The sequence below is a fragment of the Cryobacterium sp. Y57 genome (genome assembly GCF_002929505.1).
GTDB lineage: Bacteria > Actinomycetota > Actinomycetes > Actinomycetales > Microbacteriaceae > Cryobacterium.
In genome coordinates, this window is the sequence record NZ_PJJL01000072.1 from 171,278 (window position 1) to 228,948 (window position 57,671).

A 57,671-nucleotide genomic window follows, 5' to 3' on the forward strand; every position below is an offset into this window, starting at 1 on the left:
GGGATATATCTGGCGTCAAAGCTTCGCTAACGGAGTTCCGAACGCTCCCCTCGAACAGGGTGAAGCCAACGATGAAACCGGAACGACCATTACGTTCTGGCCGAGTGCGGAAACTTTCGAGACCATCGAGTTCGACTACGAAACCCTGCGCGGGCGTTTTCAGCAGATGGGCTTTCTCAATAAAGGCCTGCGCCTCACCCTCACCGACGAGCGTGAAGACCACCAGACGGATGATGGCAAAGCCATCAGCAACACCTTCAAGTATGACCAGGGCCTCGTCGACTACGTCGAATACCTCAATCGCGCCAAGAAGGCCGACCTCGTCAACGATGAGATCATCTCGTTCGAGTGGGAAGACCAGGAACGCAAGATGGCCCTCGAAGTGGCCATGCAGTGGACCACTGCCTACACCGAGAGCGTGCACACCTACGCGAACACGATCAACACGCACGAGGGCGGAACGCACGAAGAAGGTTTCCGCGCCGCACTGACCACGCTGGTGAACAAGTACGCCCGTGAGAAAGGCATCCTGAAAGAGAAGGATGACAACCTCACCGGCGACGACGTTCGCGAGGGTTTGACAGCGGTCGTATCGATCAAGCTCGCCGAACCACAGTTTGAAGGCCAGACCAAGACCAAGCTCGGCAATACCGAGGCGAAATCTTTCGTACAGAAGGTCGCCAACGATCAGCTCACCGACTGGTTCAACCGCAATCCGAACCCGGCCCGCGAAATCATCCGCAAGTCCCTGCAGGCATCAAACGCTCGAATGGCAGCCCGAAAGGCCCGCGAAACCGCGCGCCGCAAAGGATTGCTCGAGGGCGGAGGTATGCCAGGAAAGCTCAAGGACTGCCAGAGTAAGGACCCGTCACTCTCCGAGATTTTCATCGTGGAGGGAGACTCGGCCGGCGGCTCGGCCGTGCAGGGGCGTAACCCCGAATTCCAGGCCATCCTGCCCCTTCGCGGCAAGATCCTCAATGTAGAGAAGGCGCGCCTGGACCGTGCCCTCGGTAACAATGAGGTTCAAGCGATGATCACGGCCTTCGGCGCCGGCATGGGGGAAGAATTCAACCCCGACAAGGTTCGGTATCACAAAATTGTTTTGATGGCCGACGCCGATGTCGACGGCCAGCACATCACCACCCTGCTTCTCACCCTGCTGTTTCGCTACATGCGCCCGCTGATCGACCTGGGCTACGTGTACCTCGCTCAACCGCCGCTGTACCGTCTCAAGTGGAGCAACTCTGCCCACCAGTACGTGTACTCCGACCTAGAGCGCGATGCGCTCCTGGCCGACGGAGCAGCGTCCGGCAAGCGCATCCCGAAAGACAACGGCATCCAGCGCTACAAGGGCCTCGGTGAGATGGACTACAAGGAACTGTGGGAGACGACCATGGCCCCCGAATCCCGCACCCTGCTGCAGGTCACCCTGGACGACGCGGCATCTGCCGACGAGATCTTCTCCACCCTGATGGGTGAAGACGTCGAATCACGACGCAACTTCATTCAGAAAAACGCGAAGGACGTGCGTTTCCTTGACATCTGACGACATTACGGGCAACTCCGACTCGACCAACCCGGACGCGACGGCTGCAACCGCGGCCGCTGCGGCAGCCCACCTCGTGCAGCACGGCAAGATCGACCAGGTCGACCTTCAGCTGGAAATGCAGCGTTCCTATCTCGACTACGCGATGAGCGTCATCGTCGGGCGCGCGTTGCCCGACGTGCGCGATGGTATGAAGCCCGTGCACCGACGTGTGATATACGCCATGTTCGACGGCGGTTACCGGCCGGACAAGGCCTTCTCCAAGTGCGCCCGCGTCGTCGGAGACGTGATGGGACAATTCCATCCGCACGGTGACTCGTCGATTTATGACGCGCTCGTGCGTCTTGTTCAGCCGTGGAGCCTGCGGTATCCGCTCGCCCTCGGCCAGGGCAACTTCGGTTCCCCCGGCAACGATGGTGCTGCAGCCCCTCGGTACACCGAGACCAAAATGGCCCCCCTGGCCATGGAAATGGTTCGGGACATCGACGAGGACACCGTTGATTTTCAGGACAACTACGACGGCCGTACGCTCGAGCCGACCGTGCTGCCGGCCCGTTTTCCGAACCTGTTGGTCAACGGCTCGGTCGGAATCGCGGTCGGTATGGCCACCAACATTCCACCGCACAACCTGCGTGAGGTTGCCGCTGGCGCTCAGTGGTATCTGGAGAATCCCGACGCTACGCGCGATGAGTTGCTTGAGGCGCTGATTTCTCGCATCAAGGGCCCGGACTTTCCCACCGGCGCCCAGATTCTCGGTGTCAAGGGTATTCAGGACGCCTATCGCACCGGGCGTGGCTCGATCACCATGCGGGCGGTCGTGAGTATCGAAGAGTTGCAGGGCCGCACCTGCCTCGTTATCACCGAACTTCCCTACCAAGTGAACCCCGACAACCTCGCGATCAAGATCGCTGACCTGGTCAAGGATGCCAAAGTCACCGGCATTGCGGACATCCGCGATGAGACCAGTGGACGCACCGGCCAGCGCCTTGTCATCGTGCTCAAGCGCGATGCTGTTGCCAAGGTCGTGCTGAACAACCTCTACAAGCACACGCAGTTGCAGGAGAACTTCGGTGCGAACATGCTCGCCATCGTCGACGGCGTCCCGCGTACGCTCGCCCTTGATGGTTTCATCTCGACCTGGGTCGCTCATCAGGTCGAGGTAATCGTTCGGCGCACCCAGTTCCGGCTGAACAAGGCCGAGGCGGATGCGCACATTTTGCGCGGCTACCTCAAGGCGCTCGACGCCCTCGATGAGGTGATCGCGCTCATCCGTCGCTCGAACACGGTCGACGACGCCCGCGAGGGCCTCATGGCCCTGCTCGACGTCGACAGGTTGCAGGCCGACGCGATCCTCACCATGCAGCTGCGGCGCCTTGCCGCCCTCGAGCGTCAAAAGATCATCGACCAGGCTGCCGAACTCGAACTGCAGATCGCGGAATTCAAGTCGATTCTGGCCAGCCCTGAGCGTCAGCGAACGATCATCAGTGAAGAACTCGCCGAGATCACCGCAAAGTTCGGCGACGATCGTCGTACCGAGATCATGTTCGGTTTCGACGGCGACATGTCGGTGGAAGACCTCATCCCCGAGGAGGAGATGGTGGTTACCGTCACGCGTGGCGGCTACATCAAGCGCACCCGCAGCGACAACTACCGCAACCAGCACCGCGGCGGTAAGGGAGTCAAGGGCGCGCAGTTGCGCGCGGACGACGTGGTCGAACACTTTTTCGTTACCACTACGCACCACTGGCTGTTGTTCTTCACCAACACCGGTCGGGTTTACCGGGCCAAGGCCTATGAAGCCCAGGAATCCGGCCGCGACGCCAAGGGCCAGCACGTGGCCAATCTGCTCGCGCTGCAGCCGGGAGAGGAAATCGCGCAGATCCTCGATATTCGCGACTACGAAGTGGCCCAGTATCTGACCCTCGCTACCCGAAACGGCTTGATCAAGAAGACGGCGCTCAGTGAGTACGACACCAATCGCACCGGCGGCATCATCGCGATCAAGCTGCGTGAAGGCGACGAGCTCGTGTCCGCCCTGCTCGTTGAAGATGACTCCGACCTGCTATTGGTTTCTCGCAAGGGCATGTCGATTCGTTTCACCGCGACCGACGAGGCGTTGCGCCCGATGGGGCGCAGCACGTCCGGCGTGATTGGAATGCACTTTCGCGGTGAGGACAACCTGCTGGATGCATCCGTTATCAACGATGATGGCTATGTCTTCGTGGTGACAGAGGGTGGTTACGCCAAGCGCACCGCCGCTGACCAATACCGCCTGCAAAATCGCGGAGGCCTTGGGATCAAGGTGGCCAAGCTCAACGAGGATCGTGGCGACCTCGTCGGTTCGTTGATTGTCAACCCCGAGGATGAGGTCCTTGTGGTTCTTGCCAGTGGCAAGGTGGTACGCTCTGACGTCGCTGAGGTTCCGGCCAAGGGTCGGGACACGATGGGCGTTGTGTTCGCGAAGTTCGCGGATGACGACCGAATCATTTCCATCGCGAAAAACATCGAACGTAATCTGGTCGCCACCGACGAAGAAGGTGTTACGGATGCCGATACACCAGCTGGTGCCATCGACACCACTGCTGCGGAGGACGCTGTTCCAAACGCGGATTCAGGGAAAGTAGAGACACCGAATGAGTAGCGTTGCCGAAAAACTCGCCAAAAAGTCCACTCGCAAGACCGCGAGCAAGCAGGTTCGCCTCAAACTGGTCTACGTTGACTTCTGGTCGAGCGTAAAACTGTCATTCCTAGTGGCGGTCTGCCTCGCCATCGTCACGATCGTGGCGACGTTCCTCACCTACACCGTTCTGGTGCAGACCGAGGTGTTGACCACGGTTGACGAGCTGTACGCAACCGTGGCGGGAGAATCGGCCGATCTGGCCGCCATCCTCTCGATCGGCAATGTCATGGGCTTCGCGGTCGTCGTGGCCGTGCTGAACATTGTCGTAATCACCGCTCTCGGTGCCATCTACGCCGTGCTGTACAACTTGAGTGTCAAAATCACCGGCGGCCTCCTCGTCGGCTTCACCAATAACTAATCATTTTTTTTGCGCGATTGAGGGCTGTTTTCACCCTGAAACAGCCCTCGTAAGCCGAATTCACGGTGTTTCTCCCCCGGGAGGATGACTCGATTTCAGGTTCCGGCCAGATTCCGGTAGTCTTCAATCTGCTCAAGAGGGGGATATAGCTCAGTTGGTTAGAGCGCTTCACTGATAATGAAGAGGTCCCAGGTTCAAATCCCGGTATCCCCACGCAGTACCAGATTCACTTCGAACCCAGCGCTTGCGCTGAATGTTCGGCCTGAGAAATCGGGGCCATAGCTCAATTGGTAGAGCGCCTGCTTTGCAAGCAGGAGGTCCGGGGTTCGATTCCCCGTGGCTCCACAGTTCAGGCACAAGGCTCGTCTTCGGACGGGCCTTTTGTGTACCGTGCGGTGTCGCGGTGTTGTTCGCCAACGGTGGGCAGGCATCTGTAGTGCTGCTCTACAGCCCGCAGCAGGGGCCGTGTTGGCTGATACCGCGCTTAACGCGGCAGGACCCACATCCGATGGATGCGGGCCCTGCTCGAGCTGGTGGCGTTCGCCTAGTCTTCTTGCGTGCCCGGTTCGACCTCATCATCGGTGACCCAGAGCTCGTCGTCGGCGCGAAAAGTCTGCCAGACGGCGTACGCGACGCCTACGGCGGCGACGACGGCCAAGCCGAGGGCGAAGTACGTACCGGCCCCGGGGCCCTTCGGTTCGACCACAACGGGCTTCTGAAAGCGGATGCGGCTCAGCGCAGCCCGCACGCGGGCGTCGCGTGCAACGTCCCCGACGGACATGACCGTTCCGATCGCGGTCCCGATTCCGGGTAGGACGTCGTTGACCACGCGGCGTCGCACACCGTCGGCGACGTCGTGGGTGGCATTCACGCTCGGGCGAACGTAGTGGTCATAGCCCTCGCGAACGCGCGGACCGACCTCTTCGCGCGCGAGAACGCCGGCGTGGTGACCGGCTTGGCGAGCGAGAACATTGGCCCGCTCCAAAACCTCTTGTTGGTGGCTCCATAATTCGTCTGCGCTTGTGCGCAGCCGAGTGAGTTCCTTGCGGCGCTTGCGTGACAGGCTCATCTAGACCCTCCATCGATGTCGTGTGGCGAATGTATATCCATCTTGCCACTGAGTGCCCATCATGCTACTCAATCTTCGCCTTACCAGCGAATGCACTGGGAGCGCACGCTGGGAGTCAGATTCGGTGGAGATTGCTGTGCAAGAATCGGGGGTATGTCTAAGCACACCGCTGTCGCCACCCTGAATACCACCCTCGGACCCATCAAGGTCAACCTCTTCGGCAATCACGCGCCGAAAACGGTGAAGAATTTTGTCGGTCTTGCGACCGGCGAAATCGAGTGGAAGCACCCCGCAACGGGCGCCGCCTCCTCTGCACCGCTCTACGACGGAACAATCTTTCACCGCATCATCAAAGACTTCATGATCCAGGCCGGCGACCCGCTCGGCCAGGGCACCGGTGGCCCGGGCTACCAGTTCGATGACGAAATCAGCCCCGACCTCGACTTCACCCAGCCCTACGTGTTGGCCATGGCAAACGCTGGGATCCAGGGTGGCCACGGCACGAACGGCTCGCAGTTCTTCATCACTGTTGTTCCGACCACGTGGCTGCAGGGCAAGCACACCATCTTTGGTGCTGTCGAAGACGAAGACAGTCGCGCAATCGTCGCCAAGCTCGCCACCGTCGCCACGGATGGCCGCGACCGTCCCCTCGAGGACGTTTCCATTCAGAGCGTTTCTGTCGAGTCCGTCTAACCAGTATCCCCGTACAGAGAATGAGTGATCTGCCGGTCTCGGCGGCGAATTTTTGTTACCGCCATCCGGGGCGGCAGAGCTTCATTCTGTGTCAACGTTGCGGTCGCACCATCTGCACCGAATGCCAAACCCAGGCTGCAGTCGGGGTTATCTGCCCTGAGTGCATGAAAATCCAGCGTAAGAACGCCCCCCGCACCAAACCAGCCGTGCTCACCAGATTGACCGGCAGTGGCCAGCCGACGGTCACCTATGCCCTCATCGCGCTGACCGTATTCATGTTCGTGCTGCAATGGATCCCGGGCCTCGGGATCACCCAACGATTCGCTTACATACCCGCGCTCACCATCGTTGAGCCCTGGCGCATGTTGACCAGTGTCTTTCTGCATTCGCAGGGAGGGCTGCCGTTTCACGTACTGCTGAACATGTACGCGCTGTGGCTATTCGGTCCGATGCTGGAGGGAATGCTCGGACGCGGACGTTTTCTGGCCCTGTATCTGATCAGCGGGTTCGCTGGTTCGGTCGGCGTTCTGGTTCTGGCGCCGTTCACCTCCGTTGTCGGGGCATCAGGGGCTCTATTCGGCCTCATGGGTGCATTCCTGATCATTCAACGCGGTCTGGGGGGAAACTCAAAGCAACTGCTGGTGCTCCTCGGTATCAACGTCGTCGTGAGTTTCATTCCCGGTATCGCATGGCAAGCCCACCTCGGCGGCATCGTCGGGGGCGCGCTGATCGGGTTCGTGCTCATGCGCACCCGTCGACCCAACCAAAAAGGCCTGCAGATCGTTTTGATCGCGGCAGTTGCCGTTCTCTTTGTGGCTATTGCCATACTCAGGATTCTGAGTCTGCTCGCACCGGTGGGATAGCGGGCGGCGGGTTCGCTCCCCGTTTCCACTCTGAGTTATCCACAGGTTTATCCACATGGGGATAATTACACCGTTGTCATTACCGCCACTACAAGGCCTCGGTGACCGGGCCGTGAGCGTTCGATGAACAGTTCGCGAACGGTTGCCGGTCGGACCGGAGAGTTAGCGCCAGCGGGTGGTCATGAGAAAGCCGATGAAGGCGATTCCAAACCCGACCAGGATATTCATGGCACCGAGCCCCGCGATGGGAAGTTGGCTGCCACTGACGTAGAACACGATGATCCAAGCCAGACCAAGCAGCATGAAACCGAACATGACCGGCTTGAACCAGACGGCGTTGGGCGCGTCCTCGTTCGAGCGGGCAACGTCGGTGCGGACGGACCGGGTGCGAGGATTCTTACGTGCCATTCTGCGATCCTAGCGTCTTCGCCTGTTTGAGTGGATGTGACGCGGGCCTCGATGCCAATCCGGTCGGTAGACTGGTTGCATGTGTCCTCAGGCAGATGATCCGATCGAGATCGTCAGCATGCGCCCACGCCGGGCGAAATCGGGCAAGATTACCGTCATCGGCGTGCTGGGCGAACTTCTCGTCACCGCAGGCATCCTCGTGTTGCTTTTTCTCGGCTGGCAGCTGTGGTGGAATGACATGATCATGGCGAACTCACAGACCTCAGCTGCAAGCGAGATCAGCCAGGACTGGATCGACCAAAACACGTCAACACCGATACCAATTCCCATCGTCGATCCAGCCAAGCCGAGTACCGAACCGGTCCCCGTCGACAACGGAGCACCGATCGTGCCCGCCGTTCCAGCTCACGCCACAGCTTTCGCGGTGCTGTACGTTCCCCGTTTCGGAGCTGATTATCACCGCACCATTGCCGAGGGCACCAGCCACGACGTCTTGAACAGCAATCGACTGGGCATCGGGCACTATGAGGGCACGCAAATGCCGGGGGAGGTGGGCAACTTCGCCCTTGCCGCCCATCGCAGCGCTTTCGGCGGTGGTATGCATCTGATCCATGAACTGCAGCTCGGAGATGCCATCTACGTTCAGACGGCCGACGGCTACTACACCTACCGGTATCGCGATACCGAGTACGTGGCGCCCTCGCAGGTACAGGTGCTGGCATCCGTTCCGAACCATCCCAACGCGAGCGCCGTCGACCGCATCATCACCCTGACCAGCTGCAATCCGCTCTATTCCACCGCGGAACGTATCATCGCTTACGGCGTGTTCGAATCGTGGCAGCCGCTCGCGGTCGGCGCTCCCGCCGAACTCGCACCGATCATCGCAGCACAGGGCTAGGAGGCTTCCATCTACGCAGCACTATGGCGTGTTCTTCCCGGACCAATCTGGGTGCGCATTATTCTTGTTCTGATCCTGCTGATGGCGGTACTCGCCGTACTCGTCACTTGGACGTACCCGTGGATCGACGGCATTCTCAACAATCAGGAAGCGACAGTGGGCGGCTCATGACCCGTATTCTCGTGATCGACAATTACGACAGTTTTGTCTATACGCTCAACGGTTATCTGATGGAACTCGGCGCGGATACCGAAGTCGTGCGCAACGACTCCTTCGAAAAAGCGGATGCCGTCTCCCGCCTCGCCGACTTTGACGGTGTTTTGATCTCGCCGGGTCCTGGTAAGCCGTCGGACGCTGGTGTGTCCATTGCCGTCGTCGAAGCAGCACTGAGCACCGACCTGCCCCTGTTCGGCGTGTGCCTGGGCCATCAGGCCATCGCTGAAGCATTCGGTGCCACGGTGACCAATGCCGAAGAACTCATGCACGGTAAAACATCACTCATCACGCACGACGGCAGCGACTTCTACGGCGGTGTACCGCAGCCATTCACGGCCACCCGGTACCACTCGCTCGCCGTCGTCGCGTCGACGGTTCCGAGTGACCTCATCGTGACGTCACGCACGCAGGGCGGCGTAATTATGGGGCTGCGGCACGCATCCGCTCCCATTCTGGGCGTGCAATTTCACCCGGAGTCGGTGCTCACCGAGGGCGGCTACCTCATGCTTGGTAACTGGCTGGCCTTGGCCGGCCTGGAGGGTGCGCGGGAGACCGCGAAGTCTCTGCATCCGCTGTTACGCCTCACCTGAGTCCATCCCGCGAGTTTTGGCCCTAATCCGGGCAGGCGCGTGTTTTGGCCCTGATCGGGGCAGCAAAGACGCTGGAGGCCCCCAAGGTGGCGGCGACGACCAGGCTGCGGGGCCAACCCTATAGCCACGGGCCCAGGTTATAAACTGGGCCCGTGGACGGGGCCCGGGCCCCGTCCACGGGGTGCTAGGTGCCGGCGCAGTAGGTCAGGATGATCTCGGAACGTTGCGGGACGTCGCCGGGCGCCAGGGACTGAGTCTTGATCGGGGAACCGGATTGCTGGGCGCAGGTGTAATCCGGCTGAGAATCCGGCACGAGGCTTTCATTGTTGACGAGGTCGATCGCGGCCACGAGGGACTGGCCGGTCAGGTCGCCGAGGGTGACGCGCCCGCTTGAGACGGTGTAGTTCACGATCACGCCGGAAAACTCGGATGCGGCGGCGGCCGGATCGGTGCGGATGACCACGTCGATGGCCACGGTCGGCGAATTCTCAGCGGTGACCGATCCGGAGACGAAACCGAGCCCTTCGATCGCGGCCTGGGCATCTGCTATGGGTTGGTTGGTGACGTCGGGAACCACAACGGGTACCGGGCCGGTGGAGACGAAGACCTTGATCACGTCCGAGGGGTTGACGATGGTGTCGGCCGGAGGGTCGGTGCGAATCACCTGATCGGCGGGCACCGTGGTACTCGACTCCTCAGCACGGGTGGCCGCGAGATCCAGGTCGAGAAGCGTGTTTTGGGCCTCATCGTAACTCTGGCCAGTGAGTGAGGGCACCTTTCGTGAGCTATCGGGCAGTTCCACCGACGGTTGCAGGTTCGCCACCCAGATCATGACCGCCACGACGATGACGACGACGCAGACGATTCCAGCCCACACCCAGATCACCGGAGGACGCCGCTGCGTGCGCACCATAGTCGGATCTTCGGAGAGCTGCTTGAGGGCCAGGGCCGAACCGGTCACAGCGGTGGGCGCGGCGCCGAAAAGTCCGGCGCCGACCTCTTCGCCGGCGTGATGGAGTGGAATCTGGCCGGATCCGGCGGTCTCGACATCGCCTCGAAACTCGACGGCGCTCTGATAACGGGCGAATCGGTCCTTGGCCAGGGCGTGCAGCACGACCGAGTCGAGGGCCGGCGACACTTTCGGGTTGAGCGCAGACGGTTTGACCGGCATCTCACTGACGTGCTGGTAGGCGACTGCAACGGGCGTATCACCGCGAAACGGCGGTCGACCGGTGAGCATCTCGAACAGCACCACACCGGTCGAATAGAGATCGGTGCGCGCATCGACGGACTCACCCTTGGCCTGCTCGGGGGAGAAATAGGCAGCGGTGCCAAGGATTGCCGTGGTCTGGGCGACCGTCGTGGCCGAGTCGGAGATAGCGCGGGCGATGCCGAAGTCCATCACCTTCACCCGACCGGACTTGGTGATCATGATGTTGCCTGGTTTGATATCGCGGTGTACGACGCCTGCCCGGTGCGAGTATTCGAGAGCGGTCAGAACCCCGTCGATGATGCGCACAGCCTCTGCGGGTTCGATCGCACCCTCACGGATGATGTCCTTCAGTAGCCGACCGTCGACGTGTTCCATGACGATAAACGGAACCTGCGAGTCGTGGCCCGACTCATCGGTCACGGTTTCCTCACCGGCATCGAACACACGCACAATCGTGGGGTGCGCCATCCGCGCGGCAGCCTGCGCTTCCTGGCGGAAGCGCGTGCGAAACGCGGGATCGGCCGCGAGGGTCGACTTGAGCAGCTTGATCGCCACCGTGCGACCGAGCCGGGAATCGGTGCCGATGTGCACATCGGACATGCCACCACGACCGAGCAGGGCCCCGACACGATAGCGACCGGCGATCAAGCGACCAGAGTCAGCCACGTACGTACTCCCCCACAATCAGACACCGTATTCGGGTTGGACACAGTGACCGCTACTTTACCTCACGGAATTGGGGAGTCACCCTCCGAGGGCAGTGTCGCCAGTGACGAGTACTTCGGCAGCCGGGGAGAATGCAGAACTGATCTGGCCGCAGAAATAGCGGAACTTTACCGTGAATTTTTCTGTACCAGCGGTGATCGTGGCCGTAGTCGTTTGAGCGTTGGTCGGGTTTGCCGAGGTGATCACGGCGGCACCGCCCTCCGTGGCTACCTCATAGCCGGCCAGTGTTTGGCCGGTCGGGCAGGTCTGTGTGTTCCAATTCACCGTGACGGTACCTGCCGGAGCGGCCGGTGACGGTGTGGCGGTCGGGGCTGTTGTTGGCGTGCTCGGCGTGGCAACCGGCCCGTAAGCGGTGAGGGTGATCGTTGAGCCGGCCGGAACGGGGCCTCTGGGGTTGACCAGGTACACCCGATCGACGTCTTGCTCGGTCGCAGCGGCATTGCCGGGTTCGACGTCAGCTGCAAATCCCATGTCGACGAGCAAGGCGGCGGCCTCGGCGCTTGGCTTTCCGATGAAGTCGTCGGGATTGACCGATGTATTGGTCGGTGTCGGTGTCGGTGTCGGTGTCGGCGTCGGCGTTGGGCTCGGCGTCGGTGTGGGCGATGGCGCCGGTGTACTCGACGGCGACGCCGACGTCTCGGCCGGAACCGGGATCTCATTGTTCTGGGTGAACAGGGCGATGAGCGTGCCGGTGAGTACGATCACCAGCAGCGCGACGAGAGCGATGAGCGGCCAGGTCCACTTGCTGCGCTTCTTGTCCTGTGCCTCGGCCGCTGCAGCAGCGGAGGCGCGGGTGGTGGGGGCACCGTTGGCCGGAAGAATAGTCGTGGCCGAATCAGCGTCGGTGCCGGGCATGAGCATGGTGGCACTGGTGGCCGTGAGACCGCCCAAAATCGAGGGCACGGCCACGGCGGCAGCGGCCACATCACCACGACGCAGAGCGGATGCCGCGCGCGCCAGGTGGGCCGCCGATGCCGGCCGGTCGGCCGGGTTCTTGGCCAAGCAGGCGAAGACCAGGTTGCGCACCGGTTCGGACACGGTTACCGGCAGGTCGGGCGCGATCTCGTTGATCTGTGCCATGGCGATGGCGACCTGCGACTCGCCAGTGAAGGGACGTCGGCCAGCGAGGGACTCGTACGCGACGATGCCGATCGAGTAGATATCGGTGGTCGGCGACGCCGGGTGGCCGCTGGCCTGCTCGGGCGAAAGATACTGCACGGTACCCATGACCTGGCCGGTCGCGGTGAGTGGCACTTGGTCGGCGATACGGGCGATGCCGAAGTCGGTGATCTTCACCCGACCCTCTGGCGTGATGAGCAGGTTGCCGGGCTTGATGTCGCGGTGCACGAGCCCTGCGGCGTGGGCGGCGTGCAGGGCGGCCGAGGTTTGCGCGACAATGTCGAGCACCTTGTCCGTCGGCAGTACGTGTTCGCGTTCGAGAATGGTGGACAGGGCTTCGCCGGGAACAAGTTCCATAACGAGGAAGGCGCTGCCGTCTTCCTCGCCATAGTCGAAGACATTCGCAATGCCTTCGTGGTTGACGAGCGCCGCGTGGCGGGCTTCGGCGCGGAAACGCTCCAGAAAACCGGGGTCACCGAGGTACTCGTCTTTCAAAATCTTGATGGCGACGCTTCGTCCGATGACGAGGTCGGTGGATTTCCACACCTCGCCCATGCCGCCGATCGCAATACGCGACTGCAGCTCGTATCGTCCCCCGAAGGTGAGGCCTGCTGTGGGTCTCATTTGTTAAGCACCGCCTCTAGTACTTTCTTTGCGACAGGTGCGGCAAGTTTGTTGCCGAACCCCGTTTGTCCTTCTCCCCCGCCGTTCTCTACGAGAACGGTGATGGCGTATTGCGGATCGTTCGCCGGTGCGAAACCGGTGAACCACAGTGTGAACGGATCCGTTGACCCGTTTTGCGCTGTGCCTGTTTTTCCCGCCACGTCAACCCCATCTATTCTTGCATTGCTTGCCGCACCATCCTGAACGCCGTTGACCATCATCGCGGTGATCGTTGCGGCGGTTTCTTCGCTCATCACCCGCCCAAGTTCGGTCGCTTCAAAGGTTTGGATGGCGCTGAGGTTGGGGGCGAGGATCTCCTGAACCAGGTTGGGCGCCATCACAACACCGCCATTGGCGATGGCGCCGCTGACCATGGCCATTTGCAGCGGTGTCGCCGTCACGTTGAACTGGCCAAACGCCGACTGCGCGGTCTGAGGGTCATCGAGCCCGCGCGGGTACGTGCTCTCGGAGACGGTCATGGGAATGCTGTGGGTGCTGTTGAAACCGAATTTCTCGGCGGTTTCACGAATGGTCGTGTCGCCCATCTCGACACCGAGTTCAGCGAAGGGAATGTTGCAGGACAGCCGCAGTGCGGTCGCGAGGGTAACCGTCTCGCCGGCGCCGCAGGTTCCTCCGCTGGAGTTCTCGATCACACTCGTTGTGCCGGGCGCCGTGTAGACGGATGGGTTCAAAAAAGTGCTTTCCGGGGTGTAGTTGCCCGATTCGAGCGCGGCCGTGGTGACGACGAGTTTGAATATTGAACCGGGAGGGTTGAGCGAATTGATCGCCCGGTTGATCAGCGGATTGTTCGGGTCGGCCACCAGGGCGTCGTAGCTCGCAGTGACCTCGGCGTTGTTGTGCACCGTGAGCAGGTTCGGGTTGAAACTTGGTTTGGAGACCATCGCCAGGATGCGACCGGTGGCGGGCTCGGTGACGACGACGGATCCGGTGTAATCGCCGAGCGCATCCCACGCCGCCTGCTGGGCCACCGGATCGATGGTCACCTCGACGGCGGCACCCTTCGGGTCCTGGCCGGTGACGAGGGCGCTGATCTTGTCGAAGAATTGGGAGTTTGACGCGCCGGTGAGCTCGCTATTGAGAGCGAACTCGAGCCCGGTCGGTTCGCCATTGATGGGAATATACCCGGTGATCGGCGCGTAGAGCTCAGGGTTGGTATAGGTGCGCAGAAATTTGAAATCATCGTCGGCCGGCATCGACTGCGCGATCGGCTTGCCTTTGACCAGGATGGCACCGCGTTCGACCTGGTAGCTGTCGTAGAGCGTGCGGGTGTTGCGTGGATCGGCCGACAGGTTGTCGGCCTGGAAAGCCTGCACGACCGAGGTGGAGCCGAGAAGGGCGACGAACATCAGCATCACGACGATGCTGACGCGCTTGAGTTCGCGGTTCACTTAGACCACCAGCCTGGGTTGATTGCGCACGGTGTCGGAGAGTCGCAGCAAGAGGGCCGCGATGATCCAGTTGGCTACGAGCGATGAGCCGCCGGCGGCCAGGAACGGGGTGGTCAGACCGGTGAGGGGAATGACCCGGGTGACACCGCCAATGACAATAAAGCACTGGAGGGCCACGACGAAGGCGAGGCCGACAGCGAGCAGCTTGCCGAAGTCATCCTGTCCGGCGAAGCCGATGCGGAATCCGCGGGCGACGAACAAAAGATACAGGGCGAGGATGGCAAACAGACCGGCGAGCCCAAGCTCCTCGCCGAGACTCGCGATGATGTAGTCACTCTGAGGTACCGGGGTGATCTCCGGGCGTCCCTGGCCCCAACCGGTGCCGAGCAGGCCGCCCTTGGCGAGGCCGAACAGGCCTTGCACCAGCTGAAAGCTGCCGCCCTTGGCGTTATAGACATCCGGGTTGAGCGCATCGAGCCAGTTGGTGAAGCGTCCATTGACGTAGTTCAGGGTCTGGCTGGCAATGACGGCGCCACCCAGGAACAGGCCCAGACCAAGGATGACCCAGCTGAGGCGGCCGGTGGCGAGGTAGAGCATGACCAGGAACAGACCGAAGTAGAGCAGGGCGGTGCCGAGGTCGCGCTGAAAGATGATGACCGACATCGACAGGGCCCAGACGACGAGAATCGGGCCGAGGTCACGGAAGCGGGGAAAGCGGGCACCGAAAATCTTCTTGCCCACCATTGAGAGACTGTCGCGATTGCGCACGAGGTAGCCGGCGAAGAACACAGCGAGGGCGATTTTGGCGATCTCACCGGGCTGGAAGGTAGCGAAACTGCCAAAGTGGATCCACACCCTGGCACCGCTGATCTCCTGGCCAAGGCCGGGAATGAGCGGGAGAAAAAGAAGGAGCACACCGACGAGGCCGGCGATGTAGGTGTACCGAAACAGCACTCGGTGGTTTCGAATAACCAGCAGCACGACGATGGCGCTGAAAATAGCCAGGGCGCTCCACACCGTCTGGCGTACGGCGGCACTCTCCCAGCCGCCCTGCTTGTTGGCAATGTCGATGCGATAGATCATGGCAATACCGATGCCGTTGAGCACCGTTGCGATCGGCAAAATGAACGGATCGGCATCGCGGGCGACGAACCGCAGCACGACGTGCAGGCTGATCACCAGAACGGACAGACCAGCGCCGAGCAGCATAAGGGTCGGGTCGAGTTCACCGAGCGCGCCGAGTTGCACAAGCACGACCGCGCTCGCGTTGATGAAGCACGCGATCAGGACCAAAAACAGTTCCAAGTTGCGCAGCTTCTGCGGCAGGTGCAGGCGACGAACCGGCCCGGTCGCTGGTTGTGCCGAAAGAGCGGATGCCTTACTCAACGATTGCGCCCTTCAATCGTTCAATGATGTCCAGGGCGTCTTCCAGAGAGCCGGCGTTGATGGTTTGTTCGACCTGCTGGCGGTCGTAGACGCGCAGGTCAGAGAGATTGAGGTCGGTCTGTTCGTAGACACCAGACAGTTTGATCGGGCCGATGTCCTGCTGCACGCCCTGATAAATAGCGACGTTGGAACCGTCAGCGCCCACGAAGTAGCGAGTCTGGGTCCATTGGTAGCCGAGAACGGTGGTCGTGACGATGCTGAGCACCAGCAGAATGACAGCGACCAGCCAGGTGACCTTGCGGCGGCGGGCGCGGCGGGCATCCTCTTCGATCAGCTCGGACAGGTAGTCCTGAGAATCAGGCTCGAAATGCGTTTCACGCACCGGATGGAGGCGGAGGGCCGGGATGCGCAGGGCCCGATTGCGGCTGGGCTCCTCACCGAACGCGAGCGGATTCGCTGCGGAGCCGACAACGACCGGGCTGTCGGTGCGAGCAACGCCCGCACCGATGTCGACGATGACGACGGTCACATTGTCGGGAGCGCCGCCGTCGAGGCTTTCTTTGACGAGAAGGTCGGCGACATCTAGCGCATTCGCCCCGCTCGCCAGAGCTGAGGCCATGGCGTTGTGGGAGACGACGCCGGTGAGACCGTCGGAGCACAGCATCCAGCGGTCGCCGGCGATGGTGGCGAGGATGGACGTGTCGATCTCGGGGCTCGCCTCCACGTCGCCGAGAACGCGCATGAGTACGGAGCGGCGCGGGTGCACCATGGCTTCAGCCTCGGTGATGCGTCCGCTGTCGACCAGACGCTGCACGAAGGTGTGATCGACGGTGATCTGGGACAACTCGTTATCGCGCAGCAGATAGATGCGCGAGTCGCCGATGTGCGCAATCGCGACCTCGTTTTCGAGTACGACAATAGCGCTGACGGTGGTGCCCATGCCGGTGAGTTCGGCGTGCTCGAACACGGTCTCAGCCAGCTGGGCATTGGCGCCGATGAGGGCGGCCTGCAGGGCGAACTCGGCGTCCTGAGCGCTCGCGTATGGCTTGTCGGCCTCAATGATGCGCTTGGTGGCGATCGCCGATGCGACGTCACCGCCGGCGTGGCCGCCCATGCCGTCAGCGACCACGAACAGGGAGTGTCCGGCGTAGCCGGAGTCTTGGTTGTTGGAGCGAACCTTGCCGACGTGGGACGCGGCTGCGCTGTGACTTACCGTCGCCATGACCTACCGCCGAAGCTCGAAGCTGGTGGCGCCGATCTTCACGGTGGCGTTCAGGGGAATTTTGGTCGGCACGGTGACGCGGGAGCCGGCCAGGAAGGTGCCATTGGTGGAGTCGAGGTCTTGCAACATCCACTCATCGTTCCAGAGCATGAGGCGCGCGTGGTGTGTGGAGGTGTAGTCATCGCGGATGACCAGGCTGGAGTCGCTCGAGCGCCCGATCGTGATGGTGTCGGTGCCCAGCGGAAACTCGGTACCGGCTTTCGGACCGCTTGTGATAATCAAACGGGTGGTGTTGTGTGCGGTAGCCAAATCAGAGTCGGTAGCCGGACTGGCGCGCGCTACCGGCGCCGTGAAGGCGGCGGCGGCGGCGGGGACTGCAGCGGGAACAGCGGATAACGAAAAAGCAGGCGCGGGGGTGGCATCCGTTTTCAACTTGCGCACGCGCTGCCCGAACAGGTCGCTGCGCAGGGCATAGACGATGCCGAAGATGAACATCCAGAGCAGCAGGAGGAAGCCGAAGCGCAACACCAGCAGGGTGAGTTCACTGACGTTCATGTCGTTGGCCCCCAGAATCCGCCCATGTCGTGGCGGTCGGTGCCCGGATCGACCGGTGGTGCGGCGCGCGGGTGCTCCTGGGAGTCTGGCGAAGCCTGGGCGAGGACGCGAAACACGATGCGGGTGCGACCGATCGTGACGATCGAGTCGGGCTCGAGAATGGCTTGGCTGACGGGAGCGCCGTTGAGCTGGGAACCGTTGGTGGAGCCGAGGTCGCGCACCTGGGCGCGGGCGCCGTCCCAGAGGATTTCGACGTGGCGGCGCGAGGTGCCGGTATCTTCGACGGTGATATCGGCGTCAGAGCCGCGCCCGATCACGGTTCGAGACTTGACCAGCGGGTGCCTGGTGCCGTTGATGTCGAGTACCGGGGTCCAAGCGACGCTGCTTTTGACCGAGCTGGAGTTGATCTGCACCATGCCCTCGCTGAGGCTGCGGTCGTCTTGCAGGGTGATCGTGATGCCGCCGGTGAACTGGTAGCGCTGTTCGGCACCGTGTTTTTGCACGAGGGCGGTGAGCTCGTCGAGAAGGGTGACTCCGAGCGCGCTCATGCGGGCGTAGTCCGCGTGGGACATGCGCACGGTGAAGCGATTGGGCGCGAGGATGCGATCCCGCGAGACTACTGCGGCCGTGGTGTCGAGCTCACGACGCAGCGCGGAGGTAATTTCCACCGGCTGCAAGCCCGATCGAAAGGTCTTGGCGAATGCTCCGTTGACGGCGCGTTCCAAGCCCTTTTCAAAGTTATCCAGTATGCCCACAGGTCTCCCGATCCGGTCCGTTTGGCTATGAGCATGTTACTTGTCTCGGATGACAACCCACCTTGGGGGGCGCAAACGGCACGAACAGCCATACTACCCGTGGAGCGTGCCTGACCGAATTCCCCGCGCGTTTGGCGCATTCCGTGGGACTTTTTTGTAGGGGGCGGGCGTGGCCACACGGGTATCCGTTGGCGGCGATGGTGTCGGCGCGCCAACTACGGGCAGGGGCGCCAGGTAGGGGTGGCGCGGCCACCGGCATCGGGCGCGCTCACGCCGGATACGGCCCGCACGGGTGAGTGACGGGTGCCCGAATGGCGCTGACCCCTCTCGTAGTGTTAGCATTCCTAAGTTCGCGCGAGTGGCGGAATTGGCAGACGCGCTGGCTTCAGGTGCCAGTGTTCGAAAGGACGTAGGGGTTCAAGTCCCCTCTCGCGCACAGCGGATGGGTGCGGATAGCCGCACAATCCATGCGAACAGGCAGGGCCTTCGAGAAATCGAAGGCCCTGTGTCGTTGACGGGCCTATCGTCCACGGCCCATGCTCAGCGCGACACTGAGAGCCGGAGCTTGCCCTGCCGCCATGCCCACGAAGTTGCCGCGTCATACCCTGACGGAAACACCCGATGTAGCGAGCGCGCTCGACGCCGCCGCCAAGAAATGGCACGATTTTGCTCACGACCCGCCTCGACGCACCCTTGTTCTCGACGCGAGTATCGCGATCGCCTTTCTCGATGCGAGGGATGAGCGCCACGTGTGGCCGTCTCCCTACGGGTAGTACACGCCGTCGCTGGCTTCGCCACGAGCGCACTCACCGTCGCGGACACTCTCGGGTCTTCCCGCCAAGAATGGCGCCCTCGGCGCGCACCTGCTCGCCTCGCTGCGATCCACGACCGGCCTGCGCATGCCGGACGTGCGTGTGCTTCATGCCGCGCCGGCGGCGGGCGGGGCCTGGGCCACGATGGATCGCCGCCTTGCCTCGGTTGCGCGCAGGCTGGGCTTGACGGTCATTGATCGGGAGTCCAACGAGGTCACCTGAGTATCAGCGGTCGAGCGGCGCCGCCGTGATTGTGACGCCACTCCAGGAAATTGCCGAGGAACGGATGTAGTTATCCGGCTCCCAATCAAAGTTTAAACCCTTTCGAATCGACCCAATGGTGGCCTGGTACGAGCAACTCAGACTAAACGTGGCGGGGGCTGACGTTGAATATAGGATCACTTGGGTCAGGTCTATCGATCCGCCATTGGAGGTGAACCGCAGGGGGGGTTGGGAGGACTGGGGCTCACTCAGCATGCAGCTGACGGCATTCACCTCAGGCATATAACGCTCGTAGTATCCTTCGTCAAAAACTGGCAGTGCGACGACAGCCGGCACCGTGATCGCCCCCGCCAGCTGCACTGTGTACGCCCCTGCGGGCACCTCGAGGATTGTGAGGGTCGTCGATGTCGGATCTAATTGCGCGCTGGCCAGAGTGACAGTGCCGGTCAAGCCAGTCGTTGACGCGAGGGACGCGCTCTGCGTGAGGTCGAGCCCGGCTGCGCCGGTGGCACCCGTCAGTCCGTTCAGGCCGGCGGATCCGGCAGTACCCGTCGCGCCTGTGGCCCCGGCAGCTCCCAGAGCGCCCGTCGTACCGCCGGTGGCTCCGGTGGTTCCGGTGGCACCAGCACTACCAGTCGCTCCCACTGCACCGGTTTGCCCCGCAGCGCCCGTCTCGCCGGTTGCTCCTGCAGGCCCGACAGCGCCAGCGGCCTCAGCGACGATTGCTTCGACCTGACTGACCGAGGTCTGATTGACCGCCGAGGCTATACCCCAGCTGGACAGCGCAGAGAGCCCCAGCGTCGCCACGGCCCCGACAGCAAGAATCGATACGAACTTAGTCTGCAGCACAGTGCCCCCAGTTATTGCGGACACATGTTAGTCCATAATTTAAACGTAGCAGCACGGCGTGGCTAAGCGCGGGTACTCCAGAGACCCAGTACGGGGGGATAGCCGCCCCGCCAAGGGACAGCGGTCGCGCCGCACGAAAATACGGGGCACGTAATGTGACCTGCCGCGTCAGGAATCGACACCGCTGCCAGGCAGACAAGTAGCCTTACGAAGACGCTGCGGGTTTCCGCCCGGGCGAGAACGGATCGCGATGACGACGGGTGCTTCCCGGCTGAACCTGGTGCGGCCGAACCGGTGGCTGCGGCTGGCCTGGATCGTACCGGCCATGCTGGTCGCTCTGACCCTCGTGGTGCTCGCGGCGAACGGGCTGCGCACACTTCCGGTGGTGGAGTCGTTCGTACTGACGCACCCCGGAACCTCGACCCATCTCGCCGCGACCCCGGTGGGAATACCGGCCTGGCTGGCCTGGCAACACGGTCTCAATGCCTTCTTCATTCTGTTCGTCATTCGTACCGGCTGGCAGGTGCGTACAACTAAACGTCCGTCCATTTTCTGGACGCGCACGAACACCGGGTTGTTCCGCACGAAGAATCCCCCAATTCGAATCACCCTCAACCTCTGGCAGCACATCGTCTTTGACACCCTCTGGGCTGTCAACGGCATCGTGTTCTATGTCCTGCTGTTCGCGACCGGCCAATGGCTGCGCCTGGTGCCCACCAACTGGGACGTCTTCCCCAACGCGGTGTCGGCCGGCCTGCAGTATGCCTCGCTCAATTGGCCGACCAGCACCGGCTGGGTGCACTACAACGCCCTGCAGCTGCTCAGCTATTTCGTCGTGGTGTTCATTGCGGCGCCGATCGCGCTCGTGACCGGCCTGCGCATGTCCCCGGGCCTATCCGCCCGGTTTCGCCGCCTGGATCGCGTCTTTCCCTTGCCCGTTGCGCGCAAACTGCATTTCGCGGTGCTGATCTTCTTCGTGGCGTTCATTGTCATTCACGTGACACTCGTGCTCACGACCGGTGCCCGCGCAAACCTCAACCACATGTATGCCGCGCGCAATGATGACGGATGGACCGGTGTCTGGATCGTCGTTGCCGCGCTGCTGGTCACGGCCGGAATTTGGGCGGGCGCGCGTCCGGTGGTCGTGCGTGCAATCGCGGCTCGCAGCGGCCGCATCATTCACCGGAAGCGTTAACCCGCTGCACGTCTCGACGCGAGCAGGTCCCGGCTGAGCATGGCCGCGCCGGCCGCCGCCGCGGGCATCACGATGACGGCCGCGCCGGGAATCAGGAACATCAGGTAGGTGAGCACCCCAAAACCAAGGCTGCGGGCGCGGCCTGCGCGGAGCATCCGTCGTCGCTGTTTCAGGGTGAAACCGCGCGCATCGAAGGCGAAGCCGGTGAGTTCGAGACAGAGGATCCAGCCGCCAAACAGCGCTCCGAGAACGAGCGCGAGCAGTTGGCCGAGTCCGGGGATCAGGCCGCAGAGCAGCAGTATGAGAGCGCCCAGAACGGCGAGGCTGACCAGTCGCAGGGCGTCGGCCACGGAACGCAGCAGGCCGCGCGGGGTTTCAACCGGCGCATCGCCGAGGTTGGTTTCGACTGCGCGCCAGATGCGCTCATAGAACGGGTCGCCGACGGCGAGGGTCACGGCCACGTACGTGTACGCCAATAAAAGGATGCCGGCGGCCGTGATCGCCGCGGCGGCTACGACCCGCATACCCGTGCGCCACGGTTCCCCCCAGCCGCTTGCGAACGGACTGATGGCCACAGCGATGGTCTCAAGGTTGATGAGCAGCACCACGATGCCGGCGAGGTAGGCAATGCCGACGATGAAAGCCGGAAGTGCGCCGAGCAGCATGAGGCGTGGTGACGTGATCCACATTTTAAGACCGCGACCGAGAAAACCGGCCCCGGCGAAGAACTCGCGCGAGGCGCTGGGACTCGTCGAAGGCGGCACCCTGAAACCCTAGCGCGAGGTCTGCCGGGCCGGGCTGCCGTGAACCGCCCGTGTTGCACCGGCTATCGGTGATTTCGGCGGCCCACGCTGCGAGCCGGCGGCGGGACGGAACGACCGTAGCGTTTGCGATGTTCCGGTGGGTGCCTCGGTTCCGTACCCTGTACCCGGTACTCTCGAGGGAACAACAGTGAGAGGGGGCAGTCGTGACGCACGCGCATCGGTTGCATGTCGACCTCGAGGTGTCCTGCCTGTGCTGCCTCGCGCCGCAGCCCTTTCACTTCACCTCGTTGAGTGACCAAGTGGTCTGCGCGCTGTGCGTGCACCACCTGGGGGCCGAGAAATCAGAACGTCGCGATCTCGAGCATGTTCGACTGTGGGCCGCTCGGTGGGCGGTGTCCGAGACCCGCCACGCCGATTACGTCGCCGAAACGGATGCCCTGCTCGTCGCCCGCGACGTCGATCTGAGCGCACTGCGCGATCAGGTCGCTGAGCTCACCGCGGTTGTGGCGGGCCAGTTCACGGCCGGAATCGACGGGGTGCGCGGTCTGCTGCAGAACGACCTGGTCAAGCGGGCTGAACGCAACACCGAACTGGCCCGGCGCCAGATCGATTGGGCCATGGCCGGCATCTGGCGCATCGAAACGCTGCACCACGACTCAGCGACGCAGAAGTGTTCCTGCGGGCGCACGGCGGGCAGCTGCGCCGAGAGCGCCGCGATCGACCCCCTGCGTCAGGCGCTGCGCGACTGGGAGAAGAAGAACATCGCGCTGCTGCATAACGGCCGGCGCCACGGACTGCCCTCGGACCACCCTGCAGCGCTGGCCCAGCGCATCCGCTGAACCGGCGTGCTGTGCCGTGCAGGTGCGCGGGCTAGTGCCCGATCGGTGCCGGTGCATCGAGCGGTGCACGCCGCACCAGGAACGCCGCAGGAATCGCGAACAGCGAGATGATCGCGCCGCACAGGAACGCATCGTGAATACCGGATGCCGTCGCCGAGACCTCGGAAGCGCCCTGGGTCATGAGAGCGGCCGACTCTGAGGTCATCACAGCGATGAACAGTGCGGTTCCGACGGCGCCGGCCAGCTGCTGGATGGTGCCGACAACTGCGCTGCCGTGGGAATACAGCTTCGGCGGGAGCGATCCAAGACTTGACGTGAATAGCGGCGTGAACAGCAGCGACAGGCCGACACTCATGCCAATGTGGGCGACCATCAGCATCCACGGTTGTGTGCTCTGGCCCATCATGGTCATCGCCCAGAAGGCTGCGCTGACGATGATCGACCCGGGAACGAGCAGAATGGTCGGGCCGCGGCGGTCGTAGATGCGGCCGACGAACGGCGCGAGCAGGCCCATGGTCAGCCCTCCCGGAAGTAGCAACAGCCCGGTGGAGAGTGCGGACATGCCGAGCACGTTCTGCATGTACAGCGGCAGCAGAATGATGGTGCCGAACAGGGCGATCATGCTGATGCTGAGCATCGAGATCGAGACGGTGAACGTGCGTGCGGTGAACACGCGCAGATCGAGGAGGGCCCGATCGGTGCGCTGCAATTGCAGCTGGCGCAACACGAACACGATCAGGGCGAACACGCCGATGCCAAGCGGCAGCCATCCGCCAGCGGGAGCAGCGCCGAGGTTGCTGAGTCCGTAGACGAAGCCGCCAAAGCCGAAGGCCGAGAGGATGACGGAGAGCACGTCGAGGGGAACCGTGCGCGGCGTCGTCACGTTCTGCATGCGCGAGGCACCGAGAATAAGCGCGCCGACAGCGATCGGCAGCACGATGATGAACATCCAACGCCAGTCCAGCAGGCTCAGGATGATGCCGGAGATGGTGGGGCCGATGGCTGGGGCCACCGAGATGACGATGGAAATATTTCCCATGGTCTTGCCGCGGGAAGCGGGTGCGACGAGCGTCATGACGGTGGTCATGAGCAACGGCATCATGATGGCCGTTCCGGTGGCCTGCACGATGCGACCCACCAGAAGCACCTCGAAGCCGGGCGCGACAGCGGCGATCAGGGTGCCGGTGCTGAACAGTGTCATCGCGGCGATGAAGATCGGCCGCGTGTTGAAGCGCTGAATCAGAAAACCGGTGATCGGGATAACGACGGCCATGGTGAGCATGAACGCTGTGGTCAGCCACTGCGCCGCGGTCGCCGTGATATCGAGGTCGTCCATGAGGTTCGGCAGCGCCACACCCATGATGGTCTCGTTCAAAATTACAACGAAGGCCGAGACCAACAGAAGTCGGATCACCAGCTGGTTGCGCTTGGCGTCCGGGTGCAGGTCGGCCTTGGTGGTGGGCGCGCTTGCTGTTGCGGTCATAGCTGATCCTGACGGTCGTGCAAAAGGAGGTCGTGCAAAAGGAGGTCGTGCAAAAGGAGGTCGTGCGAAAGGGAAGGTGCGAAAATGAGCGGGTCGCCCGCCCCGTGAGCGCCCTCGTGACGGCTCGCTGTGGGCGCCTCCAGGTGAAGCGTTGTGCAGGGTATGAATTATTCCGCCGCACCAGAACAGACAAAGCCGCCACTCGTTCAGGCACTATTTATTGGAATGAACCGCAGGGAAACCGAAGAGGGGGGTGCGGGGAAGTCAGGCGAGGCGGCGGGCCAGGTAGGGAGCGGTGCGGCTGGTGGGATGGGCCGCTACCGTTGCCGGAGTGCCGGCGGAGATGATGCGGCCGCCCTGGTCACCACCGGAGGGGCCGAGGTCGATCACCCAGTCGGCGGCGGCGATCACGTCCATCTCGTGTTCCACTACGACGACGGTGTTGCCAGCGTCGACCAGGCGCCCGAGCTGCTGCATGAGCAGCTCCACGTCGGCCGGATGCAGCCCGGTTGTGGGCTCGTCGAGCAGGTAGAGCGTGTGGCCGCGCCGTGCGCGTTGCAGTTCGGTCGCAAGCTTGATGCGCTGCGCCTCGCCGCCGGAAAGCTCGGTGGCCGGTTGGCCGAGACGCAGATAACCCAGTCCCACCTCGCGCAGGGTCTCGAGGCTGCGCGCGGCGACGGCGACGTCGGCGAGGAAGACCAGCGCGGCATCCACTGTGAGGCCGAGCACCTCGGCGACGTTCTTGCCATGATAGGTGGCCTGGAGGGTTTCGAGGTTGTAGCGCGACCCGCCGCAGGTCGGGCAGGGCGCGTAGCTTCCCGGCAGAAACAGCAACCCGACGGCCACGAAGCCCTCACCGAGGCAGGTTTCACAGCGACCGCCAGCGACATTGAAGGAAAATCGACCGGCGTTGAAACCGCGCTGACGCGCTTCGTCCGTGGCGGCAAAGGTTGCCCGAACGGCATCGAACAGCCCGGTGTAGGTGGCGAGGTTTGACCGCGGGGTGCGCCCGATCGGTTTTTGATCGACCTGCACCAAACGATCGATGGTCTCCAGTCCGGTGACCTGAGCGATGGAAATTCGCTCGCCGGACGCCGCATCAGCAGCCGCTTCTGCCGCGGCTTCTCCGGCGGCATCCGGGTCACCGAGGTCGAGCGCTGGCTCATCGTCGCGAGTTGGATGCAGATGCAGGCCTACCGCCTCGGCGAGCACGTGGCTGACCAGGGTCGATTTGCCTGACCCCGAAACGCCGGTAACGGCAGTGAGCACCCCGAGCGGAATCTGCGTGTCCAACCCTCGCAGATTGTGCCGGGTGATATTGGTCAGGCCCAGCCACCCCACCGGATGCCGCAACTTTGCTCGTGGTGCCAAATCGCGGTGGTCCGCAAACAGGTACCGCCGCGTCACGGAAGTCTCCACCTCGGCCAGTCCAGCGGTCGGCCCGCTATAGAGCACGTCGCCGCCACCCTCACCGGCCCGTGGCCCCACGTCGACGACCCAGTCGGCGCGGCTGACCACGTCCATATTGTGTTCGACCACGAAGACCGAGTTGCCCGACAACTTGAGCTGCTCGAGCACGAGAAGCAGAGGCTCCGCGTCGGCCGGGTGCAGGCCGGCAGAGGGCTCATCGAGCACATAGATGACGCCGAACAGCCCCGAGCGCAGTTGTGTGGCGATGCGCAACCGCTGCATCTCTCCCGGCGAGAGCGTGGGGGTCGAACGGCCGAGGGCCAGATAGCCAAGCCCGAGCTCGAGCAGCACATCGATACGGCGCAGCAGGTCGCTGGCCAGGGTCATAGCCACCTCCGACGACGCATCACCCGCTACGATCGGCCGCAGAATGTCGGCGAGGGCAGTCATCGGTAGGGCATTCAGAACGGCAATCGAGCGGCCGGCCACAGTGACAGCGAGAGCGTCGGGCTTCAGTCCGCTGCCGCCGCAGACCGGGCAGGGGCCGGTGTCGACATAGCGCAACACGCGTTGCCGCACGTTGGGGCTTTTGCTGTCGGCGAGCGTGTGCAGCACGAAGCTCTTCGCACTCCAGAATCGGCCTTGATAGGGCTTGGCGATACGATCGCGCTGTGGGACGACCTCGACTACCGGCTGCTCCTCGGTGAACAGAATCCAGTCCCGGTCGGCGCGGGACAGTTCCTGCCACGGCACATCGATGTCGTAGCCGAGCACGGCGACGATGTCACGCAGATTCTTGCCCTGCCAGGCGCCCGGCCAGGCAGTGATTGCGCCGTCACGAATGCTCAGCGAGGCGTCGAGCACCATCGACTCCTCGCTGACGGTGTGCGCCATACCCAGGCCGTGGCAGCGCGGGCAGGCTCCCATGGCTGTATTGGGCGAAAATGAATCCGATTCGAGGCGACCGTCTGCATCCGCCGGGTATATGCCGGCACGAGAATACATCATGCGCAGGGAATTGGAGAGCGTCGTGACGGTGCCGACGCTCGAGCGCGAACTCGGCGTTCCGCGGCGTTGCTGCAGGGCGACGGCCGGTGGCAGCCCGGTGATCTCGTCGACGTGCGGGGTATGCCCTTGTTGAATCAATCGCCGTGCGTAGGGCGCGACCGACTCGAAGAAACGGCGTTGCGCTTCCGCGAAGATGGTGCCGAAGGCGAGCGAGGACTTGCCCGAGCCGGAGACCCCGGTGAACGCCACGATGGCGTCCCGCGGTACGTCGACGTTCACATTGCGCAGGTTGTTCTCGCGAGCCCCGCGCACGCGTACAAAACTATTGCCGGGCCGGGTTACCGGGGCGGGATCATTCGTCTCTTCCATCAGCATCCATGTAACAGTAGTTCGTTCGGTGGTGCGTCGCCCGATATCGGAGAATCGAATTCAGGTCAGGTTCTCGACCTGCCTGACGTCGGACAGATGCGGCACGTCTCACGCAGTCTCACAAACCGCACTACGACACCGCCGGTAAAGTGACTTCTTCCGGAAGATCGCGCAGCACGACCTTCATGATCTTGCCCGTGGCCGTGCGCGGCAGGGCATCGACAAAGGTCACGTAGTCGGGAACTTTGAACGCCGCGATAAGGTACCGGGTGTGCGTCAGCAGGTCGACATCGGTCACCAGAGAATCAGGCCGCAGCACAACGTAGGCCTTCGGCCGCTCGCCCCACTTGGGATGAGGCATGCCCACGACGGCCACGTCGAGCACGGTCGGGTGGGTGAGCATCGCGTTTTCGACTTCAATGGTCGAGATATTTTCGCCGCCTGAGATGATGATGTCCTTCGCGCGGTCCTTGATCTCGATGTACCCGTCTGGATGCATCACGCCGAGGTCGCCGGTGTGGAACCAGCCGCCGCGGAAGGCATCCGCTGTGGCCTGGCGGTCTTTGAAGTAGCCGAGCATGACGTTGTTACCGCGCAGCACGATCTCACCGATGGTCTGCGCGTCGGCCGGAACGTCGGCCATGGCCGCATCGACGATGCGTGCCGATTCGGCCTGCACCATGCCAACGCCCTGGCGGGAGACCTTGCGGGCGCGTTCGTCGGCTGGCAGGTCGTCCCACTCGCGCTGATATTCGCAAATCGTGTACGGGCCATAGGCCTCGGTCAGGCCGTAGACGTGCACGACCGTGATACCGAGGGCGTCCAGCTGTTCGATCACACTCGGCGATGGCGGGGCACCGGCCGTGGTGATGGTCAGCGGCGTTTCGAGCACGTGCTTCATCGGCGCGTCGGCGATGACGCCGCACACCGTCGGGGCGCCGCACAGATTGGTCACACTGAGGGTGTCGATGGCCGACCAGACCGATTCTGCCCGCACCGTGCGCAGGCAGACGTGGGTGGCCCCGGCCGCCGTGACCGCCCATGGCGTGCACCAGCCGTTGCAGTGGAACATGGGCAGGGTCCACAGGTAGACAGAGTCGCTCGTGAACTTATTGTGGAACACCTCGCTGAAGGAGTTGAGGTAAGCCCCACGGTGCGAGTACATCACGCCCTTGGGCTTTCCGGTCGTGCCCGAGGTGTAGTTGATTGAGATCACCGCGCGTTCGTCGGTGACCTCCCAGGCCAGCGGTTCCTCGGAATCGTTGTCGGCCTCGGCCAGAAAGGACTCGAGCGTTTGCTGGCCGACAGAGAGGCCGCTCTCGGTGAGGCCGAACTCATCGTCAGCGATTTCGATCACGCCCTTCAGTGAAGCGGATGCCGTAAATGCGTCTCCCACGCCGCTCACCAGCTCGGCGTCGATGAACAGCAGGGTCGCCTCGGAGTGTTGCAGCACGTAGAACACCTCCGCACCGGCCAGCCGGGAATTCAATGCGACGAGTACCCCGCCGGCCAGCGGAACGGCGTAGTGCGCGATGAGCATCTCCGGTATATTCGGTGCAAGGAATATAACCCGGTCGCCTGGTGTGATGCGTGAGCGGATGGCGTGGGCCAGCTCCTCAGCTGCCTGCGCGAACTGCCGGTAGGTGTAGCGACGAGCGCCGTAGACGATCGCATCCTTGTGCGGGAATACTTCGGCGCTGCGTTGCAGAAATCGCATCGGGGTCAGCGGCGAGTCGTTGGGTGAGCCGGTCGGCATGTTCGTTGTTGCAGTCACGTGGGACTCCTTTGTCCAAGCTGGTTTCATCAACAGTGTGCCGGGTATAGCGAGAACCCGTCGAATCTAGTGGAAGGCGCTGACCCCGGTCAGGTCGCGACCGATGAGCAGAGACTGGATGCTCTCCGTGCCTTCGTAAGTGTGGATGGATTCGATATCGGCGAGGTGTCGAATGACGTGGTTTTCGAGCAGGATTCCGTTGCCGCCGAGCATGTCGCGGGCGAGAGAGGCGAGAGAACGGGCCGCGCGGGTGTTGTGAAACTTGGCGAGGCTGGCCTGGATGGGCCGCAGGGATCCGGCCGCGTCGAGTTCGGCCAGGCGCATGCAGTGCAACTGCATTGAGGTGAGCTCGGAGAGCATGAGGGTGAGGCGTTCCTGCACGATCTGAAAACCGGCGATCGGCTTGCCGAACTGCACTCGTTGCTGCGCGTAGTTGAGGGCTGCTTCGAAGACTGCGGTGGCGTGTCCAAGTGCCGACCAGGCAACACCGAGCCGGGTGGCGAACAATATGGCGGCCGTGTCTTTGAAAGTGTGGGTGCCGGGCAGTACAGCATCGAGCGGAATCCGTACGTCGGTCAGCGTGATCCGGGCCTGATGTACTGCGCGCAGGGAGCCCTTGCCCAGCATGGTCTCGCCGTGGTATCCCGGCAGGGACTGGTCCACCAGGAATCCGCGCACGTTGTCGTCGTTATCGCGCGCCCAGACTATGGTCAGGTCGCCGACCGAGCCGTTGCCGATCCACTTTTTCTCGCCGTTGATGACCCATTCGTCGCCGTCTCGATGGGCGGTGGTCTCAAGGCCCACCGCATCCGAACCGTGATCCGGCTCGGTCAGGGCGAAGGCGCCGATCTTCTCGGCGCGGGCCAGCGGTACCAGCCAGGTGGCTTTCTGCGCATCGCTACCGAACATGGCGATGCTGCGCAGGGCGAGTCCGCCCTGCACGGCCACGACGGTGCCCATTGAACCGTCACCGCGCGAGATCTCCATGTTCACGAGGCCGGCGGCGAGCGGTGACATGGGGGTGAGCCCAGGCCCCTCGACGCCGTCGGTGAGTAGGTCGAGTTCGCCCAGGCGGCGAGCCAGGTGCAGTGGGTACTCCGCTTTGTCCCAGGCCTCGCTCAACTCGTCGAGGGTCTCCACTGCAAAGGTACGGGCCCGGCTCCAGAACGCTCGATCAGCTTGGGGGACATCGGCGAAAACACCGTAGTAATCGGTATCGAGCGGGGCTGAGACATCGTAATCGGGCATCAGTGCCTTTCGCGGTAGCGGGGGTGATACCAGTTTTATCTGACACTGAGTCTCAGGTCAAGTGACACGAAGTGTCAATCAACCGTGGATCGAAGCCTATCCTCGATCACGCGGGCGACGTCTTCCGGCAGGGCCGAGGCCGGAAACACGGCAACCAGCAGCTCGCTGGCCCGCGGTACCGGGTCTGTGGCCGGCGAACTCGCGGAGGGATCGAAGCGATGGCGCACGGCGTGGAGCTCGGCCGCGAGCCCGGCTGTGAGCCCGGTCGTGTCGAGCAGCCGACTCGAGTCGGCGGCGCGAATCATGCGGCGCAGTTCAAAATTGTGCGTGGCGGTGACGGCCGCCGCAAATTGAATCGCAATGACCGGGTCGACAGCCAGCAGTGAGCGTCGCAAGTAAGCCGAAAAGATTTTTTCGTACCGCGACACCATGACGGTTTCGCGGTCACGCAGAACGGATGTCTGGCGCACGACCAGATCGCGCGCCCGCACGATCTCGAGACGCTCCCGAAATCGCTCGAACACAAGCGCGGCCGCGTCGCAGACGGCCAGCCAAGGATCGTCGTGCTCGACCGTGAAGTACCTGTCGATCTGTTCCAAGAGTTCGTCGTGGTCGGCGAAGATCACGTCGTCTTTTGACCGGAACTGGCGAAAGAAGGTACTGCGGGACACTCCGGCGGCAGCGGCGATCTGAGTGGTGCTCGTGGCTTCGTAGCCCTGGGCCTGGAAGAGGCGAACGGCGATGTCGGCCACGTCGACGCGGCTGCGGGCATCCGCTAGCCGAGCGACCGGCGGGCGGATGAGGTTGGGGCGCGCGGATGCTGTAGACGGATCAGGCATTATCAGGCGAAATTAGCACGAAATCAACGGGGGAATCAACGGGCAGCCCGACTGGCGAATGCCCAAGGTTTCTATAAGGTCTACATCGCACTCTTACAGCGTTTACTCACCCTGAAGAGATAGGTGCGTCATGAGCAGGTTCAAAATAAAAGGAATCGTTGGCAGCACAAGGGGCATTACCGGAATGCGTGGTAGTCCATCTTCGCCGGGTGTTGAAAGACCCACCCATGCCCCCCGAGCGCTTATCGTACGATTACCCGCGTCGTCGCTGCGGGGATGGCCGTCGTGCTCTACGCCGGACTCGGAATCGGGTCCGCGATCAGTGCTAGCGCGGTCGTCGCGCCGGTCGGTCAGGGCTTTACCGTGACTGCCTCGGATCTCGCCTACATTCTCAAACAGATCAAGATCGCCGAAGCCCACGTGGCCAACACCACATCGGCTACCGGCCCGTGCGGCGCCCTCGTTGGTACTGGTGCCAATCAAATCGCCAGCCCGCTGCTCTCGTTCGGACTGCGCACCGTGGACGGTTCCTGCAACAACCTGCAGCCGGGCCAGGATCAGTTCGGTGCCGCCGACCAGGTCTTCCCGCGCCTCGCCAATCCGACCTTCTCTCCAGCGGATGTCACTCCTTCCGGCTTCGGACCGCCAAACCCGACCACCTATACCCAGAAAAAGGGCCTGGTCTTCGACAGTGAACCGCGCACGATCAGCAACCTGATCGTCGACCAGACCTCGACCAACCCAGCCGCCATCGCCGCCGCCGGAAACCCGGTGCGCACCCAGGGCAATGAGGGTGTCGTGGCCTGCACGACCGACCCGAGCCCGGCCGTGCCGTTCGGCGTTCCCGGGGGCTGTATTCCGTCTAATGAAACGTTGTTCATGCCGAACGTGACGACGGATGTCGGCCTGTCTCCGCCGTACAACTCTTTGTTCACCCTCTTCGGCCAGTTCTTCGACCACGGTGTCGACCAGACGGTCAAGGGCGGCGGCACGGTCTTCGTGCCCCTCAAGGCGGATGACCCGCTGCGCGTCTCCGGCCCCGACGGCATCGCCGGCAACGGCGACGAAGTACCCGCAAGTCAGGCTTTCATGGTGCTGACTCGGGGGCAGAACCAGCCCGGCCCCGACGGCGTCACCAGTGACGACCCGGCCACCGCGGCCGATGAGAGCGCCGATGATGTGCAGGACGCCCTCAACACCGATTCGCCCTGGGTCGACCAAAGCCAGACCTATACTTCGCACCCTTCGCACCAAGTGTTCCTGCGCGAGTACGTGACCGAGGGCGGTCATCCCGTCGCCACCGGCAAGATGCTCGGGGGACCGGCCGGTCCTTCTGCGGGCGGCATGGCCACCTGGGCCACCACCAAGGAGCAGGCCGCGAACGTGCTCGGTCTGCTTCTGGCCGACAAAGATGTGCTGAACATTCCGATGCTCGCCGCGGATGCCTACGGCAAGTTCATCCCGGGACCCGCGCGCGGCATGCCGCAATACGCCACCGCGACCGGCCTGGTCGAGGGTGACACGGCCAACCCCGTGCCGGTTCCGGCTAACGCACTGTATTTCAAAACCCCATTCCTGACCGACATCGCGCACAACGCGGAGCCGAAGGCTGGACTGACCCCGGACAGCAACACCACGGCCTCCGCGGACTTCGCCAACCAGCCGGCCGGGACCTACGACGATGAGATGCTCAATGCTCACTTCATCGCCGGTGACGGTCGCGTCAACGAGAACATCGGCCTGACCGCTATTCACCAGGTCTTCCACTCGGAGCATGACCGCCTGATCGACACCATAGAGAACACCCTGACCAATGACACCTCCGCCAAGGGCATTGCAGCCCTGGCCGAATGGAAACTGGCCAGCGGAGCGGCCGGGTGGAACGGCGACCGCCTGTTTCAGGCTGCTCGCTTCGTCACCGAGATGGAGTACCAGCACCTCGTGTTCGAGGAGTTCGCGCGCAAGGTGCAGCCCGGTATCAATCCATTCGAACCCTTCGCATTCACGCAGACCGAGATCAATCCGGCAGTCACGGCTGAATTCGCTCACGCGGTGTATCGCTTCGGTCACTCCATGCTGACCGAAACCATCTCGCGTCGCAACGAGGACAAGCCCGGCACTGACAAAGTATTCGGCACGAGTGACGACGTTCTGGGCACCCAGAACGATACCTCGCTGCTCAAAGGGTTCCTCAACCCGCCCGCCTATACCGACGGTGGACCCGATGGTCAACTGACCTCTGAAGAGGCGGCGGGCAGCGTCATCATGGGCATGAGTGACCAGGTCGGCAACGAACTCGACGAGTTCGTCACTGACACCCTGCGCAACAACCTGCTCGGCCTGCCGCTCGACCTGGCATCGGTCAATATGGCCCGTGCACGTTCGGAAGGCGTGCCGCGGTTGAACGTTTTTCGTCGCGATCTGTTCAACAAGACCAACGATGGCGCGCTCAGGCCGTACACAAACTGGATCGACTTCGGTGAAAACCTCAAGCACCCGGAATCGCTGATCAACTTCGTGGCCGCCTATGGTCAGTTCCCCACCATCACCGGCGCGACCACGCTCGAGGGCAAGCGTGATGCTGCCCGACTGATCGTCAGTCCCGACGCCCTGGCCGGAGAGTCTTCTCCAGACGGTGCCATGGACTTCATGAACAGCACGGGAACGTGGGTGAACTCGGGCACGCACTCGATCACCGGTCTCGACGACGTCGACCTCTGGGTCGGCGGCCTCGCTGAGATGACGACCCCGTTCGGTGGCCTGCTCGGCACGACGTTCAACTATGTGTTCGAGAAACAGATGACCGACCTGCAAAACGGAGACCGGTTGTATTACCTCGCCCGCACGCCCGGCATGAACCTCCGCACCCAGCTGGAGGGCAACTCTTTCGCCGAACTCATGATGCGCAACACCACGGCGCACACCCTCAAAGCCGACCCCTTCGCCACGGCCGACTGCAAGTTCGAGCTGAAAAACCTGGCGGGAACCGTCGCAGGGTTCGCGGCGTCGGGCAACACCGTCGCCAACGATCCGCAATCTGAGTGTGATGAGACGGCTCTTCTGATTCGCATGCCCGACGGCACGATCAAGTACCGTGCCCGCAACGCGGTCGACCCTGCCGGAATCAACGGTCAGGCCGTCTACAACGGTACGGGCCAGGTGGATCGGATCTACGGCGGCAATGACAACGACACCTACTGGGGTGGTCTCGGTAACGACCTCATCGAGGGCGGAGGCGGTGCCGATGTAGCGCTCGGCGGTGAAGGCAATGACATCATCACCGACGTTGCCGGAGACGATGTACCCAAGGGCGGTCCTGGCAACGACGCGATCGATGCCGGCCCCGGGCTTGACATCATTATGGGTGGCGAAGGCAAGGACTTCACGAACGGTGGAGCCAATGCCAACACAACCTTCGGCGGCGCCGATGACGACTTCATCTTGCTCGGTGAAAGCCTTGATGCAGCCTTCGGTGACGGTGGCGACGACTGGGAAGAGGGCGGCAATCAGCCGGACCTCATGATCGGAGACAGCAGCAACCTGTTCTTCCTGGACGACTCACAGAAGCCCGGGAACGACTTCATGATCGGTCAGGGCGGCGACGACGACTACGACATGGAGGGCGGTGACGACATTGGCGTCGGTGGCCCCGGCATTGAAAAGGTTGCCGGCGGTTCCGGCTACGACTGGATGATCGGCCAGGGTGACCCCCAGGCTCAGGACTCCGATCTGGCTATACCGATCGCTCCGCTGGACATCCTGCAGGTCGGCGTACGCGACAAGTACAACGAAGTCGAGGCACTCTCGGGCTGGAAGCTGAATGACACCCTCCGCGGTGACGACCTGGTTCCCAGCGCCGTGGGCGGCGGTGGCTTTATCGGCTGTGACGTTGTGGACCAGGCCGGAGTAGACCGCATCGCGGGCCTCGACGCGCTGATTCCAGAATTCACGACCACGCTGGCATCGGTTGTCGCACAGTCGGCACAGGGCGACTGCCCGATCCTGACCGGCCCGAATGTCTGGGGCGCCGGCAACGTGCTCCTCGGCGGCGCGGGCAGCGACCTGATCGAGGGACGAGGAGCCGATGACATCATTGACGGTGACGCGTACCTCAGCCTGCGACTGAGCGTTCGGACCAACCCGAGCGACTCGGCGACGGAGATCGGCAGTGCCAGCATCACCGGCACGAACCAGAGTGCAATGGCCAGCCAGTACCTCTCCGACGGCGCCGGTGGATTCTTTGGTCCGACCCTGCAGCAAGCTGTCTTCGCTGGCTCGGTCGACCCGGGTGACATCGTGGCGGTACCCGAGATCCTCTATGGATCTGGGGGCATCGACACGGCACGGTTCTCTGGACTAACCAGCGACTATGTGGTCACCACCACCGGTGGCGATGGCACGCTCGGCTCGGCAGGATCGACCACGACCGTGCTCGACAATCGCGGCACCGACGGTACCGACACCCTGCGCAACATCGAACGCCTACAGTTCAGTGACACCGTTGCCCCGGGAACCCCCACCACAGTCTCTGCGGTCGCCGGAAACGGTCAGGCGACTGTCGACTGGGTACCCGCCCCGACCGGCATCCCCACCAGCTTCTCGGTGAAGGTGCTCGATTCGGCCGGAGTCCAGGTGGACGCGCTGCGTCCCGCACCGGGAACCGCCATTAACCTTGTTGTCACCGGGTTGACCAACGGTTCCAGCTACACCTTCCAGGTATCGGCGACCAACGCGGAAGGAACAAACGCATTCTCGGCTTCGTCCAACGCGGTGACACCGTCAGCGCCGGTCGTGCAGGTCGTGCCCGGCGCACCAACGATCGGTACCTCGGTCGCTGGCAATGCCCAGGTCACCGTGAACTGGCTGGCACCGGGCGTGGTCCCCAACGCCCCGCCGGTCACCAGCTACGTCGTACGCACCTTCATCGGAGCGGGCGCGACGGCTACCGGTACCACGACGGTGGCTGATGTCACGAGCACGGTGATCGGGTCGCTCACCAACGGAACCGGGTACACCTTCGATGTCGCCGCGATCAACGCGGTCGGGACCGGAGAGCCCTCGGCTCGGTCGGTGGTCGTCACACCGACCGCGCCGGTTGTACAGGTGGTCGCGGGAGCTCCTACGATCGGAACCTCGGTCGCGGGGAATGCGTCGATCACCGTGAACTGGGCTGCCCCGGCACCGGTTGCCACTGCGGCACCGATCACGGGGTACCAGGTTCGCACCTTCATCGGTGCCGGCGCTACGGCCACTGGCACCACAACGGTGGCGAACGTGACCGCCGCGGTGATCGGGTCACTGACCAACGGAACCGGGTACACCTTCGATGTCGCTGCGATCAACGTGGTCGGTACCGGAGCAGCCTCGGCTCGCTCGATTGTCGTCACGCCGCGCACGGAGTTCGTGCTGCCGACCGTGACAACGCGCGCCCCGGCATCGAGTGCTCGTTCGGTCAGCCAGACCGGCAACCTGACGGCAACGTTCAGTGAACCGGTCACGGGCGTCAGCCGCACGACGTTCGTGCTCCGGCTTGGCACCACGGCGGTCTCTGCCTCGGTGTCGTACAACGCCACGACTCAGGTCGCGACGCTGAACCCGGGCGCGACCCTGCTCGCCGACCGCACCTACACGGCCACCCTCTCGGGTATCCGTGACGTGGCGGGCAACACGATGGTGGCTAGCTCGTGGACCTTCATCACAGGCCCGGCTCCGAGGATCCTTAATAGGACTCCCGCACCCGGAGCTGTCGCGGTACGCCGAAACGCCAACGTCATCACAACCTTCAGTGAAGACATCACCGGAGTCAACGCCACCACGGTTCGCATCACGCGGGTCTCCACCGGGGCGGTCGTCACAGCGGCGGCAGCGTTCAATGCCACCACCAACGTGTTGACCATCAATCCCTCGGTGAGCCTCAGCTCCAACGTTCAATACCGGGTAACAATTACCAGCGGCGACACGGGCGTTCGGGACCTGGCGGGCAACCCCCTGGTGACGAGTACGTGGACCTTCACGACCGGCGCAGCGCTCTAACCGACCACCAGCAACAACCCGAAGCCGGCCGGCGATTGGACCTCAGTCGCCGGCCGGCTCTCCCCACGTTCTGCAATACAAAGAACATCAGTGGAAAGCCTTGAGGAGAAGTCATGACATCACGCAGGGACGCTCTCCAGCTGGGCGCACTCGGTGCGCTTGGCCTGGACGGAATGGATGATTTCGGCGACAACGGCAGTCTGATCGGTACCGGAATGCCGGGTGGAGGCGGCGTGGACATGGCCACAGAGCCCGAGCCGGCCGCGATCGCCGTCGCCGGTCGGGGTCACGCTTTGCACGGCCGACGCCGGGCGGTCGACTACCGCGAGCGAACCGTCGCCGCACGATCGAGGGTAGCCATGACGGAGGTACCGTGGCCTGCCCAGGAGCGAACCTCAAGCGAGCCGCCGGCAACATGGACGGTGTCGCGCATGATGCGCAGACCCAGATGGTTGTTGGGAGGATCGGTGCTCAAGTCAAAGCCGCAGCCGTTGTCATGAATGAGCAAGATGGTGCAGTCATCGTCTTGCATCAGAGTGAGCTCGAGAATGCTGGCCTTGGCATGTTTAACTGTGTTGGCGAGCACTTCCCTGGCCACTCGGTAGAACATCGCTGACCGGTTGCGGTCGAGGTTGCAATTGGGAGGCACGGTCAGCTTCACCTGAATTCCCTGCTCGATCAGCGGGGCGGTGAGGCGGGCCAGGGCTTCGGGCAGCCCAAGTTCTTCCAGGTCGGGGGGATACAGTTCGGTCGTCATAGCCCGGAGGGTGCGCACGTTCTTCTGGAGTATGGCCTTCGCCTGGCCAAACAATGGACGATTCTCGGGCGCGGAGTGCATCTCCTCGGCCTCGAGGGCATAAGACAAGCCGGCCAGATCTTGAATGACTTCGTCGTGCAGGTCGCGCGCAAGACGCTGGCGTTCGAGATCAGACGCGTCGATCGCGTGCTGTAACAATTTACGCTTGATTGATTGATGCTTCTGGATGCGGCGAGCCAGTTGCACCGCTGGAACGAGCTGGGCAATTTGAAGGGCACCCAGCGCAAGCAGGAACGCCGGGATGAGCCCGAGCAGAAGGGAATCCTGTTCCTGACGCACACCATCGACGTTGAAGTAGGCCTCAAGAACAAACGTTTCACCAGTGGAGGCGATTGTTGGCACGTAGACCTCGACGAGTTCGCCCGAATCGGCTTCATATCGGTCATCGGGAGATGTCTGCTTCTCCAAAGTGGCCCGTCCCTTACCATCGGCCAGCATTTCGGTGGCCCAGCTGGGCAAGGGGACGGTCTGACCGATCAACAACGGCAGATCGGAATAGACGATGGTGCCGTTGGCATTCCACACTTTGACGCGCACCATAGAACCGTCGGCGATGCGCGGGGCGAGCCGTTCGTCGAGCTGTCGACGCGCACCGGGGTCGCCGTCAATGACGGCATCGGTGATCAGCGGCCCGATCGAGTAGTCGGCCAGCCGGTGGGTGAGCAACACCGCGTTGGACATGGCATTGTGTGCGGACTGCGCGCGCACCCAGAGCGACACCGGCACAGCGACCAGCACCATCGCGATGAGTCCCATGAGTAGAAAACGCTGCACCGCGGCGCGAACGCCGGAGCATTCGGCGGCCTGAGCGTCGTCGTGCCAATTGGGCAGCGACGAGCCCGACCGCCATTTAGACATGCTGGGCCGGTACCAAGCCGAGTCTGGTCGCGATCACAACGGCCTCCAACTGCGAGTGTGCGCCGAGCTTGCCCAGGATTGCCTTGACATAGCCACGGCAGGTGTTTTCCGAGATGCCGAGAACTTTGGCGTTGGCGCGCACGTCGGAACCTTCGCCCATGAGCCGAAGCACGGCGAACTCGCGCTTGGTCAGCTCGGGAAAGGGGATCTCTTCGCTGCGCTGGCGGCGGCGGGCGCTGAGCAGCCCGACAAGGGACGGATGCACGATAAAGCCACCGTTGCGCGCGTGCCGCAGGGTGTCAAGCACCGTTGCGAGGGATCCATCCTTGGGCAGGAACGCGCACACCCCGATCGCGGCGGACTGTTCAAGGGCCTCGAGGGCAGGGTCGCCTGTGAGGATGACGATGCGGGTATTCGGCGCGCGGGCGAGAATGGCGGCGGCCGCGACGAGGCCACTGCCGTCGGGCAGGTGGTAGTCCATGACGACGACGTCGGGGAGCAGCTCTAAACAGGCAGCGATGCCGCTGGCCACGCTGTTGGCCGAACCTACGCTGCACAAATCGGGTTCGCGATTGAGGGACCCGATGAGCAGTTCGGCGAACGTAGTGTGGTCATCGACGATGAGGATGCGGATTTGTCCCGTCGTCGTTTCAACCACAGGGGGGGCACCGGTCGGGGATGCGGTAGCAGTAGTCCCCTGCGCGCTGGGTTCGCTCGGAGACATCTGCGCGGTCATTTGCGGGGACCTCTCTGCCCGTTCGTGAGCTTGCGTGCCGTGGGAGAACGAAGTGCTTTTCCACTTGACGCAGTCAGTATCAGGAGGAGTGCAGTTTTTGTCGAGGGCTTACTCTTTGCCCCCCCATATGGTAGGTCGGCGCGCGCAGGTGCGGCTGGCTCAAGCGTAAGCGACGACGCGTCGCAGAAATGACGTGACAACATCAGTAGCCTCTCGGAGGGAATTCTCGACCGGTTCTGGGCGAGGATGATGAGTGGTGGCACGGCGCAAGGCCGAGCCGCTGGTGGATGACACACGGAGTTGGTCGTGCAACGTGATCAGGGCCGAAAGCACGTCGGCCAGGTCGCCGTCCCCATCAGCTGTCGCATGCAGTAACCGAAGCTGGGCGGCGCGCAGAATCGGGCCGGGAGCGCAGCCCAACTCGTCTTGCATGGCGCGGCGACACCGGTCATAGGCTTGGAGCCCTTCGGCGTGACGCCCGCTGGTCTCTAACCCCAAAATGAGGGCCGTCCATGCCCGCTCGTTCAGTGGGTCGTCGATCAGCGCGAGATTCGCGAAAACGACGGCGTCATCGATGCGGTGCAGGACGGCGGCGGTTTCCGAGGTGAGAATGCGGGTGCTGGTTAGGCGAGCGGCGTGCAGGTTGCGGGCTTCTGACGCCCAGGCCGGCATGAGCTCGTCGCCGAGAAGTGGTGCGTCGGCGAGGTCCAACGCTCGCAACAACAGAGGGTAGGCGAGGGCGGGTTCGGCCCTCTGCGCTCGCTGCAACAGCACGTCGAACTGGTCCAGGTCGACGTCGACCAGGTTCCGGTCTAATACGTAGCCGCCAGTCGTGGTTTTGAGCGGACCGAATTTTCCCGCGCCCGGCTGCAGATGCCGACGCAGAACACTCACGTAGCTTTCTAGGGTGGGCAGTGCTTCGACCGGAGCGTTCGCGCCCCAGAGCATTTCAATCAGGCGATCTTTGGAAACGGGCAGCCCAAGGTGAACGAGCAAAATTTCGAGGATCTGGCGGGGCTTGGGTCCGCCCAGCTGGTGAGCGTGCAGTACGACCGGCCCCCGTCGAACGCTGAGGTTTCCGAACACATGCACGTTCAGGTGGATCATGGTTCTTGCGGTTGGCTGCTTTCGTATGTCGAATCCGGTTGTCATTACGACCTCCACTGTTGGAATACGACCATGGTGCCCGCTTGTCGATTGGCGGGGGTAGCCGCGTGTGGAGTAGACATTTACCCCCAATTTGAGGGAGGTTTTCTCAGAGTGCCGTGTGGTGCCCGGTTTCACGAGGTAAATGTGCCCCGGTGAGCCCGAGTAGCACGCGGACCGAGCAGCACGTGACTTGGACGCGCATGCGCACCCGCATGCGGAGGCGCGTGCGCGTGCGCGTGCTCGTGGTCGCGCGATCAGCCTCCAGCCAGCACCAGTGTTCGTGCGGCGTCAGCACCCGGAGCGGCAGGTACTGCTGCCCTGGATCGGCCCGGGAGTGACGGTTTGGAGGATAAATGATTCATCAATTGTGCGCATTGGTTTCGATCTTCCTACGCCGGCATTACCCGGACAGGTTCAACGGTCGACGGCCCTGGCCGTCCTCTCAGCTCGCTGGTGCGAGCTCCCGTGGTGGTGTGTTCTTCTGACTCGAGCACCGTAGCGCGGATCGCGGCGCCAGGTACGGGTGGGTGCGCCAGTTTCAGAGCGGGCCAGGAGCGATAGCTGGCGCGGTAAACGAGCGCGGGGTGTTGCTCAGCGAGCGAGAGCGGCCAACTCGGCACGGGTCGAAGCGCCCACCTTACGCAGCAGATTGGCCACGTGAAACTTCACGGTGTTCTCGCTGATCGTCAGCGCCTCGGCGATCGCTTTGTTGCGTGCGCCCGACGCCACAAGCTCGAGCACGCCGCGTTCGCGCGGGCTGAGCCCCCAGGCTGCAGCGGCAGAAACGGATGCCGTGGGCGCGTCCAGCGGAAGTGACACCGCCATCTCGGACCCCCAGCCGGCGGTCGCCTCGACGTTCAGGGTACCGCTGAGCGCAACGACACGGGCGGCGAGCTGACGCACACTGGGAACCTCCCCGTTGAGGTCGCCTGGTCCGTCGTCGCGAATGCGAATAAGCAGGTTGCTACCGTCGCAGTCCCATTGCACGCGCACCCGGGCGACCCCGGGCTGTTCGACCAGGGCGAGCACGGCGCCGCGCACGATGGCGCGGGCTTCGTGGGCGACCTCACCGGGAAGGGCACGCCCATTCACCGGTGGTTCGATGAACTGCACGTCGAGGTCGCCGAAACGTACGAGCGGACGTAGATCGTCGCGCAGGCGTTCGAAGGCCTGGGCGACGGGTTCCTCGGTAAGGCTGCGATCGAGGTCACTCACCGCGCGCAGTGCGACCATCGCTGCGGCGGCAAGCTCGGTGGCTGTCTGGCGGGCGGCCGTGTCACTCGTGCTTTTCGAGCGCAGCACGGCCAGCAGGGTTTCCAGCGTGGTTGCGTGGGCATCGGTCAGATCGGCGATGAGTTTGGAGCGTTCGGCCGCCGCGGAGCGCGCCGTCTGCGCGGTCTGCGCCGGCTGCGCCGTCTGCGCGGAGGAACCGGCAGGGTGGGTGCCGGGGTCGGGGGAGGTTGCGAAGATCGTCATAGGTATAGCCTACCCGGGCCATTCCTGATACCCGCTCATAGCCATCCGTTTGGATAGTTAAACCATCCTTTTGGTGGGCAGCACTCCCGCTCAAAGGAGTGGAGTATTGACCCATGACCGAAATGACCACCACCCCCTCGGCAGCAGATGCCCTCGGCCTCATTTTTGATGAGAACAGTCACGTTGTGAGCGCGCTGCGGTCTGCATCCGCTTCCTCGCTGGACGAGGCGGCCACCGCACTCGCTGCGGCTCCCCGCATATTCGTGCTGGGTGCCGGTCGCTCCGGACTGGCGTTGAAGATGACCGCGATGCGGCTGATGCATCTGGGACTCGACGTGCACGTTGTCGGCGAGGTGACCAGCCCGGCGATCGCTTCTGGTGACCTGTTGCTGGTCGCGAGCGGCTCCGGGACGACGGGCGCCATTGTGCGTGCCGCCGAGACGGCGCAGAGCGTGGGCGCGAACATTCTCGCGCTTACCACGGCTCCCGAGTCGCCGCTCGGGCGCCTTGCCGCGGTGACCGTGGTCATTCCGGCCGCGGCCAAGCAGGACCATGCCGGACAGGTGTCGGCCCAGTATTCGGGCGGTCTGTTCGAACAGGCCGTGTTACTTGTCGGCGATGCACTGTTCCACACGCTCTGGCAAGCGAGCGGGGCCACGGCCGAACAGCTCTGGCCGCGTCACGCCAACCTCGAATAGGGCCCGCACCCTTCCACAAACTTTCCACTCTTAGTCACTAACAGAAAGCAAAAACCCATGAAGCTCCAGGTAGCAATGGACGTACTGACCACCGAAGCAGCACTCAAGCTGGCTGCTCAGGTTGCCCCGCACGTCGACATCATCGAGCTCGGCACCCCGCTGATCAAGGCAGAGGGCCTGCGCGCCGTCACCGCGATCAAGGCCGCGCACCCCGACAAGATCGTCTTCGCCGACCTCAAGACGATGGATGCCGGCGAGCTCGAAGCCGACATCGCATTCGCCGCCGGCGCCGACCTCGTGACCGTGCTCGGCACGGCTGGTGACAGCACCATTATCGGAGCCGTCGCCGCCGCAACCAGGCACGGCAAGGGCATCGTCGTCGACCTCATCGGCGTCGCCGACAAGGTCACCCGTGCCCGCGAGGTCACCGCGCTCGGCGCGCAGTTCGTAGAGATGCACGCCGGTCTCGACGAGCAGGCCGAGCCCGGCTTCTCGCTCGCAACACTGCTCAACCAGGGCGAGACAGCCAAGGTTCCCTTCTCCCTCGCGGGTGGCGTGAACCTGTCGACCATCTCTTCGGTGCAGCGCGCCGGAGCAACGGTCGCCGTTGCCGGCGGAGCAATCTACGGCGCCGAGGACCCGGCCGCTGCTGCTGCCGCCTTGCGCGCCGCGATCATCTAGTCCCAGCGTTTGATCTGGTGCCGTCCCGCTTCTGCGGGGCGGCACTGTCGCGTTAAGCGGAGGCCCGCACCCGCCTGCAGACACGGACGGGGCCCGGGCCCAGTCCGTGGGCCCAGTTTATAAACTGGGCCCGTGGATCAGGCCCGGGCCCCGTCCAGAGACGAAACTGCGCACCGGCGCAATGCACTTATGCGCAAAACGGATGCCGGCACACCGCCTGTCGGTGGGCACAGTTAGCCTGGTGGCACTCGGGACAATCGGGGCACTGTTGCCGCGAGAGGACTCCAGCACGACGAGCCGCCACGCATGAGCTGCACGATTTTCGACCGAGCCCGGCCCGCAGCATCCATCGTTGCCGATTCGTTCGTCGGTACTCGGCAGAGCTCCTTCTGGTTCGATAACCTCGCTCTGCGCGCGAATTATCCGCGTCTCTCGGGCAACCTCAGCTGCGACCTCGCGGTCGTCGTCGGCGGCTACCTGGGCCTGTGGAGCGTTGTGCTGGCCAAGCAGCAGAATCCGACGGCGCGGGTTGTGTTACTGGAGGCGCGCACTGTTGGCTGGGCAGCATCCGGCCGCAATGGTGGTTTCTGCGAGGCGAGTCTCACGCACGGCGAAGAGAACGGGTGCCGCCGTTGGCCGCAGGAGATCGAACGGCTGATCGAACTCGGTCAGGAGAACCTCGACGACATTGAGTGGGCGGTGGCCGACCTCGGACTTGACCGCGGAAAACGTAATTCGCTCCTCAAAAGCCTCGACGCGCTGGGCCTCGGCTTCGACTCCTGGCCGCAAGGGCTTCAGCCGAGCAGTAACCGACCCAGTTGGTCGGACGAATACACCACGGCTGTCGCGGCTGCGGCTTCGGCGGGAGAGCCGTAGCCCCACTCCACGAGAATGGCGGGAATGCCGTTGGCCTGGGCGCCGATGGCGTCGTAGCTGCGGTCGCCGACCATGACGGCGCCACTGGTGTCGACGCCGGTCGCAGCGAGACGTGCCAGGGCCTCGGCGACGATGTCGGACTTGTGGCTGCGGGTCTCGTCAGCGGAGGCACCGACCGTTGCTGTGAAGTGCTTCGCGAGATCGAAGTGCGTGAGAATGGCGATCGCACTCAGTTCGGGCTTGCTGGTGGCCAGGGCGAGGGGGATGCCGGCCGCGTGGATGCGCTCGAGCAGGCCCGCGATGCCGGGAAAGACAGCTGTATCCAGTGAGGCGGCACCGTGGTACTCGGCCCGGTAGACCGCGATGGCCTCGTGGGCTTCGTCGGGGGTCATGCCCGCGTATTCTTGGAAGGCGTCGAGCATGGGCGGGCCCACGTAGGCGAGCAGGTCGGCAGCCGAGGGAACGGGGCGGCCGAGCAACGTGAAGGTGCGGGCCAGAGCGCTGGTGATCGCCGGGGCGGAATCGGTGATGGTTCCGTCGAGGTCAAAGAGGATGGCGCTCCAGGTGCGCGTTAGAGTGGGATTCACCTAAAATAGTTTAGGCGATCACCACGCAGTTCCCCCATTTACCCATTTTTTCTCAGCTTTTGCCCGGTTAGTATGTGCCGGCTTGAGCTGCGCGGTGAGTTAGAAGAGCTTCGAGGCCGTGTCGTCGAGTCCGCGCATGGCGTCGTAGTCGAGCAGCAGGCAGCGAATACCGCGATCTTCGGCCAGCCTGCGGGCCTGTGGCTTGATCGTCTGCGCGGCGAAAACCCCGCTGACCGGCGCCAAATGCGGGTCACGGTTCATCAAATCGAGGTAGCGGGTGAGCTGTTCGACGCCGTCGATGTCACCGTTGCGTTTGAGTTCGACCGCGACCGATCGGCCGCTCGCGTCCTGCGCGAGAATATCGACCGGCCCGATCGCCGTCATGTATTCGCGGCGCACACAGGTGAAGCCCTCACCGAGTAGATGGATATGCTCGGCCAGCAACTTCTGCAGGTGCGATTCGGCGCCGTCCTTGATCAGGCCGGGGTCGATGCCGAGCTCGTGCGCCGAGTCGTGCTGAACGTCGTAGACGCTGACCACGAGTTGATCGGCGGTCTTGGCGTGGGTGACCGTCCAGAGAGCGGTGATGCCGGCATCCGCTTGATCACTGTCGGGTTCGGAGATGGTGACCGAACAGGGCGGGCTCATCCAGTTGAGCGGTTTGTAGGAGCCGCCGTCGGAGTGCACGAGCACGCTCCCGTCGGACTTGATCATCAGCAGGCGGGTGGCCAGCGGCAGATGCGCACTGAGACGCCCGGCATAGTCAACGGAGCATTTCGCAATTACAAGGCGCACTGGACGAGTTTACGGCCTCAGGTCGTTCGTGACAGTCAGGATCTCGCCGAGGGAGATCGCGGAGGTCCAGCTGAATCCGCCGGCCGCGCAGCCGGGGCTGCCAGCCCGGCTAGTACCATCAGCGCCAAGATCAGGTACAGGGCATTGAGGATGCCCCAGGCCTCGCCAAGTAGGCCGAGCACGGGAGGCCCAACCAGGAAGGCGAAGTAGCCGATGATGGCAACGGCACTCACCCGGGCCGCGGCGTTCTTGGTGTCGTCGGCGGCCGCGGACATGCCCACCGGAAAACCGAGCGACGCGCCGATGCCCCAGAGAATCGTGCCCGCGATCACGAGCGGAGTGTTCGGCGCGAGGATGAACAGCGCGAGCCCCGCAATGCCGATTCCCGCGCAGGCGCGCAATACCAGAACCCGGCCAAAGCGATCGAGCACGGGCCCGCCGATGACGCGCCCCACGGTCATCGCGGCCACGAACACACCGAAGATGATTGCACCGTCGGTGTTGCTGAGGCCGTGACCATCGACCGAGGCGAGGGCGAGCCAGTCGTTGGCCGAGCCCTCGGCAAAGGTCATGCCGAGCACAATGACACCGATCAGAAGCAGTTTACGGTCGCGCCAAACGGTGAGACTATCTCGCAGGCGGTCGCGCCAGGCTGGCGTGGGGGCATCCGCTTCAGTGCTTTTGACGGGCGCCGGAAGAAAACGCACGGCCACGACGATCGTGCTCAGAACGAGCACCGCCACGATCATCAGGTGCCAGAAGACCGAAACCTGGCCAGCGGATGCGGCGGCGCCACCGAGTGCGCCGACCACAGTGCCGAGGCTGAAGCAGGCGTGCATGAGCGGCATGAGTGTGCGACCGATGGCACGTTCAGCTGCGGCGCCCTCGACGTTCATCATGACGTCGACGGATCCCATGCCGATTCCGAAGACGGCGAGGGCGGCGAACACGAACGGCGCCGAGGGCACGACGCTGACGCCGACGCCCATGAGTACGAGCCCGCAGGCCGACAACGAGACGCTGAGCAGCATGGCCCGGCGGGCGCCGAGGCGATGGAGCAGGCTGGCGGCGATCAGCAGGCCGACGACCGAGCCGGCGGAGAGTCCGAAGATGAGCAGGCCAACCTGAGCGGTGTCGAGCCCGAGGCCGTCGCGTACGGCGGGAACCCGTGACATCCAGCTGGCAAGGCAGAAGCCCGACACAAAGAACGCCGCGAATACGGCATTGCGCCAGCCGATCAGGGCGGGGGGCGCAATGCCGACGGCGGAAAGAGTGACGCTGGAGTCAACGGGGTTAGCCACAACTGGCCTCACGGTTCATGAACGGGGGCGGACGGCCTCGACTCGAGACGAGCGGATAGCTCAAAGATACAACGAGTGCCACCCGAACGGTTTGCCTAGATGCTGCGGTGGTCCCGTACCGCAGACTCTAAATCTGCGAGCCCGGGGGCCATCGCGGCATCGACGGCCATGGGGTCGGAGGTGTTGAGCTCCTGCATGCCGCGCCGGTCTGCGGGGGCCGTGTTGATTTCGTGGTCGCCAGCCTCGAGCCCGGCCAGCACATCGGCAATGACGTCGTCGAGGGATCGACGCTCCCAGCCCAAGTCGGCGCCGGCGTTTTGAGACGTCATCATGTCGGTATCTGTCGCGCCCGGATAGACGGTCGTCACGTGCACTCCCGATCCGATCAATTCACGCCGCACGGATTCTCCGAAACGAGCGAGGCCGGCCTTGGTGGCGGCGTAGACCGAATAAAACGGCATGCCGACGAGGGCGATTCCGCTGGAGATGTTCAAGACAATGCTGTCTCGGTCGGCGCCGGCACGAAGACGCGGCAACAGAGCCCGGGTCAGGAGCACGGGGGCAACGAGGTTGAGATCGATCATGGATCGAATGTCGGCCTCGCTGGTCAATTCGAGCCGGCCGGCGCGCACGTTTCCGGCATTGTTCACGAGCAGGTCCACCGTGGCCCACGACTCTACGGCCTCAGTAACTCGGTCGACACTGGTGGGCAGGGTGAGATCCTGCGTAAAAACTTCGGCCGTGCCGCCGGCGGCTTCAACCAGCCGGGCTGTCGCGACGAGCGTTGACTCTTTCCGGCCGACCAGGAGCAGGTGTGCTCCTCGCGATCCGAATTCGACAGCCAGGGCACGCCCTATTCCCTGCCCTGCTCCGGTGATAATGCCGTATCGGTTGGTTAGATCCATAATAGTCATTCCTTCGAATTAGGCGAGACGGGCATCGAGTACTCGACTGGCATTGATCAATGGGGCCAACGGTCTGCTGACGCGGGCTATTCCCCGCTCGCTCCGCCGCGCATCGGGCGCACAGCCAACCGGGCCTCGGCTTGCCCGTGTCGAACGGACTCACGATTCGCTCCATCGACAAAGTTAGCGTAGCCTTACCTTAGCAACCGTTCGCCACGTCTCTGGAGCCTTATGCGCATCTCCCTCTCTGTCGCCGCACTCGTTGCCGGCGCCACCGTTTTCGCCCTCGCCGGGTGCACGCAGGCCGCCGAGCCGGCAGCAAGCTCCGCAGACGGCGCCTTCACGCTCTACTCGGGGCGCGACGAAGCGCTCATCCAGCCGCTCATCGACCAATTCGAGAAGCAAAGCGGCATCAGCGTCGAGGTGCGCTACGGCAACACCGCCGAGCTCGGCGCGCTGCTGCTCGAAGAAGGCGCAGCCACTCCAGCCCAGGTGTTTCTCGCGCAAGACGCCGGAGCGCTCGGAGCCTTGAGCAACGCCGACCTGTTTGCGACGTTGCCAGCAACGACCACCGACAAGGTTCCAGCCGGATTCACCTCGACCGATGACACCTGGGTCGGCGTCACCGGCCGTGCTCGCGTGATCACCTATGACAGCGAGGTGATGAGCGCGGCCGAGGTGCCGTCAAGCGTTGATGCATTCACCGACCCCGCCTGGGCCGGAAAGTTCGGCATCGCACCGGCCAACGCGAGCTTTCAAGCCTTCATCACCGCCTATCGGGTGCTGAACGGCGAAGAGGCCGCAGACAAGTGGGTTGCCGCCGTCGCCGCCAACGACCCGGTCATCTTCGACAACAACCGCGCGATCCTCGCCGCCGTCAACGACGGGGTCATCGAGGCCGGACTCATCAACCACTATTACTGGTTCGCCCAGGCCGCCGAGACCGGCGAGGCCAACATGCGCGCGCAGCTCTCCTATCCCGAGGCTGGCGATGCCGGATCGATTGTGAACGTCACGGGGGCCGGCCTGCTCGCAGGTGCCGCAGCGGATGCCGACGCGCTTGAGTTCATCGACTATCTCGTCGGCACCGATGCCCAGCAGTATTTCGTCGATGAGACCTACGAGTACCCGCTCATTGCCGGCATCGATGCTCCGGCCGGACTGCCTGCGCTCGACTCACTCGTCAACCCCGACCTCGACCTGGCCGACCTGGACACCCTCGCCGACACCCAGGCACTGCTCGGCAAGCACGGCCTGATCTAACATCGCAGTAGTGAAGGCGCGGTTGTGGGCTCGGGTCGGTGGCCGCGTCCTACCCTGCGCCGGGAGTCTCTCGTGACCGAGCTTCTCAGTCCACCGCTCGAAACGGATGCCCCGCTACCGCCGCGCGCGCCTGGCCGGCATCGTTTCGGCGCGCCGCCTTGGCTGCTGGTGCTCGCCGCGCTCTGCGCGGCGACTGCCGCTATACCGCTGGTCTACCTCGTGGCGCGCACGACCGAGGCAGGGCTCACCGAATTGCTCGATACCCTGATGCGCCAGCGCGTGCTGCAGCTCACGGTCAACACGGTACTGCTCGCTTCGGCCGTCACCCTGTCGTGCCTCCTGCTCGGCACGGTCTGCGCGTGGGTTCTCACGCGCATCCGCTTGCCGCTTCAGCGCACGTTGCTGCTGGTCTCCGCGCTGCCGCTGGCGGTTCCAAGCTACCTGGCCGCTTACGGCTGGCTGGTCTGGTTTCCCCACCTCAACGGGTTTTGGGCCAGCTGGTTCGTCATGACCGTGGTCTGCACCCCCTACGTGACGCTGCCGGTCGCGGCGGCGCTGCGCGGGGCATCCGCAGATCTGGAATCGGTGGCCCGCACCCTCGGTCGTGGCCCGTTTCGCGCGTTCGCGGCCGCGACTTGGCCGCAGATTCGCCCGGCCGCGATCGCCGGGGCGCTGCTGGTATGCCTCTACTCGCTCAGCGATTTCGGGCTCGTCGCGATGCTACGGTTTCAGACGCTCACCTGGGGAATCAACGCCGCGTATGGTGCGAGTTTCGACCGCAACCAGGCCGCGCTGCTCGCCCTCGTGCTCGTCGTGCTCGCCCTCGTGGTCGTGGCCGGCGAGCGTCGCAGCCGCCGCCAAGTCTCCAGTGTTCCCGGTCGCAGTACCATGCCCATGCGCACGCCCGGCCGGACCTGGCCCGGCTATATCGCACTGCTCCTCGTCGCGCCGATTGCTGGGGTCGTCGTTCCGGTGGTCGGATTGCTCAGTCGCCTGCTCGAGGCTGAAACCCTGCGCGCAATCGACGTGTCGCGTTTGGTCGAAGCGATCGGCGCGACCCTCGGGCTGGCCCTGGCGGCTGCCGTGATCGCGGTGCTCGTGGCACTGCCGATCGCCGCGCTCGCCGCCCGGTACCGCGGAAGGCTCGTCGCGGCAATCGAGGCCGTCGGCTTTCTCGGCCATGCCCTGCCCGGTATCGTCGTGGGTCTTTCCCTCGTGTTCTTCGCGCTCGCGGCGGTTCCGATGTTCTACCAAACCTCGCTCGTGCTCGTTTTCGCCTATGTCGTTCTGTTCATGCCGCGCGCCATCGGCAGCGTGCGCAGCGGCATCGCTGCGGTGCCGACGAGCCTCGGCGACGTGTCGCGCATGCTCGGCCTGTCACCGTTTCAGGCCTGGTGGCGGGTGACTGCACGCCTCGCCCTGCCCGGCATCGCGATCGGCGCACTGCTCGTGGCCATCTCAGCCATGAAAGAATTGCCAGCGACGCTACTGCTGCGGCCGACGGGCATTTCGACGCTCGCGACCGAGTTGTGGAGTCGCACGGCCCTGTTCGAGTTTGGTGCTGCGGCGCCCTATGCGGCGGCGCTCGTGCTCGTGGCGATGGTGCCCGCGGTGCTGCTTTCTGGTATTCGCGGCACAGCAAGGGAGAACTAATGGGCTGGGTAACGATCGAGGCGCTGAGCGTCTCCTATGGTGACACGCGTGTGCTTGACGACGTCAGCCTGCACATTCCGCGCGGCTCGCTCGTGGCTGTTCTCGGTCCCAGCGGATGCGGCAAGACCACGCTCCTGCGCGCGGTTGCGGGTCTGTTGCCGGTCGCCTCCGGCACGATCACCGTCGGGGGGCGCCTGGTCACCGGCCCCGGCGTGCTGCGAGCTCCGGAGAAGCGCGGCATGGGCTGGGTCCCGCAAGATGCCTCCCTGTTTCCGCACTTGTCGGTGGGTGAAAATATCGGCTTTGGTCTGCCGCGCACGAAGCAGAACGACGATCTCTACTGCGAACCCGGCGAGACTCCCGGCAGAGTCGGCGGACTGCTGGCCGGACTCACCCGGCGCGGTCGCGCCAACCGCGCCCGACCGACGTCTCTACTGGCCGGTACAGCGGCGCACGCGAGCCCCCTCGCTGCAGTCCCGATCAGCCCCGACCGCGGTCGCCAGAGCAGCCGCGCGGCTCGCATCGCTGAGCTCGCTACCCTCGTCGGCCTGACCGAACTCGTGGATCGCGCCCCCTCGCAGCTCTCCGGCGGCCAGGCCCAGCGGGTGTCGCTGGCCCGAGCGCTCGCTCCTCGCCCCGACCTCATACTGCTCGACGAACCGTTCGCAGCCCTCGACCCGCTGCTGCGATCGGCCCTGCGCACCGAGGTCGCTGCCCTGCTGCGTGGCCAGCACAACACGAGCCTGATCGTGACGCACGACCAGGAAGAGGCGCTCTCCCTCGCCAACTTCGTGGCCGTGATGCGCGGAGGGAAGATTTTGCAATTCGGCACTCCGGCGGATGTCTACGAGCGCCCGGTCGACCCCTGGGTCGCTGGATTCGTCGGCGACACGGTCGAACTCGACGGCCAGTGGCGGGACGACCGGGTGGAGTGCGCCCTCGGCTCTCTCCCCGCGGATTGGATGGGCACGGCATCCGCCCCCGCCGACGGAACGCCGGTGCTCGTGCTGCTCCGCCCGGAATGGCTGACCCTGGCTCTGCCATCGACCGAGCGACAAACGGATGCCGTCACCACCGCCATCGCTTACGCCGGCCACGACGCACTGGTGAGCTTCGCCCTCCCGGCAGGGCTCATCGTGCGCGCCCGGGTGGCGGCCCCCGACCTGCCCCGCATCGGCGACCGGCTCATCCTCGGGGTGCGCCAGAATGCTCTCGCCTACCCGCTGGGCTAGTGATTTGGCCGCGGCCCCGGGTTCCTGCCGGTAGGGGTGAAAGCCTCTCACGCGCCGCGCCGCGCCGCCGCATCCGCTGACCCGTGCGGCAATCAGCCCGAAAAGCCACTCTTTGCGCGAATTGCATGACGTTAGCTCACGCATGTGCCACCCTTAGGACTGGTGAGAGCTCCGAGCCGTGCGCACGGAGCCCGCCCGAAACTCGGCGCAAGCGCGCATAAAACGGTCGAAGCCAAGCCAATGGAGGCTAAATGAACGAGCGGAATTCCAATTCGGTCATGCGGCGCAAACCCATTACCGACATCGGCGACGAGACCGCCAAGAACGGTCTCTTCAAAAGCCTCGGACTCTGGCAGCTCACCGCGATCGGCGTCGGCGGCATCATCGGAATCGGCATTTTCACTCTCGCGGGACTCGTTGCAAACGGCGGTCCCGACGGCGAAGGCGCCGGTCCGGCCGTGCTCATCTCATTTCTCATCGCCGGACTCGCGAGCGCGGCCGCCGCCCTCAGCTACGCAGAGTTCGCCGGGATGATCCCCCGCGCGGGCTCGGCCTACACCTACGGCTATGTCGCCCTCGGTGAGATTGTTGGCTGGTTCATCGGCTGGGACCTGCTGCTGGAGTACATCGCGATCGTCGCCGTCGTCGCGATCGGCATCTCGGGGTACTTCACCGAGTTCATGAGCGGCATCGGCATCGACGTTCCGACCTGGATGCAGGGCACCCCCGACACCCTCGACGGCGGCCTGATCAACCTGCCCGCCATCGTGGTCTGCGTGCTCGTGACCTTCATCCTCAGCCGCGGAACGCAGACCTTCGGCCGCTTTGAGCTCGTCGCTGTCGGGCTCAAGGTGTTACTGATCCTCGCAATCATCGTTCTGGGGTTCTTTTACATCAACACCCAGAACTACATTCCATTCGTGCCGAATGGGTTCGGCGCGGTCTTCACCGGCGCGGCCACGGTCTTCTTCGCCGTCTTCGGTTATGACGCTATGAGCACCGCCGCCGAAGAGGCCAAAGATGGCAAGAAGCACATGCCGAAGGCGATTTTGCTCTCGCTCGCCATCGCCATGGTGCTCTACGTGCTGGCCACTCTCGTGCTCACCGGCATGCAGAATTGGCAGGATATCGACCCGACCGCCGCTTTCGCCGTCGCATTCCAGTCCGTCGGGCTTCCGATCGTCGCGACCGTGCTCTCGGCCTTCGCCGTTATCTCGATCCTCACCGTCATGCTGACCTTCCTCCTCGGCGTCAGCCGGGTCTGGTTCTCGATGAGCCGCGACGGCCTGCTTCCCAAGTGGTTCTCCGGCACCGACCGGAAGGGAACTCCCGCTCGTGTCACATGGATTGCCGGCCTTGCCGCGGCTCTACTGGCCGGGGTCTTCCCGATCCGGCTGATTGCCGACCTCACCAATATCGGAATTCTCGCCGCCTTCGTCGTGGTGTGCGTCGCCGTGATTGTGTTGCGACGCACCCGCCCCGATGTTCCCCGCACCTTCAAGCTGCCCTTCATGCCCTGGGTGCCCGTGTTCGGGGTGCTGTCTTCTGCCTTTCTCATCATGCAGCTGCACTGGGAGACCTGGCTGCGTTTCGGCATCTGGCTCGTCATCGGCCTGGTCATCTACTTCTTCTACGGTCGCCACAACTCCGTCATGAATCCGGAAAGCCCTCGCTACATCGAGCATCCGGTCGATCCGCACTAGAGCCGTTCGGGCAGCGGATGCCGGTATGCGGCCGGTCCTGTTTCTGCGGTGTGAAGTCAGCGCGCGCCGACGATCATCCAGGCCAGACTGCGGGCGCGCAAGCTCAGCGTCAGGGCGCGGGCGCCGAGGTAGCCGAGGGCGAACGCCGCCATGAGCAGTGCGAGACCGACTGGTCCCGCCGGCGCAAAGACCAACACGGCAACGGCCAATGGCACGAAGGCGGCGAAGTTGAGCAGCCCGGTCAGGGCCAGGTAGCGAGCGTCGCCGGCGCCGATGAGCACGCCGTCGAGGACGAACACCACCGCGCCGAGGGGGACGGATGCCCCCAGCACGATCACCGTCAGCGGCAGCAGTGAGGTCACCGCGTCAGTGTTCGTGAACGCGTGCCCGAGCACGCCGCTCGTGCCGATCACGACCGCGGCGAGCACGAGGCCGACCAGTACGCCCCATTCCAGGCAGCGGCGCAGCACGGCGTGCACGTGAGCTATGTCGCCGGCGCCGAGGCCGCGCCCGACGAGAGCCTGGGCGGCGATCGCGAGAGCGTCGAGGGCAAAAGCGAGTGTTGCGAACAGGGTCATGGCGATCTGAAAGGCCGCGAGCTCGGGAGAGCCGAGCTGGGCGGCCACGAACACGGCGAGCAGCATGGCAGCGCGCAGGCTGAGCGTGCGCACAAACAGCCAGCCGCCGCTGCGGGCGCCGAGGAGCAACCCGGCGCGATGCGGGCGCAGCGGAGCGCTCTGGCGCCTGGCATGCGTGGCAACCACCACGAGGTAGACCAGGGCCATGCCCCACTGCGCCACGACCGTGCCGATGGCCGACCCGGCAATGCCCCAGCCGAGCAGGTAGATGAAGACATAGTTGAGCGCGATGTTCGCACCGAAGCCGATTCCGGCGACGTAGAGCGGGGTGCGGGTGTCTTGCAGTCCGCGCAGCAGTCCGGTGGCGGCGAACACCAGCAGCATGGCGGGCAGGCCGAACATTGAGATACTGAGGTAGGTGGCGGCATCCGCTGTCACGGCCGGTTCGGCGCCGAACGCGCCGACGAGTACCGGGACGGCGAGCAGGCCGCCGGCCGCGAGAACGACACCGAGGCCGATGGCGAGCCAGAGCCCATCGATGCCGACGGAGACGGCTTTGCGCGTGTCGCCGGCGCCGAGCCAGCGGGCCACGGCCGGGGTGGTGCTGTAGGCGAGAAACACCATGAGGCCGATGATGGTCTGCAGCACCGCGCTGGCCAGGCCGAGTCCGGCCAGCGGGGTGGTGCCGAGGTGGCCGACCATGGCCGAATCTGCCAGCAGAAACAGCGGTTCGGCCATGAGGGCGCCGAGCGCGGGCACGGCGAGCCGCAGAATGTCGCGGTCGATGGGCTGTGCCCGCAAAATGTTGATGGTTCGACTCTACGGCGGACCGCCGGTCAGTTCTGAGTCGTGCTGCTGCTGCTGCCTGACTTATTCAGCGTTGCGTTGCGCCTAAGACTGGCAGCGAAGGTGCCGGCCATGAGGTTTCTGTTCATTGTGGGTATGGTTTCATCATGTATCGCATCAAAATTGTCAGCGCATTCGTCGGTCGTTGGTTTGCCGTTATTGTTTTGGCTGCGGGAGCGTTGGCGCTTGCTGTTCCCGACGCATTTTCGGGCTTGACCGTGGCGATCCCGTGGTTATTGGCCGTGATCATGCTGGGAATGGGTATGACGCTGCGCCCGGTTGACTTCGCGATTATTGCCAGGCGGCCGTGGGCGCTTCTGCTCGGTGTTGCGGTCCAGTTTTTGGTGATGCCGTTGCTTGGCTTGGGGATTGCCGTCGCGTTGGGGCTTTCGCCGATGCTGACGGCCGGCATGATCTTGGTCGGTTCGGTGCCTGGAGGGACAGCGTCCAACGTGATGGTTTACCTCTCTAAGGGCGATACCGCGTTGTCTGTGGCGATGACGTCCGTTTCGACGTTGTTGGCGCCGGTGCTGACGCCGCTTTTGGTGTTGGCGCTCGTGGGAGAGTCCTTGCCCGTCGATGCTGGCGCCTTGTTTGTGTCGATTGTGCAGATCGTGCTGGTTCCGGTGGTGCTCGGGCTCCTGCTGCGCATGATCGTGCCGCGCCTGGTGGAGCGCTTTCTCGATGTTTTACCGCTGCTGTCGGTGGCCGGCATCACCGTCGTGGTTGCAGCCGTCATCGCCGCGAGTGCCTCTACGTTGTTATCGATTGGCGTGCTTGTGGTCGTCGCCGTGATCTTGCACAACTCCCTCGGGCTGACGCTGGGGTACTACATCGGGCGTCTGTTCGGGCTTCCAGTCGCTAGTCGCCGAGCTCTCAGCTTTGAGGTGGGCATGCAGAACTCCGGCCTGGCCGCAGCCCTGGCCGTGGCGCATTTCAACCCGGTGGCCGCGCTGCCAGCGGCGATTTTCTCGGTCTGGCACAATGTCTCGGGTTCGGTGCTCGCCAGCTATTGGGCGCGCAAGGGTCTACCTTCCGATAAGGTTTCCGAGTCTTTGCCGGTCACCACCCGAGCGTGATTTGACCGGGGTCATTGGGGTCAGGAAAGCAACGGTGCTACTGAATCCGGACTCTGTGCCTGGAGACCTTCTTCGGGTGCAGTCTGACCCGTCTGGAGAGGTGGGCGTCGGCCGAAGCCGACGCGTCATACAGCGAATGGCACGCCAGCGCGGGAGTGTGCGAACTCGGATGAGCGTGCTGTCCACTACTAGCTGTTGGCAACTCTCTGTCGCCTGATCCGTTTTAGCACAGAACGGATGCTGAGAATCTGATCTGCGGGTCGGCTGCCTCCGAGAGATGCAACACTTTATTGAGTTTTTTCGTGTGCGAATGCGGCTTGTAGGGCTCTGGAATAGTCGCGGAGGGCAATCTCCACATACGGCAAGGGGGACGATTGCTCGGAATGGAGCCACTTGCGAAAACCGACGAACATGGCGTGCCAGTAGCCGTGGCCGAGAACTTCCGGCAGAGTGTCCTCTGGGTCGAGTCCTTCTCGGTCAGCGATGAAGCGCGTGATCGCATCCCGCCACGGTCGACCCTGCATGTACGCATAACTCTGTAACGCCGGAACCGCCTGGATGAGTATGACTTCGGCGCGCATGATGGGCAGAGCAGCAGGATAGGTATGCAAGCCGGAGAGTACCGCTGCTACGACCGCGTCGGTGCTGACGATGTCGGCTGGAGCATTCTCCAGCGCATGGATGAGGTCTTCAAGTTGCCGGTTGAAACGGTTCCAGACGATGTCGGCTTTGTTGGGAAAGTAGTTGAACAAGGTCTTGCGTCCGATGCCAGCGGCACTGGCGATATCGGTCATCGTTGTCTCGTCGAAGCCGTTTTTTAAGAACAGTTCCAGACCGATCTTTGCGACGGCATCCACTGACACTGTCGGGGGGCGTCCTCGCCCTCGACTCTCTCCGGTATCGGGGGTAGAAGCCATTGACTCGACCCTACTCTCTGGCAATACTTGAATTAGGACACTTGGTGTAATAAATAGAGTGTCCTCGACGCACGAACAGGTGCGTCCGTTGATCATCCACAAGGAAGAGGAAGCTCAGCATGATTTTTGACTACATTATTGTCGGTGCTGGAGCGGCAGGATGTGTCCTGGCCAATCGATTGAGCGAAAACCCGGCGAATCAGGTTTTGTTACTGGAAGCCGGGGGCTCCGATCGAAGTCCGGTGATTCTCGTGCCGAAGGGGTTCTATTTCACGATGACGGACCCGAAATACACGAAGAAGTTCGC

The 57,671-nt window shown here is 63.6% G+C and carries 48 protein-coding genes, 3 tRNA genes and 1 riboswitch (2 of these 52 running past the window's edge); of the genes, 24 read left to right on the plus strand and 27 right to left on the minus strand.

Annotated features, from left to right (window positions below):
• From gyrB to CXY72_RS16485, 5 genes are all read left to right on the plus strand, one after another.
• Positions 1-1,546, plus strand: the 3' portion of a protein-coding gene (gene gyrB / locus CXY72_RS16465; RefSeq protein ID WP_104128756.1) for a DNA topoisomerase (ATP-hydrolyzing) subunit B. 485 nt of this gene lie to the left of the window's left edge; 1,546 of the gene's 2,031 nt are visible here — the last part of the coding sequence; its start codon lies beyond the left edge, outside the window; its stop codon occupies positions 1,544-1,546.
• A 76-nt stretch (positions 1,547-1,622) separates the two neighbouring features.
• Positions 1,623-4,187 (plus strand): DNA gyrase subunit A, encoded by a 2,565-nt coding sequence (gyrA, locus tag CXY72_RS16470; protein WP_233197922.1) that lies wholly within the window; start codon positions 1,623-1,625, stop codon positions 4,185-4,187.
• Positions 4,180-4,584, plus strand: a complete 405-nt coding sequence (locus CXY72_RS16475) for a DUF3566 domain-containing protein (RefSeq protein WP_104128758.1) — start codon at positions 4,180-4,182, stop codon at positions 4,582-4,584. Before gyrA ends, CXY72_RS16475 begins: the two co-directional genes overlap by 8 nt.
• 139 nt (positions 4,585-4,723) lie before the next feature.
• Positions 4,724-4,797: transfer RNA gene (locus CXY72_RS16480), tRNA-Ile, on the plus strand.
• A gap of 59 nt (positions 4,798-4,856) precedes the next feature.
• Positions 4,857-4,929, plus strand: a tRNA-Ala gene (locus tag CXY72_RS16485).
• Positions 4,930-5,128: 199 nt separating this feature from the next.
• Here CXY72_RS16485 and CXY72_RS16490 read toward each other — a convergent pair.
• Positions 5,129-5,653, minus strand: coding sequence for a hypothetical protein (locus CXY72_RS16490; RefSeq protein ID WP_104128759.1), 525 nt, complete (start codon positions 5,651-5,653; stop codon positions 5,129-5,131).
• Between the two features lie 153 nt (positions 5,654-5,806).
• Here CXY72_RS16490 and CXY72_RS16495 point away from each other — a divergent pair, with 153 nt between their 5' ends.
• Positions 5,807-6,346, plus strand: a complete 540-nt coding sequence (locus CXY72_RS16495; protein ID WP_104128760.1) for a peptidylprolyl isomerase — start codon at positions 5,807-5,809, stop codon at positions 6,344-6,346.
• A 164-nt stretch (positions 6,347-6,510) separates the two neighbouring features.
• Positions 6,511-7,209 carry a rhomboid family intramembrane serine protease gene (locus CXY72_RS16500; protein WP_370446272.1) on the plus strand — a complete coding sequence of 233 codons (699 nt, stop codon included), beginning with the start codon at positions 6,511-6,513 and terminating at the stop codon, positions 7,207-7,209.
• Positions 7,210-7,371: 162 nt separating this feature from the next.
• Here the strand turns inward: CXY72_RS16500 and CXY72_RS16505 are convergent, their stop codons facing one another.
• On the minus strand, positions 7,372-7,617 hold the full coding sequence (locus CXY72_RS16505; protein WP_104128762.1) for a cell division protein CrgA: 246 nt from the start codon (positions 7,615-7,617) through the stop codon (positions 7,372-7,374).
• 79 nt (positions 7,618-7,696) lie between these two features.
• Between CXY72_RS16505 and CXY72_RS16510 the strand changes: the two genes are divergently transcribed.
• Positions 7,697-8,515 (plus strand): class E sortase, encoded by an 819-nt coding sequence (locus tag CXY72_RS16510; RefSeq protein WP_233197899.1) that lies wholly within the window; start codon positions 7,697-7,699, stop codon positions 8,513-8,515.
• Between the two features lie 167 nt (positions 8,516-8,682).
• Positions 8,683-9,321 (plus strand): aminodeoxychorismate/anthranilate synthase component II, encoded by a 639-nt coding sequence (locus tag CXY72_RS16515; RefSeq protein ID WP_104128763.1) that lies wholly within the window; start codon positions 8,683-8,685, stop codon positions 9,319-9,321.
• Positions 9,322-9,505: 184 nt separating this feature from the next.
• On the opposite strand, the gene pknB is transcribed toward CXY72_RS16515, so the two are convergent.
• From pknB to CXY72_RS16550, 7 genes are all read right to left on the minus strand, one after another.
• Complete coding sequence (gene pknB / locus CXY72_RS16520; RefSeq protein WP_104128764.1) at positions 9,506-11,200, minus strand: Stk1 family PASTA domain-containing Ser/Thr kinase; 1,695 nt, start codon at positions 11,198-11,200, stop codon at positions 9,506-9,508.
• A 78-nt stretch (positions 11,201-11,278) separates the two neighbouring features.
• Entirely contained in the window at positions 11,279-13,003 is a 1,725-nt protein-coding gene (locus tag CXY72_RS16525; RefSeq protein ID WP_104128765.1) for a protein kinase, read from the minus strand.
• Positions 13,000-14,451 carry a penicillin-binding protein 2 gene (locus CXY72_RS16530; protein ID WP_104128766.1) on the minus strand — a complete coding sequence of 484 codons (1,452 nt, stop codon included), beginning with the start codon at positions 14,449-14,451 and terminating at the stop codon, positions 13,000-13,002. The genes CXY72_RS16525 and CXY72_RS16530 overlap by 4 nt, the downstream gene beginning before the upstream one ends.
• Complete coding sequence (locus CXY72_RS16535; RefSeq protein ID WP_233197900.1) at positions 14,452-15,837, minus strand: FtsW/RodA/SpoVE family cell cycle protein; 1,386 nt, start codon at positions 15,835-15,837, stop codon at positions 14,452-14,454.
• Positions 15,830-17,059, minus strand: a complete 1,230-nt coding sequence (locus CXY72_RS16540) for a PP2C family serine/threonine-protein phosphatase (protein ID WP_104128767.1) — start codon at positions 17,057-17,059, stop codon at positions 15,830-15,832. Before CXY72_RS16540 ends, CXY72_RS16535 begins: the two co-directional genes overlap by 8 nt.
• A gap of 3 nt (positions 17,060-17,062) precedes the next feature.
• Complete coding sequence (locus tag CXY72_RS16545) at positions 17,063-17,614, minus strand: FHA domain-containing protein (protein WP_104128768.1); 552 nt, start codon at positions 17,612-17,614, stop codon at positions 17,063-17,065.
• A complete protein-coding gene (locus tag CXY72_RS16550) occupies positions 17,611-18,369 on the minus strand; it encodes a DUF3662 and FHA domain-containing protein (RefSeq protein ID WP_104128769.1) in 759 nt (252 codons plus the stop codon). The genes CXY72_RS16545 and CXY72_RS16550 overlap by 4 nt, the downstream gene beginning before the upstream one ends.
• Before the next feature lie 352 nt (positions 18,370-18,721).
• Here CXY72_RS16550 and CXY72_RS16555 point away from each other — a divergent pair.
• The 3 genes from CXY72_RS16555 to CXY72_RS20385 all read left to right on the plus strand — a co-directional run bounded on the left by CXY72_RS16555 (position 18,722) and on the right by CXY72_RS20385 (position 19,403).
• Positions 18,722-18,805 (plus strand) — tRNA-Leu (locus tag CXY72_RS16555).
• A gap of 142 nt (positions 18,806-18,947) precedes the next feature.
• The gene (locus tag CXY72_RS16560; RefSeq protein ID WP_104128770.1) at positions 18,948-19,142 is read left to right on the plus strand and encodes a hypothetical protein; all 195 of its coding nucleotides are present in this window, start codon (positions 18,948-18,950) and stop codon (positions 19,140-19,142) included.
• Between the two features lie 135 nt (positions 19,143-19,277).
• A complete protein-coding gene (locus CXY72_RS20385) occupies positions 19,278-19,403 on the plus strand; it encodes a hypothetical protein (RefSeq protein ID WP_255409297.1) in 126 nt (41 codons plus the stop codon).
• A 3-nt stretch (positions 19,404-19,406) separates the two neighbouring features.
• Here CXY72_RS20385 and CXY72_RS19860 read toward each other — a convergent pair whose 3' ends face one another.
• Complete coding sequence (locus tag CXY72_RS19860; RefSeq protein WP_199184071.1) at positions 19,407-20,276, minus strand: hypothetical protein; 870 nt, start codon at positions 20,274-20,276, stop codon at positions 19,407-19,409.
• Between the two features lie 226 nt (positions 20,277-20,502).
• Between CXY72_RS19860 and CXY72_RS16570 the strand changes: the two genes are divergently transcribed.
• Entirely contained in the window at positions 20,503-21,447 is a 945-nt protein-coding gene (locus CXY72_RS16570; RefSeq protein WP_104128771.1) for a cytochrome b/b6 domain-containing protein, read from the plus strand.
• Here CXY72_RS16570 and CXY72_RS16575 read toward each other — a convergent pair.
• Positions 21,444-22,211, minus strand: coding sequence for an EI24 domain-containing protein (locus CXY72_RS16575; RefSeq protein ID WP_199184072.1), 768 nt, complete (start codon positions 22,209-22,211; stop codon positions 21,444-21,446). The two genes, CXY72_RS16570 and CXY72_RS16575, sit on opposite strands and share 4 nt — an antisense overlap.
• Positions 22,212-22,414: 203 nt before the next feature.
• On the opposite strand from CXY72_RS16575, the gene CXY72_RS16580 reads away from it, so the two are divergent.
• Complete coding sequence (locus CXY72_RS16580) at positions 22,415-23,050, plus strand: hypothetical protein (protein WP_104128772.1); 636 nt, start codon at positions 22,415-22,417, stop codon at positions 23,048-23,050.
• Between the two features lie 31 nt (positions 23,051-23,081).
• Here CXY72_RS16580 and CXY72_RS16585 read toward each other — a convergent pair whose 3' ends face one another.
• The 5 genes from CXY72_RS16585 to CXY72_RS16605 all read right to left on the minus strand — a co-directional run bounded on the left by CXY72_RS16585 (position 23,082) and on the right by CXY72_RS16605 (position 31,181).
• Positions 23,082-24,533 (minus strand): MDR family MFS transporter, encoded by a 1,452-nt coding sequence (locus tag CXY72_RS16585; RefSeq protein WP_104128773.1) that lies wholly within the window; start codon positions 24,531-24,533, stop codon positions 23,082-23,084.
• Between the two features lie 264 nt (positions 24,534-24,797).
• Entirely contained in the window at positions 24,798-27,326 is a 2,529-nt protein-coding gene (locus tag CXY72_RS16590; protein WP_158252611.1) for an excinuclease ABC subunit UvrA, read from the minus strand.
• A gap of 124 nt (positions 27,327-27,450) precedes the next feature.
• Complete coding sequence (locus CXY72_RS16595; RefSeq protein WP_370446273.1) at positions 27,451-29,094, minus strand: AMP-binding protein; 1,644 nt, start codon at positions 29,092-29,094, stop codon at positions 27,451-27,453.
• Between the two features lie 66 nt (positions 29,095-29,160).
• Complete coding sequence (locus CXY72_RS16600) at positions 29,161-30,342, minus strand: acyl-CoA dehydrogenase family protein (RefSeq protein WP_104128776.1); 1,182 nt, start codon at positions 30,340-30,342, stop codon at positions 29,161-29,163.
• A 74-nt stretch (positions 30,343-30,416) separates the two neighbouring features.
• Positions 30,417-31,181 (minus strand): TetR/AcrR family transcriptional regulator, encoded by a 765-nt coding sequence (locus CXY72_RS16605; RefSeq protein WP_104128777.1) that lies wholly within the window; start codon positions 31,179-31,181, stop codon positions 30,417-30,419.
• Positions 31,182-31,457: 276 nt separating this feature from the next.
• Here CXY72_RS16605 and CXY72_RS16610 point away from each other — a divergent pair, with 276 nt between their 5' ends.
• Positions 31,458-37,214: a peroxidase family protein gene (locus CXY72_RS16610; protein ID WP_104128778.1), complete on the plus strand. Its 5,757-nt coding sequence runs from the start codon at positions 31,458-31,460 to the stop codon at positions 37,212-37,214.
• Positions 37,215-37,333: 119 nt separating this feature from the next.
• Here CXY72_RS16610 and CXY72_RS16615 read toward each other — a convergent pair whose 3' ends face one another.
• The 5 genes from CXY72_RS16615 to CXY72_RS16635 all read right to left on the minus strand — a co-directional run bounded on the left by CXY72_RS16615 (position 37,334) and on the right by CXY72_RS16635 (position 42,250).
• Complete coding sequence (locus CXY72_RS16615) at positions 37,334-37,513, minus strand: hypothetical protein (protein ID WP_104128779.1); 180 nt, start codon at positions 37,511-37,513, stop codon at positions 37,334-37,336.
• 20 nt (positions 37,514-37,533) lie between these two features.
• On the minus strand, positions 37,534-38,889 hold the full coding sequence (locus CXY72_RS16620) for a sensor histidine kinase (protein ID WP_104128780.1): 1,356 nt from the start codon (positions 38,887-38,889) through the stop codon (positions 37,534-37,536).
• Complete coding sequence (locus tag CXY72_RS16625; RefSeq protein WP_158252612.1) at positions 38,882-39,547, minus strand: response regulator transcription factor; 666 nt, start codon at positions 39,545-39,547, stop codon at positions 38,882-38,884. The genes CXY72_RS16620 and CXY72_RS16625 overlap by 8 nt, the downstream gene beginning before the upstream one ends.
• Positions 39,548-39,784: 237 nt before the next feature.
• Positions 39,785-40,732 carry a BTAD domain-containing putative transcriptional regulator gene (locus CXY72_RS16630; RefSeq protein WP_233197901.1) on the minus strand — a complete coding sequence of 316 codons (948 nt, stop codon included), beginning with the start codon at positions 40,730-40,732 and terminating at the stop codon, positions 39,785-39,787.
• Between the two features lie 411 nt (positions 40,733-41,143).
• Positions 41,144-41,251, minus strand: a riboswitch (TPP riboswitch).
• 114 nt (positions 41,252-41,365) lie between these two features.
• Positions 41,366-42,250, minus strand: coding sequence for a LuxR C-terminal-related transcriptional regulator (locus CXY72_RS16635; RefSeq protein WP_104128783.1), 885 nt, complete (start codon positions 42,248-42,250; stop codon positions 41,366-41,368).
• Between the two features lie 113 nt (positions 42,251-42,363).
• Between CXY72_RS16635 and hxlB the strand changes: the two genes are divergently transcribed.
• The 3 genes from hxlB (at position 42,364) to CXY72_RS16650 (ending at position 44,505) form a co-directional block, all read left to right on the plus strand.
• Positions 42,364-42,948 (plus strand): 6-phospho-3-hexuloisomerase, encoded by a 585-nt coding sequence (hxlB, locus tag CXY72_RS16640; RefSeq protein WP_370446274.1) that lies wholly within the window; start codon positions 42,364-42,366, stop codon positions 42,946-42,948.
• A 57-nt stretch (positions 42,949-43,005) separates the two neighbouring features.
• The gene (gene hxlA, locus CXY72_RS16645) at positions 43,006-43,629 is read left to right on the plus strand and encodes a 3-hexulose-6-phosphate synthase (RefSeq protein WP_104128784.1); all 624 of its coding nucleotides are present in this window, start codon (positions 43,006-43,008) and stop codon (positions 43,627-43,629) included.
• Between the two features lie 306 nt (positions 43,630-43,935).
• Positions 43,936-44,505 (plus strand): FAD-dependent oxidoreductase, encoded by a 570-nt coding sequence (locus tag CXY72_RS16650; protein WP_104128785.1) that lies wholly within the window; start codon positions 43,936-43,938, stop codon positions 44,503-44,505.
• Here CXY72_RS16650 and CXY72_RS16655 read toward each other — a convergent pair.
• The 4 genes from CXY72_RS16655 to CXY72_RS16670 form a co-directional block, all read right to left on the minus strand.
• On the minus strand, positions 44,424-45,092 hold the full coding sequence (locus tag CXY72_RS16655) for an HAD hydrolase-like protein (RefSeq protein WP_104128786.1): 669 nt from the start codon (positions 45,090-45,092) through the stop codon (positions 44,424-44,426). The two genes, CXY72_RS16650 and CXY72_RS16655, sit on opposite strands and share 82 nt — an antisense overlap.
• 99 nt (positions 45,093-45,191) lie before the next feature.
• Entirely contained in the window at positions 45,192-45,887 is a 696-nt protein-coding gene (gene nucS, locus CXY72_RS16660) for an endonuclease NucS (protein WP_104128787.1), read from the minus strand.
• 35 nt (positions 45,888-45,922) lie between these two features.
• Positions 45,923-47,188 carry an MFS transporter gene (locus CXY72_RS16665; RefSeq protein WP_233197902.1) on the minus strand — a complete coding sequence of 422 codons (1,266 nt, stop codon included), beginning with the start codon at positions 47,186-47,188 and terminating at the stop codon, positions 45,923-45,925.
• A 95-nt stretch (positions 47,189-47,283) separates the two neighbouring features.
• Entirely contained in the window at positions 47,284-48,093 is an 810-nt protein-coding gene (locus tag CXY72_RS16670) for an SDR family oxidoreductase (protein ID WP_158252613.1), read from the minus strand.
• 231 nt (positions 48,094-48,324) lie between these two features.
• On the opposite strand from CXY72_RS16670, the gene CXY72_RS16675 reads away from it, so the two are divergent.
• The 4 genes from CXY72_RS16675 to CXY72_RS16690 all read left to right on the plus strand — a co-directional run bounded on the left by CXY72_RS16675 (position 48,325) and on the right by CXY72_RS16690 (position 53,944).
• Entirely contained in the window at positions 48,325-49,356 is a 1,032-nt protein-coding gene (locus tag CXY72_RS16675; protein ID WP_233197903.1) for an extracellular solute-binding protein, read from the plus strand.
• Between the two features lie 72 nt (positions 49,357-49,428).
• The gene (locus tag CXY72_RS16680; protein ID WP_199184073.1) at positions 49,429-51,009 is read left to right on the plus strand and encodes an iron ABC transporter permease; all 1,581 of its coding nucleotides are present in this window, start codon (positions 49,429-49,431) and stop codon (positions 51,007-51,009) included.
• A complete protein-coding gene (locus CXY72_RS16685; protein WP_104128789.1) occupies positions 51,009-52,241 on the plus strand; it encodes an ABC transporter ATP-binding protein in 1,233 nt (410 codons plus the stop codon). The genes CXY72_RS16680 and CXY72_RS16685 overlap by 1 nt, the downstream gene beginning before the upstream one ends.
• Positions 52,242-52,492: 251 nt before the next feature.
• Positions 52,493-53,944, plus strand: a complete 1,452-nt coding sequence (locus CXY72_RS16690; RefSeq protein ID WP_104128790.1) for an amino acid permease — start codon at positions 52,493-52,495, stop codon at positions 53,942-53,944.
• 56 nt (positions 53,945-54,000) lie between these two features.
• On the opposite strand, the gene CXY72_RS16695 is transcribed toward CXY72_RS16690, so the two are convergent.
• Entirely contained in the window at positions 54,001-55,323 is a 1,323-nt protein-coding gene (locus CXY72_RS16695; protein WP_104128791.1) for an MATE family efflux transporter, read from the minus strand.
• Between the two features lie 152 nt (positions 55,324-55,475).
• On the opposite strand from CXY72_RS16695, the gene CXY72_RS16700 reads away from it, so the two are divergent.
• Positions 55,476-56,447 (plus strand): bile acid:sodium symporter family protein, encoded by a 972-nt coding sequence (locus CXY72_RS16700; RefSeq protein WP_104128792.1) that lies wholly within the window; start codon positions 55,476-55,478, stop codon positions 56,445-56,447.
• A 287-nt stretch (positions 56,448-56,734) separates the two neighbouring features.
• Here CXY72_RS16700 and CXY72_RS16705 read toward each other — a convergent pair whose 3' ends face one another.
• The gene (locus CXY72_RS16705) at positions 56,735-57,304 is read right to left on the minus strand and encodes a TetR family transcriptional regulator (protein WP_158252614.1); all 570 of its coding nucleotides are present in this window, start codon (positions 57,302-57,304) and stop codon (positions 56,735-56,737) included.
• 179 nt (positions 57,305-57,483) lie between these two features.
• Between CXY72_RS16705 and CXY72_RS16710 the strand changes: the two genes are divergently transcribed.
• A protein-coding gene (locus CXY72_RS16710) for a GMC family oxidoreductase (RefSeq protein WP_104128794.1) crosses the window boundary here: on the plus strand, positions 57,484-57,671 show its 5' portion. Its footprint extends 1,414 nt past the window's final position; only the first 188 of its 1,602 coding nucleotides appear in the window; it begins with the start codon at positions 57,484-57,486; its stop codon lies off the right edge, out of view.

Excerpts from the sequence above, each read along its gene's own strand:
- CXY72_RS16475 (WP_104128758.1), top strand. The coding sequence starts at position 4,180 with ATGAGTAGCGTTGCCGAAAAACTCGCCAAAAAGTCCACTCGCAAGACC.
- CXY72_RS16490 (WP_104128759.1), bottom strand. The coding sequence starts at position 5,653 with ATGAGCCTGTCACGCAAGCGCCGCAAGGAACTCACTCGGCTGCGCACA.
- CXY72_RS16495 (WP_104128760.1), top strand. The coding sequence starts at position 5,807 with ATGTCTAAGCACACCGCTGTCGCCACCCTGAATACCACCCTCGGACCC.
- CXY72_RS16500 (WP_370446272.1), top strand. The coding sequence starts at position 6,511 with ATGAAAATCCAGCGTAAGAACGCCCCCCGCACCAAACCAGCCGTGCTC.
- CXY72_RS16505 (WP_104128762.1), bottom strand. The coding sequence starts at position 7,617 with ATGGCACGTAAGAATCCTCGCACCCGGTCCGTCCGCACCGACGTTGCC.
- CXY72_RS16510 (WP_233197899.1), top strand. The coding sequence starts at position 7,697 with ATGTGTCCTCAGGCAGATGATCCGATCGAGATCGTCAGCATGCGCCCA.
- CXY72_RS16515 (WP_104128763.1), top strand. The coding sequence starts at position 8,683 with ATGACCCGTATTCTCGTGATCGACAATTACGACAGTTTTGTCTATACG.
- CXY72_RS16525 (WP_104128765.1), bottom strand. The coding sequence starts at position 13,003 with ATGAGACCCACAGCAGGCCTCACCTTCGGGGGACGATACGAGCTGCAG.
- CXY72_RS16540 (WP_104128767.1), bottom strand. The coding sequence starts at position 17,059 with ATGGCGACGGTAAGTCACAGCGCAGCCGCGTCCCACGTCGGCAAGGTT.
- CXY72_RS16545 (WP_104128768.1), bottom strand. The coding sequence starts at position 17,614 with ATGAACGTCAGTGAACTCACCCTGCTGGTGTTGCGCTTCGGCTTCCTC.
- CXY72_RS16560 (WP_104128770.1), top strand. The coding sequence starts at position 18,948 with ATGCCCACGAAGTTGCCGCGTCATACCCTGACGGAAACACCCGATGTA.
- CXY72_RS16570 (WP_104128771.1), top strand. The coding sequence starts at position 20,503 with ATGACGACGGGTGCTTCCCGGCTGAACCTGGTGCGGCCGAACCGGTGG.
- CXY72_RS16585 (WP_104128773.1), bottom strand. The coding sequence starts at position 24,533 with ATGACCGCAACAGCAAGCGCGCCCACCACCAAGGCCGACCTGCACCCG.
- CXY72_RS16590 (WP_158252611.1), bottom strand. The coding sequence starts at position 27,326 with ATGCTGATGGAAGAGACGAATGATCCCGCCCCGGTAACCCGGCCCGGC.
- CXY72_RS16600 (WP_104128776.1), bottom strand. The coding sequence starts at position 30,342 with ATGCCCGATTACGATGTCTCAGCCCCGCTCGATACCGATTACTACGGT.
- CXY72_RS16605 (WP_104128777.1), bottom strand. The coding sequence starts at position 31,181 with ATGCCTGATCCGTCTACAGCATCCGCGCGCCCCAACCTCATCCGCCCG.
- CXY72_RS16610 (WP_104128778.1), top strand. The coding sequence starts at position 31,458 with ATGGCCGTCGTGCTCTACGCCGGACTCGGAATCGGGTCCGCGATCAGT.
- CXY72_RS16620 (WP_104128780.1), bottom strand. The coding sequence starts at position 38,889 with ATGTCTAAATGGCGGTCGGGCTCGTCGCTGCCCAATTGGCACGACGAC.
- CXY72_RS16630 (WP_233197901.1), bottom strand. The coding sequence starts at position 40,732 with ATGATCCACCTGAACGTGCATGTGTTCGGAAACCTCAGCGTTCGACGG.
- CXY72_RS16635 (WP_104128783.1), bottom strand. The coding sequence starts at position 42,250 with ATGACGATCTTCGCAACCTCCCCCGACCCCGGCACCCACCCTGCCGGT.
- hxlB (WP_370446274.1), top strand. The coding sequence starts at position 42,364 with ATGACCGAAATGACCACCACCCCCTCGGCAGCAGATGCCCTCGGCCTC.
- hxlA (WP_104128784.1), top strand. The coding sequence starts at position 43,006 with ATGAAGCTCCAGGTAGCAATGGACGTACTGACCACCGAAGCAGCACTC.
- CXY72_RS16650 (WP_104128785.1), top strand. The coding sequence starts at position 43,936 with ATGAGCTGCACGATTTTCGACCGAGCCCGGCCCGCAGCATCCATCGTT.
- CXY72_RS16670 (WP_158252613.1), bottom strand. The coding sequence starts at position 48,093 with ATGGATCTAACCAACCGATACGGCATTATCACCGGAGCAGGGCAGGGA.
- CXY72_RS16675 (WP_233197903.1), top strand. The coding sequence starts at position 48,325 with ATGCGCATCTCCCTCTCTGTCGCCGCACTCGTTGCCGGCGCCACCGTT.
- CXY72_RS16685 (WP_104128789.1), top strand. The coding sequence starts at position 51,009 with ATGGGCTGGGTAACGATCGAGGCGCTGAGCGTCTCCTATGGTGACACG.
- CXY72_RS16690 (WP_104128790.1), top strand. The coding sequence starts at position 52,493 with ATGAACGAGCGGAATTCCAATTCGGTCATGCGGCGCAAACCCATTACC.
- CXY72_RS16700 (WP_104128792.1), top strand. The coding sequence starts at position 55,476 with ATGTATCGCATCAAAATTGTCAGCGCATTCGTCGGTCGTTGGTTTGCC.